Source organism: Streptomyces sp. NPDC050619, assembly GCF_040654815.1.
Taxonomy (GTDB): domain Bacteria; phylum Actinomycetota; class Actinomycetes; order Streptomycetales; family Streptomycetaceae; genus Streptomyces.
Map to the genome: position 1 here is coordinate 1 of NZ_JBFAIR010000038.1, position 53,775 is coordinate 53,775.

Annotated in this window: 49 protein-coding genes and 4 pseudogenes; 34 read left to right on the top strand and 19 right to left on the bottom strand. The window is 70.9% G+C overall.

The window, feature by feature from the left end:
• A pseudogene (locus AB0I77_RS42085) lies at positions 1 to 198 on the top strand (SDR family oxidoreductase); the annotation flags it as partial.
• A gap of 76 nt (positions 199 to 274) precedes the next feature.
• Here AB0I77_RS42085 and AB0I77_RS42090 read toward each other — a convergent pair.
• Positions 275 to 1,339: a zinc-binding dehydrogenase gene (locus AB0I77_RS42090; protein WP_363288141.1), complete on the bottom strand. Its 1,065-nt coding sequence runs from the start codon at positions 1,337 to 1,339 to the stop codon at positions 275 to 277.
• Positions 1,340 to 1,793: 454 nt separating this feature from the next.
• On the opposite strand from AB0I77_RS42090, the gene AB0I77_RS42095 reads away from it, so the two are divergent.
• The 8 genes and pseudogenes from AB0I77_RS42095 to AB0I77_RS42130 all read left to right on the top strand — a co-directional run bounded on the left by AB0I77_RS42095 (position 1,794) and on the right by AB0I77_RS42130 (position 9,724).
• Positions 1,794 to 4,115 carry a pyruvate dehydrogenase gene (locus tag AB0I77_RS42095; RefSeq protein ID WP_363288142.1) on the top strand — a complete coding sequence of 774 codons (2,322 nt, stop codon included), beginning with the start codon at positions 1,794 to 1,796 and terminating at the stop codon, positions 4,113 to 4,115.
• A 35-nt stretch (positions 4,116 to 4,150) separates the two neighbouring features.
• On the top strand, positions 4,151 to 4,312 hold the full coding sequence (locus AB0I77_RS42100) for a hypothetical protein (protein ID WP_363288143.1): 162 nt from the start codon (positions 4,151 to 4,153) through the stop codon (positions 4,310 to 4,312).
• A gap of 260 nt (positions 4,313 to 4,572) precedes the next feature.
• Positions 4,573 to 5,763 carry an amidohydrolase family protein gene (locus AB0I77_RS42105; protein ID WP_363288144.1) on the top strand — a complete coding sequence of 397 codons (1,191 nt, stop codon included), beginning with the start codon at positions 4,573 to 4,575 and terminating at the stop codon, positions 5,761 to 5,763.
• Positions 5,738 to 5,983: pseudogene (locus tag AB0I77_RS42110) on the top strand (alcohol dehydrogenase catalytic domain-containing protein); the annotation flags it as partial. The gene AB0I77_RS42105 and the pseudogene AB0I77_RS42110, both read left to right, overlap by 26 nt.
• A gap of 62 nt (positions 5,984 to 6,045) precedes the next feature.
• Positions 6,046 to 6,534 carry a zinc-binding dehydrogenase gene (locus AB0I77_RS42115; RefSeq protein ID WP_363288145.1) on the top strand — a complete coding sequence of 163 codons (489 nt, stop codon included), beginning with the start codon at positions 6,046 to 6,048 and terminating at the stop codon, positions 6,532 to 6,534.
• Between the two features lie 79 nt (positions 6,535 to 6,613).
• Positions 6,614 to 8,110, top strand: a complete 1,497-nt coding sequence (locus AB0I77_RS42120) for an aldehyde dehydrogenase family protein (protein WP_363288146.1) — start codon at positions 6,614 to 6,616, stop codon at positions 8,108 to 8,110.
• Between the two features lie 472 nt (positions 8,111 to 8,582).
• Positions 8,583 to 9,344 (top strand): HipA family kinase, encoded by a 762-nt coding sequence (locus tag AB0I77_RS42125; protein ID WP_363288147.1) that lies wholly within the window; start codon positions 8,583 to 8,585, stop codon positions 9,342 to 9,344.
• The gene (locus tag AB0I77_RS42130) at positions 9,341 to 9,724 is read left to right on the top strand and encodes a DUF3037 domain-containing protein (RefSeq protein ID WP_363288148.1); all 384 of its coding nucleotides are present in this window, start codon (positions 9,341 to 9,343) and stop codon (positions 9,722 to 9,724) included. The genes AB0I77_RS42125 and AB0I77_RS42130 overlap by 4 nt, the downstream gene beginning before the upstream one ends.
• A 266-nt stretch (positions 9,725 to 9,990) precedes the next feature.
• Here AB0I77_RS42130 and AB0I77_RS42135 read toward each other — a convergent pair whose 3' ends face one another.
• Positions 9,991 to 10,434 (bottom strand): excalibur calcium-binding protein, encoded by a 444-nt coding sequence (locus AB0I77_RS42135; RefSeq protein ID WP_363288149.1) that lies wholly within the window; start codon positions 10,432 to 10,434, stop codon positions 9,991 to 9,993.
• Positions 10,435 to 10,732: 298 nt separating this feature from the next.
• On the opposite strand from AB0I77_RS42135, the gene fabG reads away from it, so the two are divergent.
• The 5 genes from fabG to AB0I77_RS42160 all read left to right on the top strand — a co-directional run bounded on the left by fabG (position 10,733) and on the right by AB0I77_RS42160 (position 15,520).
• Positions 10,733 to 11,494 carry a 3-oxoacyl-ACP reductase FabG gene (gene fabG / locus AB0I77_RS42140; protein WP_363288150.1) on the top strand — a complete coding sequence of 254 codons (762 nt, stop codon included), beginning with the start codon at positions 10,733 to 10,735 and terminating at the stop codon, positions 11,492 to 11,494.
• A gap of 12 nt (positions 11,495 to 11,506) precedes the next feature.
• The gene (locus AB0I77_RS42145; RefSeq protein ID WP_363288151.1) at positions 11,507 to 12,274 is read left to right on the top strand and encodes an SDR family oxidoreductase; all 768 of its coding nucleotides are present in this window, start codon (positions 11,507 to 11,509) and stop codon (positions 12,272 to 12,274) included.
• Between the two features lie 187 nt (positions 12,275 to 12,461).
• Positions 12,462 to 14,042 carry an ABC transporter substrate-binding protein gene (locus AB0I77_RS42150; RefSeq protein WP_363288152.1) on the top strand — a complete coding sequence of 527 codons (1,581 nt, stop codon included), beginning with the start codon at positions 12,462 to 12,464 and terminating at the stop codon, positions 14,040 to 14,042.
• Between the two features lie 144 nt (positions 14,043 to 14,186).
• Entirely contained in the window at positions 14,187 to 14,870 is a 684-nt protein-coding gene (locus tag AB0I77_RS42155) for a uracil-DNA glycosylase (protein ID WP_363288153.1), read from the top strand.
• A gap of 128 nt (positions 14,871 to 14,998) precedes the next feature.
• The gene (locus tag AB0I77_RS42160; protein WP_363288242.1) at positions 14,999 to 15,520 is read left to right on the top strand and encodes a hypothetical protein; all 522 of its coding nucleotides are present in this window, start codon (positions 14,999 to 15,001) and stop codon (positions 15,518 to 15,520) included.
• 657 nt (positions 15,521 to 16,177) lie between these two features.
• Here AB0I77_RS42160 and AB0I77_RS42165 read toward each other — a convergent pair.
• Positions 16,178 to 16,708: a DinB family protein gene (locus AB0I77_RS42165; RefSeq protein WP_363288154.1), complete on the bottom strand. Its 531-nt coding sequence runs from the start codon at positions 16,706 to 16,708 to the stop codon at positions 16,178 to 16,180.
• A 121-nt stretch (positions 16,709 to 16,829) separates the two neighbouring features.
• Between AB0I77_RS42165 and AB0I77_RS42170 the strand changes: the two genes are divergently transcribed.
• A complete protein-coding gene (locus tag AB0I77_RS42170) occupies positions 16,830 to 17,735 on the top strand; it encodes a Gfo/Idh/MocA family oxidoreductase (protein WP_363288155.1) in 906 nt (301 codons plus the stop codon).
• Here the strand turns inward: AB0I77_RS42170 and lnt are convergent.
• From lnt to AB0I77_RS42195, 5 genes are all read right to left on the bottom strand, one after another.
• Complete coding sequence (gene lnt, locus AB0I77_RS42175; RefSeq protein WP_363288156.1) at positions 17,659 to 19,224, bottom strand: apolipoprotein N-acyltransferase; 1,566 nt, start codon at positions 19,222 to 19,224, stop codon at positions 17,659 to 17,661. The two genes, AB0I77_RS42170 and lnt, sit on opposite strands and share 77 nt — an antisense overlap.
• 71 nt (positions 19,225 to 19,295) lie before the next feature.
• Complete coding sequence (locus AB0I77_RS42180) at positions 19,296 to 19,787, bottom strand: nuclear transport factor 2 family protein (RefSeq protein WP_363288157.1); 492 nt, start codon at positions 19,785 to 19,787, stop codon at positions 19,296 to 19,298.
• 83 nt (positions 19,788 to 19,870) lie between these two features.
• Positions 19,871 to 20,050 carry a hypothetical protein gene (locus AB0I77_RS42185; protein ID WP_363288158.1) on the bottom strand — a complete coding sequence of 60 codons (180 nt, stop codon included), beginning with the start codon at positions 20,048 to 20,050 and terminating at the stop codon, positions 19,871 to 19,873.
• 114 nt (positions 20,051 to 20,164) lie between these two features.
• Entirely contained in the window at positions 20,165 to 21,040 is an 876-nt protein-coding gene (locus AB0I77_RS42190; protein WP_363288159.1) for an undecaprenyl-diphosphate phosphatase, read from the bottom strand.
• A gap of 158 nt (positions 21,041 to 21,198) precedes the next feature.
• Complete coding sequence (locus AB0I77_RS42195) at positions 21,199 to 21,669, bottom strand: helix-turn-helix domain-containing protein (RefSeq protein ID WP_363288160.1); 471 nt, start codon at positions 21,667 to 21,669, stop codon at positions 21,199 to 21,201.
• Positions 21,670 to 21,763: 94 nt separating this feature from the next.
• Between AB0I77_RS42195 and AB0I77_RS42200 the strand changes: the two genes are divergently transcribed.
• On the top strand, positions 21,764 to 22,933 hold the full coding sequence (locus tag AB0I77_RS42200) for a thiolase family protein (RefSeq protein ID WP_363288161.1): 1,170 nt from the start codon (positions 21,764 to 21,766) through the stop codon (positions 22,931 to 22,933).
• A gap of 107 nt (positions 22,934 to 23,040) precedes the next feature.
• On the opposite strand, the gene AB0I77_RS42205 is transcribed toward AB0I77_RS42200, so the two are convergent.
• Positions 23,041 to 23,832, bottom strand: coding sequence for a TVP38/TMEM64 family protein (locus AB0I77_RS42205; protein WP_363288162.1), 792 nt, complete (start codon positions 23,830 to 23,832; stop codon positions 23,041 to 23,043).
• 309 nt (positions 23,833 to 24,141) lie between these two features.
• Here AB0I77_RS42205 and tuf point away from each other — a divergent pair, with 309 nt between their 5' ends.
• Both tuf and AB0I77_RS42215 read left to right on the top strand, forming a co-directional pair.
• Positions 24,142 to 25,311 carry an elongation factor Tu gene (gene tuf / locus AB0I77_RS42210; protein ID WP_363288163.1) on the top strand — a complete coding sequence of 390 codons (1,170 nt, stop codon included), beginning with the start codon at positions 24,142 to 24,144 and terminating at the stop codon, positions 25,309 to 25,311.
• 97 nt (positions 25,312 to 25,408) lie between these two features.
• On the top strand, positions 25,409 to 26,254 hold the full coding sequence (locus tag AB0I77_RS42215; RefSeq protein WP_363288164.1) for a fused MFS/spermidine synthase: 846 nt from the start codon (positions 25,409 to 25,411) through the stop codon (positions 26,252 to 26,254).
• Here the strand turns inward: AB0I77_RS42215 and AB0I77_RS42220 are convergent.
• Positions 26,216 to 27,571, bottom strand: a complete 1,356-nt coding sequence (locus tag AB0I77_RS42220) for an MFS transporter (protein ID WP_363288165.1) — start codon at positions 27,569 to 27,571, stop codon at positions 26,216 to 26,218. The two genes, AB0I77_RS42215 and AB0I77_RS42220, sit on opposite strands and share 39 nt — an antisense overlap.
• A gap of 89 nt (positions 27,572 to 27,660) precedes the next feature.
• Positions 27,661 to 28,662: a hypothetical protein gene (locus tag AB0I77_RS42225; protein ID WP_363288166.1), complete on the bottom strand. Its 1,002-nt coding sequence runs from the start codon at positions 28,660 to 28,662 to the stop codon at positions 27,661 to 27,663.
• A gap of 208 nt (positions 28,663 to 28,870) precedes the next feature.
• On the opposite strand from AB0I77_RS42225, the gene AB0I77_RS42230 reads away from it, so the two are divergent.
• Positions 28,871 to 29,308 (top strand): DUF4442 domain-containing protein, encoded by a 438-nt coding sequence (locus AB0I77_RS42230; RefSeq protein WP_363288243.1) that lies wholly within the window; start codon positions 28,871 to 28,873, stop codon positions 29,306 to 29,308.
• A gap of 68 nt (positions 29,309 to 29,376) precedes the next feature.
• Here the strand turns inward: AB0I77_RS42230 and AB0I77_RS42235 are convergent.
• Positions 29,377 to 29,754 (bottom strand): annotated as a pseudogene (locus tag AB0I77_RS42235) (sugar phosphate nucleotidyltransferase); the annotation flags it as partial.
• 290 nt (positions 29,755 to 30,044) lie between these two features.
• Between AB0I77_RS42235 and AB0I77_RS42240 the strand changes: the two are divergent.
• The 4 genes from AB0I77_RS42240 to AB0I77_RS42255 all read left to right on the top strand — a co-directional run bounded on the left by AB0I77_RS42240 (position 30,045) and on the right by AB0I77_RS42255 (position 36,962).
• Entirely contained in the window at positions 30,045 to 31,880 is a 1,836-nt protein-coding gene (locus tag AB0I77_RS42240) for an RICIN domain-containing protein (protein ID WP_363288167.1), read from the top strand.
• Positions 31,881 to 32,104: 224 nt separating this feature from the next.
• Positions 32,105 to 34,618, top strand: a complete 2,514-nt coding sequence (locus AB0I77_RS42245) for a glycoside hydrolase family 3 N-terminal domain-containing protein (protein WP_363288168.1) — start codon at positions 32,105 to 32,107, stop codon at positions 34,616 to 34,618.
• On the top strand, positions 34,615 to 36,228 hold the full coding sequence (locus AB0I77_RS42250) for a carboxylesterase family protein (protein ID WP_363288169.1): 1,614 nt from the start codon (positions 34,615 to 34,617) through the stop codon (positions 36,226 to 36,228). Before AB0I77_RS42245 ends, AB0I77_RS42250 begins: the two co-directional genes overlap by 4 nt.
• An 80-nt stretch (positions 36,229 to 36,308) precedes the next feature.
• Entirely contained in the window at positions 36,309 to 36,962 is a 654-nt protein-coding gene (locus tag AB0I77_RS42255) for a DedA family protein (protein ID WP_363288170.1), read from the top strand.
• Between the two features lie 3 nt (positions 36,963 to 36,965).
• Here the strand turns inward: AB0I77_RS42255 and AB0I77_RS42260 are convergent, their stop codons facing one another.
• On the bottom strand, positions 36,966 to 37,499 hold the full coding sequence (locus AB0I77_RS42260) for a gamma carbonic anhydrase family protein (RefSeq protein WP_363288171.1): 534 nt from the start codon (positions 37,497 to 37,499) through the stop codon (positions 36,966 to 36,968).
• 111 nt (positions 37,500 to 37,610) lie between these two features.
• Between AB0I77_RS42260 and AB0I77_RS42265 the strand changes: the two genes are divergently transcribed.
• Entirely contained in the window at positions 37,611 to 38,408 is a 798-nt protein-coding gene (locus AB0I77_RS42265; RefSeq protein WP_363288244.1) for an acyltransferase, read from the top strand.
• Between the two features lie 23 nt (positions 38,409 to 38,431).
• On the opposite strand, the gene AB0I77_RS42270 is transcribed toward AB0I77_RS42265, so the two are convergent.
• A complete protein-coding gene (locus AB0I77_RS42270; protein ID WP_363288172.1) occupies positions 38,432 to 39,289 on the bottom strand; it encodes a DMT family transporter in 858 nt (285 codons plus the stop codon).
• Positions 39,290 to 39,404: 115 nt separating this feature from the next.
• On the opposite strand from AB0I77_RS42270, the gene AB0I77_RS42275 reads away from it, so the two are divergent.
• Together AB0I77_RS42275 and AB0I77_RS42280 are read left to right on the top strand one after the other, a co-directional pair.
• Complete coding sequence (locus AB0I77_RS42275; RefSeq protein ID WP_363288173.1) at positions 39,405 to 39,977, top strand: XRE family transcriptional regulator; 573 nt, start codon at positions 39,405 to 39,407, stop codon at positions 39,975 to 39,977.
• Between the two features lie 29 nt (positions 39,978 to 40,006).
• Positions 40,007 to 40,564: a YbaK/EbsC family protein gene (locus AB0I77_RS42280; RefSeq protein WP_363288174.1), complete on the top strand. Its 558-nt coding sequence runs from the start codon at positions 40,007 to 40,009 to the stop codon at positions 40,562 to 40,564.
• A gap of 2 nt (positions 40,565 to 40,566) precedes the next feature.
• Here the strand turns inward: AB0I77_RS42280 and AB0I77_RS42285 are convergent, their stop codons facing one another.
• The gene (locus AB0I77_RS42285; RefSeq protein ID WP_363288175.1) at positions 40,567 to 41,670 is read right to left on the bottom strand and encodes a cation diffusion facilitator family transporter; all 1,104 of its coding nucleotides are present in this window, start codon (positions 41,668 to 41,670) and stop codon (positions 40,567 to 40,569) included.
• A gap of 61 nt (positions 41,671 to 41,731) precedes the next feature.
• Between AB0I77_RS42285 and AB0I77_RS42290 the strand changes: the two are divergent.
• Positions 41,732 to 41,977: pseudogene (locus tag AB0I77_RS42290) on the top strand (transcriptional regulator); the annotation flags it as partial.
• 19 nt (positions 41,978 to 41,996) lie between these two features.
• Here the strand turns inward: AB0I77_RS42290 and AB0I77_RS42295 are convergent.
• The 3 genes from AB0I77_RS42295 to AB0I77_RS42305 form a co-directional block, all read right to left on the bottom strand.
• Entirely contained in the window at positions 41,997 to 43,217 is a 1,221-nt protein-coding gene (locus AB0I77_RS42295) for a 4-hydroxybenzoate 3-monooxygenase (protein WP_363288176.1), read from the bottom strand.
• Between the two features lie 103 nt (positions 43,218 to 43,320).
• Entirely contained in the window at positions 43,321 to 44,964 is a 1,644-nt protein-coding gene (locus tag AB0I77_RS42300) for an APC family permease (RefSeq protein WP_363288177.1), read from the bottom strand.
• A 163-nt stretch (positions 44,965 to 45,127) separates the two neighbouring features.
• Entirely contained in the window at positions 45,128 to 45,535 is a 408-nt protein-coding gene (locus AB0I77_RS42305) for a CoA-binding protein (RefSeq protein ID WP_363288178.1), read from the bottom strand.
• Positions 45,536 to 45,749: 214 nt separating this feature from the next.
• Here AB0I77_RS42305 and AB0I77_RS42310 point away from each other — a divergent pair, with 214 nt between their 5' ends.
• Entirely contained in the window at positions 45,750 to 47,384 is a 1,635-nt protein-coding gene (locus AB0I77_RS42310; RefSeq protein WP_363288179.1) for a helix-turn-helix domain-containing protein, read from the top strand.
• On the opposite strand, the gene AB0I77_RS42315 is transcribed toward AB0I77_RS42310, so the two are convergent.
• Entirely contained in the window at positions 47,344 to 48,549 is a 1,206-nt protein-coding gene (locus AB0I77_RS42315) for an amidohydrolase family protein (RefSeq protein WP_363288180.1), read from the bottom strand. The genes AB0I77_RS42310 and AB0I77_RS42315 overlap by 41 nt on opposite strands.
• On the opposite strand from AB0I77_RS42315, the gene AB0I77_RS42320 reads away from it, so the two are divergent.
• From AB0I77_RS42320 to AB0I77_RS42345, 6 genes are all read left to right on the top strand, one after another.
• Entirely contained in the window at positions 48,533 to 49,126 is a 594-nt protein-coding gene (locus AB0I77_RS42320; protein ID WP_363288181.1) for a creatininase family protein, read from the top strand. The two genes, AB0I77_RS42315 and AB0I77_RS42320, sit on opposite strands and share 17 nt — an antisense overlap.
• A 118-nt stretch (positions 49,127 to 49,244) precedes the next feature.
• A complete protein-coding gene (locus tag AB0I77_RS42325; RefSeq protein ID WP_363288182.1) occupies positions 49,245 to 50,006 on the top strand; it encodes a hypothetical protein in 762 nt (253 codons plus the stop codon).
• Positions 50,003 to 50,578: a histidine phosphatase family protein gene (locus tag AB0I77_RS42330; protein WP_363288183.1), complete on the top strand. Its 576-nt coding sequence runs from the start codon at positions 50,003 to 50,005 to the stop codon at positions 50,576 to 50,578. Before AB0I77_RS42325 ends, AB0I77_RS42330 begins: the two co-directional genes overlap by 4 nt.
• A 62-nt stretch (positions 50,579 to 50,640) precedes the next feature.
• The gene (locus tag AB0I77_RS42335) at positions 50,641 to 51,267 is read left to right on the top strand and encodes a YigZ family protein (RefSeq protein WP_363288184.1); all 627 of its coding nucleotides are present in this window, start codon (positions 50,641 to 50,643) and stop codon (positions 51,265 to 51,267) included.
• Between the two features lie 135 nt (positions 51,268 to 51,402).
• Entirely contained in the window at positions 51,403 to 52,575 is a 1,173-nt protein-coding gene (locus AB0I77_RS42340) for an exonuclease SbcCD subunit D (protein ID WP_363288185.1), read from the top strand.
• On the top strand, positions 52,572 to 53,775 hold a 1,204-nt coding region (locus AB0I77_RS42345; protein WP_363288186.1), incomplete at its 3' end, for an SMC family ATPase. The genes AB0I77_RS42340 and AB0I77_RS42345, both read left to right, overlap by 4 nt.

Sequence of the window (53,775 nt, forward strand, 5' to 3'; positions counted from 1 at the left end):
AACATCCCCTGGGCGATGACGCCCGAGGACGTGGCGTCGGCCAGCCTGGCCGGGCTGCGCCTCGGTGAGACCGTCTGTGCCCCTGGTCTGGAGGGTCAGGACTCCGCCCTGGACGCCGTGCTCGCCGCGGAGACCGCCTTCGTCCAGGGCGGCAACCAGCCCACGCTCGCGGCTCGCTACACGGAACCGCGAGCTTAGGGCAGTCGCGAACGGAGGGCAGGCGATTGTTTCCGGTTGGCTGCCTGCCTGCTCGGACCGGCGGTCTGTGACTCAGTCATGGCAGGAGGAGCACTTTGCCGGTCTGCCGGTGGCTTTCGAGGTAGGTGTGGGCCTCGGCCGCCTCTGCCAGGGGGTAGGCCCGGTCGATGATCGGGTTGATCTTTCCGTCTGTCAGCAGTTCCAGGCACAGTTGCTGGTCGCGCAGGGTGGCGCCGCGCACGCTGGCGATTTTCACCTGCTGGCCGATGAGTGCGAGGGCGTCCAGTTCGAGGCGGGATCCGTGGTGGGTGGGTGTGCCCAGGACGATGACCGTGCCGCCGAGGCGTATGCAGGAAAGGGAGAGCTGGAAGAAGTCGTTGCCGCCGACGCAGTCCCAGACGGCGTCGGCGCCCAGACCGCGGGTCAGTTCCCTGACCTGTGCGGGCAGTCGGGGATCGGTGGAGTGCAGGATGTGGTCGTAGCCGAGCTTGCTGAGTGCTTCGTCGCGGTCCGGCTTGGTGGTGGTGGCGATGACGGTGGCTCCGCTCAGCTTCGCCAGTTGTGCGCAGGCGATCGCCATTCCGCCGCTGGCGCCGGTGATGACCACGGTGTCGCCGGGGCCGACGGGTGCTTGCCGTGCGCAGTTGAGGGGGGTGGTGTAGGTCCACATGGTGGCTGCGGCGGTCTCGTAGTCGACGCCGTCGGGGATGGGCAGGATCGCGTCCTGGCGGCGTACGACGTACTGGGCGTATCCGCCGAAGACCTGGTGTCCGGGGTAGGCGGTGTCGACGCACAGGTTTTCGAGCCCGCGTACGCACAGGGCGCAGGTGCGGCACGGCGGGTGCGGAAGTTGCACGGCCCTGTCGCCGGGGTGCCACCTGGTGACGTTCTCGCCGGTGGCGACGATTTCACCGGCGGCGTCCCGGCCGAGTTGGAACGGCAGCGGCCACGGCGGCCGTCCCGGGAGAGGCTGCGGCAGGTTGCCCGCGCGGTAGCGGAGATCCCAGCTGTTGACGGCCGTGGCGTGTACGCGCATCAGGATGTCGTCGGGGCCGACCTCGGGAATCGGTGCCTCTATGTACGTGAGCACCTCGGGCCCGCCATGTTCGAACAGGCGGACCGCCATCATGGTCTGTTCCACTCTCACGTTCCTTCAGATCGTTACGCGGTTCATCGGGGGTCCATGGAGTCGCCTGCGCCTCGCCTGCCCGGTGAGACCGTGTGTGAGCGGACCTCGGCCAGGCGGCTTACCAGGGGTGGATCAGGAACTGAACCGTCCGACGATCCGAGGCGTAGCCGGTTGCGTGGCCTGACCGTGGCGGTCGGCCCAGGCTGAGAGACTCCCCAACCTCTTGACTTGGAGTCATGAGATTCGACTCGGATGCATCCTGCTTCTCTCCTTCCTGTTGACTGGAAAGCACTCTAGAACTATCTTGGCTCTGGTTCAAGAGTGGGGAGTGGGCGGCCTCACAGCACCCAAGAGCGCTCTGAAAACAGTGAGCGGTGTCCGCGACTTACCGAGATAGGTGCCCGAACTCGTTCGGGCCGGGCCGCGGGTCTCCGAATCCGCCGCCGACCGCAGGAGTTGGTCAGTCATGAGCAGCCCAGTAACCACACCGTCCGACACCCAGGACGACTTCGGCGTTCTACGCGAAGTGGAAAGCAGGGTGCTCTGGCTGTCGTCGGCGATCATCCACCACGCGAACCGAGTACGGGCAAACCCCTCGGGACTCAAGGTGGGCGGGCACCAAGCGTCGTCGGCGTCCATGGTGTCGATCATGACCGCGCTCTGGTTCCGGCATCTGCGGCCCCAGGACCGAGTGTCGGTGAAACCGCACGCATCACCGGTACTGCATGCGATCAACTACCTGCTGGGCGAACTGGAACCCTCCTATCTGTCCAGGCTGCGCGAGTTCGGCGGCCTGCAGAGCTATCCGAGCCGGTCCAAGGATCCGGACCCCGTCGACTACTCGACGGGGTCCGTCGGCATAGGTGCGACCGCACCGATCTGGGGCGCGCTCTCGCGACGCTATGTCAACGCCACCGTCGGCGACGTGGGTACCGGGCGGCAGTTCTCGCTGGTCGGCGATGCCGAGCTGGACGAGGGCGCGGTGTGGGAGGCGGTGCTGGATCCCGCTGTCGGCGAACTGGGAGAGGTGGTCTGGGTCGTCGACCTGAACCGGCAGTCGCTGGACCGGGTCGTGCCCGACATCGCCGCCGAGAAACTGCGGGGCATGTTCACCGCGGCCGGCTGGCAGGTGATCACCCTCAAGTACGGGCGGCAGCTCGAGGAGCTGTTCGCCCGGCCGGACGGCCAGGAGCTGCGGCAGCGGATCGACGCGATGCCCAACCCGGAATATCAACGACTCCTGCGGTGCGATGCCGGGCAACTGCGTCTGCGGCTGTCCGAAGGCCCCGGCGCCGACCGGATCCGCGCGTTGGTCGACCAGGTCGAGGACTCGGTGTTGGTGGACGCGGTGGCCAACCTGGGCGGCCACGACCTGGCCGCGCTGGATGCGGCCTTCTCGGCGATCGACGACAGCCGCCCTACTGTGATCCTCGCCTACACCATCAAGGGCTACGGACTGGCCAGCAAGGGACATCCGCAGAACCATTCAGCTCTGCTGACGGAGGAGCAGATGCGGGAGCTCGCCGAGCGGCTCGGAGCCGACCCGGCGCACCCCTGGCGCGCCTTCGGCGAGGACCGCGCGGCCCATGAGGTGTGCCGACAGGCCGCGGAGCGGCTGCGCAGGAGCGAGTCGGCGCGTCACGCGCCGGCCGACGTACCCGTCGACATGGGGCGGACGCCGTCCGGGACGGCGACCACGCAGGCCGCGCTGGGCCGACTTCTGCTGGACCTGACCAGAGCGGCCCCGGAGGTGGCCGCGCGGGTCGTGACCGTCAGCCCCGATGTCAGTTCCAGCACGAACCTGGGCGGGTGGGTGAACAAGGTCGGCGTGTGGTCGTCCAGCGAACGACGCGACTGGTTCGCCGATGACGCCGAGACCGTCCTGCACTGGCGGGAAAGACCCTCCGGGCAGCACATCGAACTAGGCATCGCCGAGACGAACCTCGTCGGCCTGATCGGCGAACTGGGTGCCTGCTGGAGCAGGTGGGGGCAGCCGCTCCTGCCGATCGGTGTGCTGTACGACCCCTTCGTGGAACGCGCCCTTGAACCTTGGTCCTTCGGCATCTACGCGGGCGGGCAGTCCCTTCTGGTCGGTACCCCCTCCGGAGTTTCCCTGGCCCCGGAAGGCGGCGCGCACCAGTCGATCAAGACCCCGTCGATCGGCTTGGAGCAACCCGGCTGCGTCACTTACGAACCGGCGTTCGCCATCGACGCCGAATGGACGCTGCTCGCCGGGATGGCTCGGCTCGGCAGACCGGACGGCAATTCCGCATACGTACGGCTGTCGACGCGGCCCATCGACCAGAGGCTGGCCGCAGTGCCCGGTGACCCCGCCGCACGCGAGCGTCGCCGGCGCCAAGTCGTCGCCGGGGCCTATCCCCTGGTGCGCACCGACGGCGCCAAGGTCACCGTCGCCGCGATGGGCGCGGTGGTGCCGGAGGCGCTGGCAGCCGCTGACCGTCTGGCGCAGGTCGGCTTCCCGGCGGACGTCGTGTGTGTCACCAGCCCCGACCTCCTGTACCGGGCGGTGCGCGCCAGGCAGGGCCACGAACGGGCCGAGTCCTGGGTGCTGGATCAGGTCTTCCCGGCCGAGCGCGCCACACCTCTGGTCACCGTCCTCGATGGCCATCCGCACACCTTGGCCTTCCTGGCCACCGTCAACCGCGTGCCCGTCTCTTCCCTTGGCGTGACCCGGTTCGGACAGTCCGGAGGGCTCGAGGACGTCTACCGCCATCACGGGCTCGATGCGGACAGCATCGTTCGTGCCGCACTTGACCTGACCGACTGAGCAACAACAGCCTTACTGGCCATCAAGCAGAACCCGTGACCAACAACACTCCGACGATCACGCGTGATGGAGTCATCGGACCGGACGGGAGCGCGTTCTCGGCCACCACCTTCGGCAGGCCCGCGGGCGCGATGGCGGGAGCCCTCGCCGGCGTGCGCAACCGGATCCTGGCCGAGGGCGGCCAGAAGACCGACTGACCGCCGACTGACGGGCAGAGGTGAACGTTCCGGGCCGAGCCCGGTCCGGCATCCCCCGTCACGAGACCGGTCGCCGGAGGCGGCCCGTCGACTCTGCGTGCCGACCACGACCGGCCGACGCGCCCTGACCGCCGCCACGCTCCAACGGCGGCGGCACGGAGGGCCTTCGGGCCACTGAGGAACAACGCGCACCTTCGCGGAGCGCAACAGCACCGGCAGGACCCCGGCAGTCACCGTGCAACCACCGAAAGAGAGTGGATATGTCCGACGACCGTCTTTTCCAAGTCGTGACCCCGCCCGCCGAGCCTGCCGCCGAGGCCACCCGGCGAAGATTCATCGCCGCGGCCGCCGCTGCCTCAGGAGCCGCCGTGGTCGGCGGCCTGGTCGCGGGGTCGCCCGCGCTGGCAGCCGAGGCCGCGCCTGGCAGCCGTGTCTCGACGACGGTCAGCGGATCGCAGGACCGCCGGAACACCAAGAAGGAGAAGAAGATGCGCATCGTGGCCGTGGAAGAGGCGTTCTCAGTTCCCGGAGCCATCCGGCAGGAGGCAGCGATCCGTCAGCGCATGGACGTGCCGGAGGAGATAAAGCAGGAGTGGTTTCGGCGCCTGGACGATCTGACCGAGCTGCGGCTGGCGGACATGGACGCCAACGGCGTCGATGTCCAGGTCCTCTCGTATTCCACGCCGGGTCTGGAAGTGATCGAGGATCCGGCGGAGGCGGTGGCCGCCGCGCGGCGGATCAACGACTATCTGGCCAAGGCGGTCGCCGGTCATCCGAACCGGTTCGCGGGTTTCGCGGTCCTTCCGCTGCAGGACCCGAAGGCCGCGGTCGTGGAGCTGCGCCGGGCGGTGCAGGAGCTCGGGCTCAAGGGCGTGCTGTACAACGACCATGTGCGGGGGCACTACCTGGACGAGCCGCAGTTCAGGCCGGTTTGGGCGGAGCTGGAGCGCCTCGGCGTCACGCTGTATCTGCATCCGGCCGTCATTCCGGCCGACAACTGGCATGTCTTCGACGGGTACTCCGTGCTGGTCGGGCCGACCTGGGGCTGGACCGCGACGGTGGGTGCCCATGCGCTCCGGCTGATCTACGGCGGCGTGTTCGACGAGTTCCCGGGCGCCTCGCTGACGTTGGGTCACATGGGTGAGCTGCTGCCCTTCCAGATGGCCCGGCTCGACAGCCGCTACCCCCACGTGCCTGCTGAGCAGAGGGTGCAGCACCTGCCCTCGTACTACCTGCGGAACAACGTGTACGTCACCACCAGCGGAGTCATGTCACATGCCGCACTGCTGGGAGCCGTCCATGCGGTCGGCGTCGACCGGGTGCTGTTCTCCATCGACTACCCGTTCGAGTCCAGCGCCGAGGCGGTGGAGTTCCTGCGCACCGCACCGTACGCACCCGCCGACCTCGGGCGCATCGCGCACGGCAATGCCGACCGCGTTCTGGGGCTGTGAACGACCGACAGCCCGCGTAATCCCGCGGGCACTTGTCAAGGTGGTGGCCGCCGGGATCAACCCGGGCGAGGCCGTGATCCGGCAGGGGTTCTTCCACGACAGGTTTCCGGCGACCTTCCCCTCGGGTCAGGGCAGCGACCTCGCCGGGATCGTCGAGGAACTCGGCGCAGGAGTCACCGGATTCGACGTCGGTGACGAGGTGATCGGCTTCACCAACCAGCGGGCCAGCCACGCCGAGTACGTGATCGTGGAGGAGGACCAGCTCACCCCCGACCGGCGGGCGTGCCGTGGGAGCAGGCCGGCGCGCTCTTCATCGCCGGAACCACGGCATACGCGGCGGTCCACGCCGTCAGGGCCGGGCGTGGCGAGACCGTCGTCGTCTCCGGGGCCGCCGGCGGGGTGGGCTCTCTCGTCGTACAACTCGCGCGGCACGCCGGGGCCACCGTCCTCGGTCTGGCGAGCGAGCCCCACCACGCCTGGCTCACCCGGCACGGAGCGATCCCGCTGACCTACGGAGAGGGTGTCGGCGAGCGCATCCGCGCCGCGGCCGACGGCTCGATCGACTTCGCGGGCGCGGCGAAGCACGGCACCAAGGCGGACGGCTGTGCGGAGGCGGCAAGCGCCGACGTCCTGCGGGAACTCGCCACACTGATCGCCGACGGTGATCTGGAAATCCCCATCGCCCGCGTACACCGGCTCGACGAAGTTCGCGACGCCTTCCGGGAACTGGAACGCCGTCACACAAACGGCAAGATCGTTCTCAGGCCCTGAGAGGCCGACATCGACCGGCGGCCGCCGCATCGGGCGAGCGAGTCGTCGAACCAAGCACACCCCTGAACGGAGCAGGACCGTGGCAATATCGTCACAACCCGAAGGTGCGATCCGCACTCGGTGGTCGTCCGAGGACGCCGCCGACCAGTTCACCGTCGACAACCCCGCGACCGGCGCGCCGCTGGCCCTCGTGCAGGGTGCCGGCGACAAGGAGGTCGATGCGGCCGTGCGGGCGGCCTACGACGCGCACTTCTCCTGGAAGACCCGCACCGCCCGCGAGCGCGGCAGCTGGCTGCGGAAGGTCGCTCAGGCGATACGCGAGCACGCCGACGAGATCGCGGCCCTGGAGTGCAGCGACAACGGCAAACCCCTGTCCCAGGCGCGCAATATGGACCTGAACGCGGCGATCGGGCTCTTCGAGTTCTTCGCGAGCCTGTGCGACTCCATGCCGGGCCAGGTCAACGACGGCGGAAGCCTGCTGGACATCACGGTGCTCGAACCCTACGGTGTGGTCGCCGCGATCGTGCCGTTCAACTGGCCGCCGATTCACACCGCCAGCAAGCTGGGCCCGGCGCTGGCCGTCGGCAACGCGGTGGTGATCAAGCCGCCGGAGCAGGCCCCGCTGTCGGCCATGCGCATGGTGGAGATCATCCAGTCCGTCCTGCCCGACGACGTGGTGCACATCATTCCCGGCACCGGCCCGGTCGGGTCGCAGCTCGCCGGGCACCCGCTCGTCGGCAAGATCTCGTTCACCGGGTCGCCCACCACCGGCGTCTCGGTCATCAAGACCGCGGCCGACAACCTGACCCCGACCCTGATGGAGCTCGGTGGCAAGGACCCGTTCATCATCTTCGAGGACGCGGACCTCGACCTGGCACTGCCGTGGGCGATCGAGGGTGGCCTGTTCAACCAGGGCGAGGCCTGCACCTCGGCGTCCCGCGTCCTGGTGCACGCCGACGTCTACGACGAGGTCGCGCGCCGCTATGGCGACGCGGTGAAGCGGCTGCGCGTCGGCAACGGCGCCGACCCCGGCACGCACATCGGACCGATGGTGTCCGCCGCCCAGCGCAAGCGGGTGCTGGACTACATCGACGTCGGCGTCAGGGAGGGAGCCACGATCGCAGCGCAGGCATCGCTGCCCGACGACCCGGAGCTGGCAGGCGGCTTCTACGTCGCGCCGACGCTGTTCACCGGTGTCCGTCCGGACATGCGCATCGCGCAGGAGGAGATCTTCGGCCCGGTCATCGCGATGATCCCGTTCCGCGACGAGGACGAGGCCGTCAAGATCGCCAACGGCACCGACTTCGGCCTGGTTGCCGCAGTGTTCACGCCGGATTCCGAGCGCGCGCTGCGGGTCAGCCGCGCCCTGCACACCGGGTTCGTCTTCGTGAACAACTACAACCGGAACTTCACGGGCACGCCGTTCGGCGGTGTCGGTGCGAGTGGCTACGGCCGGGAGACCTCGGCGCAAACCCTGCAGGAGTACGGCTACAGCAAGAACATCCGTCTGCTCTCCGGGAGGGGCGAGCTCCCCCGCTGGGCACCCTCCCTCGAGGTGACCGGACACGAAAGGTGACCCGGTGATCCCGCCGTCGCGCGCGATGGGGATGTCGAACCGTTCGTAGTCCCTGCCGCGCCCGCGGACGGCGAGTTCCATACGGCCGGATTCGACGTCGTAGAAGTGGCACACGATCGCCCACGCATCCGGCAATGCCGTCTTGCTGCGCTCCAGTTGGCCTATGCGGACGGCCGCGGAAGAAATTTTCCTTTCTGCTCACCACGCGGTTCGGCAACGCCGTGGCTGGCCGTGAACACATTGGGCACTCTTCGCCGACGATCACGCTCGGTTACTATGCTCACTTCATGCCGGAGGCCGGGAGTAAGGGGCGTACCGTCCTCGACGGACTCCTCGGGAGGCAGCAGGAGCTGAGTGTGCCATTCGAAACTCCCCAGATTCTCCCCAAGGCTGATCGCGGCCGACGCCTAACCTGTGTCAGCGTGGAGTTGTTCGTGGATTGCAAGGCGATGAGAGTGGATGGCCTGAGAAAATGCTGACTGAGGTCACCGTGACCCGCTATATCACACCCCTGCGTGAGGGCGGTTCGCTGCCGGGCCTCGTCGAGGCCGACGACCGCGGGACGTACGTCATGAAGTTCACCGGCGCCGGGCAGGGCCGCAAGACGCTGGTCGCCGAGGTTGTCTGCGGGGAACTCGCCCGGCGGCTCGGCTTCCGGGTGCCCCGGCTGGTGACGATCGGCCTCGACCCGGTACTGGGACTCGCCGAGCCCGACCAGGAGGTGCAGGAACTCCTCAAATCCAGCGCAGGGCGCAACCTGGGCATGCACTTCCTCTCCGGCGCGCTCGGTTACGACCCGCTCGCCTTCCGGGTGAGCCCCGAGGAGGCCGGGCGGATCGTCTGGTTCGACGCGCTGGTGAACAACGTCGACCGCTCCTGGCGCAACCCCAACCTGCTGATGTGGCAGGGCGAGGTGTGGCTCATCGACCACGGCGCGAGCATGATCTGGCACCACAACTGGCCCGGCGCCGAAGCCTCCGCCGCTCGCCCGTACGACATCTCCGACCATGCGCTCAGGGCCTTCGCACCTGATGTCGCGCGAGCGGGTCTGGAACTGGCGCCGCTGATCACCGAGGAACTCCTCGCCGAGGTCACCGCGGAGATCCCGGACGTCTGGCTGGCGGACGAGCCCGGCTTCGACTCCCCGGACGACCTCCGTCGGGCCTACGCACGGCCCCTGCTCGCGCGGGCCGCCGACATCCACGAACGCGTCAAGGTCAAGGGGGACCAGTGAGCGAGCGGGACGTTTTCGAGTACGCGCTGCTGCGGATCGTGCCCCGGATCGAGCGCGGCGAGTGCATCAACGCCGGGGTGCTCGTGTACTGCCGCGCCCAGTCCTTCGTGCGAGCGCGCACCCACCTCGACGAGACCAGACTCCTGGCCCTCGACCCGGACGTGGACCTGGCCGGCGTACGGGCCGCCCTGCGCGCCGTCGAGGGCGTGTGCGCCGGCGGTGAGGCGGCCGGACAGGCCGCGCACGACGACGCCGGACGCCGCTTCCGCTGGCTGGTCGCACCCCGCTCGACGGTCGTCCAGCCGGGCCCCGTACACACCGGCCTGACCGGCGATCCGGCCGCGGAGACGGAGCGTTTGCTCGACCTGCTCGTGCGGTGACCGCGCCTGTGCCGGCGCCGGCGGTGATCGCGCCCGCACGGGCGTCGGCGGTGACCGCGCCTGTGCCGGCGCTGACGGTGACCGCGTCCGTGCCCGCGCCGGCGGTGACCGCGCCTGTGCCGGCGGTCAGTTCCGGTGCCGTCTTGCGGCATGGCCGGCGGTCAGTTCCGGTGCCGCGTTACGGCATGGCCGGCGGTCAGATCCGGTGCCGTCTTGCGGCATGGCCGGCGGTCAGATCCGGCGTCGCCTCACGACATAGCCGGCCGTCAGACCCGGCGCCGCCTCACGACATAGCCGGCCGCGAGGACGCCCCCGGCGACGAAGGCGATGCCCATGCCCATGTCCCAGCCGCTCCGCCCGGAGTTCGACGCGCCGCCCACCCCGCCGCGCACGCCCCGCGGCGGGGTGACGGCAGTCGCAGTCGCGGCCGGAGTCGGCGTCGCGGAACGGAGGGGAGTGCGGGGAGCGGTGGTCGAGGAGGTGACGGGGGCGCCGCGCCGGGGCAGCACCTCGCAGGCGATGCCGTCGTCCGGCCCCTGATCTTCGTCGAGTCGGTTCGGATCGGTGGGGTCCAGGTTGAACACGGCCTGCGCCTCCTCCTGGTAGGTGAAGTCGCGGCAGTCCAGGTCCTGTGCGTGAGCGGTGTCGGCCAAGGGCACTATCGCGGCGAGCGCGATCAGCGTGCCGACGGCACCGGTACGACGGCGCATGGAGCGCCTCCTCTCCGGCCACGAATGGTCGTCGCCCCGACGCTAGAGGCCGCATGGGGCACAGGCGCGCGGCGCTGAGCCGATCGGGTGTCGCCGGTGGGCATCCGTGCGGGACGATGGCAGGTGGCTGCGGGCCCGCCAGGAGGGTCGGCCGCACAGGTAATGGATCACACACCCCTGGTTGCCGTTGACACCGGGTGCCAGGGCTTCTAGCGTCACGTCTGCTGAAGGTACTAAGCGGTCGCTCACCCGAGAGTGGGCCGCTCGAGCCGCATTTCGAGGGCGAGGAGAACCAGTCATGTCCACCACTGAGCAGCGGGTCGCCGTGGTCACCGGTGCAGCGCGCGGCATCGGCGCCGCCACCGCCGTACGACTGGCTGCCGAGGGTCGCGCGGTCGCCGTGATCGACCTCGACGAGGCTGCCTGCAAGGACACCGTGGAGAAGATCACCGCGGCCGGCGGCAAGGCCCTCGCGGTCGGCTGCGACGTCTCGGACGAGGCGCAGGTCGAGGCGGCCGTCGCGCGTATCGCCCAGGAACTCGGCGCGCCGACGATCCTCGTCAACAACGCGGGCGTCCTCCGCGACAACCTGCTGTTCAAGATGAGCGTCTCCGACTGGGACACCGTCATGAACGTGCACCTGCGCGGCGCCTTCCTGATGTCCAAGACCTGCCAGAAGCACATGGTGGACGCGGGCTTCGGCCGGATCGTCAACCTCTCCTCGTCCTCCGCGCTCGGCAATCGCGGCCAGGTCAACTACTCGGCTGCCAAGGCCGGCATGCAGGGCTTCACCAAGACCCTCGCCAAGGAGCTCGGCAAGTTCGGCATCACCGCGAACTCCGTCGCCCCCGGCTTCATCGCCACCGACATGACCGCGGCGACCGCCGAGCGCGTCGGCATGGGCTTCGAGGACTTCAAGGCCGCGGCCGCCACCCAGATCCCCGTGCAGCGCGTCGGCGAGGCGGAGGACGTCGCCAACGCGATCGCCTTCTTCACGGCCGAGGCCGCGGGCTTCGTCTCCGGCCAGGTGCTGTACGTGGCCGGCGGACCGCTCGACTAGAGGACCAGGAAAATGACTTCGGTGGAACTCCCCGAGCTTTCGGGCAAGGTCGCGCTCATCACGGGCGCCAGTCGCGGCATCGGCTACGGCGTCGCCGAGGCGCTGCTCGCGCGCGGTGACCGCGTGTGCATCACCGGCCGCAACGAGGAAGCCCTCAAGGAGGCCGTCGACAAGCTCGGCGCCGACCGCGTCATCGGCGTCGCCGGCAAGGTCCACGACGAGGCCCACCAGGCCGCCACCGTCGAGCGCACCATGGAGGCCTTCGGGCGTGTCGACTTCCTGGTCAACAACGCCGGTACGAACCCGGTCTTCGGGCCGATCGCCGACCTCGACCTGAACGTCGCGCGCAAGGTCTTCGAGACCAACGTGGTCTCGGCGCTCAGCTTCGCGCAGAGGACCTGGTACGCCTGGCAGAAGGACAACGGCGGCGCCATCGTCAACATCGCCTCCGTCGCGGGAGTCTCCGCCTCGCCCTTCATCGGCGCCTACGGCATCAGCAAGGCCGCGATGATCAACCTGACCTTGCAGCTGGCCCACGAGTACGCGCCCAAGGTGCGGGTCAACGCGATCGCCCCGGCGGTCGTGAAGACCAAGTTCGCGAAGGCCCTGTACGAAGGCCGGGAGGCGGAGGCCGCCGCGGCCTATCCGCTGGGCCGGCTCGGTGTGCCCTCCGACATCGGCGGCGCCGCCGCGTTCCTCACCTCGGAACAGTCCGACTGGATCACCGGCCAGACGCTCGTCGTCGACGGCGGCATCTTCCTGAACGCGGGCGTGGGCTGATCCTTGTGAACCTCGGCACGGGCGCTCGCTGACGAAGGCGGCGCCCGTGTCGGCGTCAGAGCTTCACCTCTCGATGACAACGTCGTCATGCACAATTCGATCAACAGATCGATTCGAGCGTAGGTTCAGCGGAAGTGCTGCGGTATGGTCGGCCAACTCTTGGTACGGCATTTCGAGGAGCAACCGCGTGTTCATCCGGAATCGTTTCCTGCCGCCGCTCGCGGCCCTCGCGTCCATATCCATGGTGGCCGGATGTGGCGTGTTCTCCTCGGACGCTTCCGGAGACGAGGCGCCGATCGTCGTGGGAACCACCAGTGCTCCGGCCACGCTGGATCCCGCGGCTTCCTGGGACAACTCCTGGGAGCTGTTCCGCAATGTGTACCAAACGCTCCTGAACTACACCCCTGGTGGGGTCAAGCCCGAGCCCGACGCCGCCGAGAAGTGTGGTTTCACGGACAAGACGAGCATGGTGTACAGCTGCACGCTGCGCGAGGGCCTGAAGTTCTCCGACGGGCACAAGATGGACGCCCATGCCGTCAAGCACTCGTTCGACCGGATCAAGAAGATCAACGTCAATGGCGGCCCCGCGGGTCTGCTGGGGACTCTCTCCCGGGTGCAGGCGAAGGGTGACCGTGAGGTCGTCTTCCATCTCAGCCAGCCCGATGCCACCTTCCCCCTCGTGCTGACCACGCCCGCCATGTCGATCGTGGATCCCGAGGAGTACCCCGCGGACGCGCTTCGCGAGGACGGAAAGATCAGCGGCTCGGGGCCCTACAGCCTTGCCTCCTTCGAGGAGGGCAAGAAGGCCGAGCTCGTCCGCAACGGCAACTACAAGGGCATAGCGGACCGCAAGAACAGCGCCGTCACCATCCGCTACTTCCAGCAGTCGGACGAGATGGTCAAGGCCCTCAAGAACAAGCAGATCGCGGTCATCTATCGCGGTCTCGGCGCCTCGGACACCCTGGACATCGAGGTCAACCAGAAGGCGAAGGGGCTCCAGCTCGTCGTCAACCCCACCACTGAGATCAGTTATCTGGTCTTCAACCCCAGCGACCCGTGGGCCGCGAAACCCGCGGTCCGCAAGGCGGTCGCCCATGTCATCGACCGCCCGGCGCTGGTGCACAACGTCTACAAGGACACCGTCGAGCCGCTGTACTCCATGATCCCCAGGGGGCTGGTGGGCCACACCACGGGCTTCTTCGACGACTTCGGGGCTCCCAGCGTGCCCAAGGCCGAGCGGGTCCTCGCGGAAGCGGGCATCACCGATCGCGTCCCGCTGACCCTCTGGTACACCAGCGACCGTTACGGCTCGACGACCAAGCCCGCCTTCGAGGAGCTGAAGCGGCAGCTCGAGGCCTCCGACCTGTTCACGGTCACCCTCAAGAGCCGCCCCTGGAAGACCTACGTGGCGGGATACCAGAAGGGCGAGTACCCGGTGTTCGGGCGCGGCTGGTTCCCCGACTTCAACGACGCCGACAACTTCGTCGCGCCCTTCGTGGGCAAGCAGAACGCTCTCGGCACCCCGTACGAAGCACCCAAGATCACGGACAAGCTGCTGCCGGATTCGCGCAAGGAGAGCGACCGCGGGGCCGTGGGTGATCAGTTCGAGGAGGCCCAGCAGATCCTCGTGGACGATGCGCGGCTGGTGCCCCTGTGGCAGGGCAAGCAGTACGTGGCCGCGAACGACGAGATCGCCGGTCTGAAGAAGGTCATCGACCCGGCGACGATGATGGTGATGTGGGAGCTGTCCTGGAAGACCAGCTGGTAGGCGTCTGGTTGCGCGGTCCGTGGGGCCGGTGCGCGGTCCGCGGGGCCGGTTGTCAGTGGTCGCCGGTAGGTTCTGTGGTCTGGAAGCGATCACACATCGCGGCCACCGCACACCGCAGTCACCGCACACCGTGAGGAAGTTGACGTGACCGACACCGCCATGCTGCCCGAGTCCTGGCGCGGGGTCCTGGGCGACGAGCTCCAGCAGCCCTACTTCAAGGAGCTGACGGAGTTCGTCGAGGAGGAGCGGGCGAAGGGCCCCGTCTACCCTCCGCGCGAGGAGGTCTTCGCCGCGCTGGACGCGACGCCGTACGAGCGGGTGAAGGTCCTCGTCCTCGGCCAGGACCCGTACCACGGCGAGGGGCAGGGCCACGGCCTGTGCTTCTCGGTCCGCCCCGGCGTGAAGACCCCGCCTTCGCTGCGCAACATCTACAAGGAGATGCACGCGGAGCTGGGCCTGCCCGTCCCGGACAACGGCTATCTGATGCCGTGGGCCGAGCAGGGCGTCCTGCTGCTCAACGCGGTCCTCACGGTCCGCGGCGGCGAGGCCAACTCGCACAAGGGCCGCGGCTGGGAGAAGTTCACCGACGCGGTCATCCGTGCGGTGGCCGACCGGCCCGACCCGGCGGTCTTCGTACTGTGGGGCAACTACGCGCAGAAGAAGCTCCCGCTGATCGACGAGAGCCGGCATGCCGTGGTCAAGGGCGCGCACCCCTCTCCGCTGTCCGCCAAGAAGTTCTTCGGCTCCCGCCCGTTCACGCAGATCAACGAGGCGGTCGCGCGCCACGGCCACGAACCGATCGACTGGACCATCCCCAATCTGGGCTGACCGTCGCTGGGCCGGGCCGGTTCCTCTCCGAACCGGCCGGCCCGGTGCCGCCTGACGGGGATTGTCAGTTGCTGCCATTAGCGTCGGCCGTGACAGCCGACAGCCCGACGAGTGGTGCGGAGGACGCGGTGGCGGAGCGACAGGAGCAGGCGGCCCCGGATGCCCTGCTGACGCGGATCGGGCAGGTCGTCATCCTGCATCACGCGGGGGACCGCGAGGAGGCCCGGCACCGCTTCCTGGACCTGTGGGCGGAGATCGGGGAGGACGGCGACCCGCTGCACCGCTGCACCCTGGCGCACTACCTGGCCGACACGCAGGACGACCCGTTCGACGAACTGGCCTGGGACCTGCGGGCGCTGACCGCCGCCGAGGAACTCATCGACGACCGGCTCGCCGAGCACGAGGGAGCCCTCGCGGTGCGGGCGCTGTCCCCCTCGCTGCACCTGAATCTGGCCGCCGACTACGTGAAACTCGGCCGCGCGGAGGCCGCCCGCACGCATCTGCGCCGGGCGCGGGGAGCGGCCGACGCACTGGCCGAGGACAGCTACGGGGACGGGGTACGGGCGGCGATCAGCCGACTGGAGCTGCGCCTGGGGGAGGGGGACTCCAAAGGAGGCGGAGCGTGGGGGCCGCCTCGACAGCGGCCCTGAATCCCCGTACTTCCCGTGGGTGTGCCTGTCTCAACGCCCGTACGTCTGCGTGCAGATCGCCGCTTCCGGGCTGTCCGCCCGCCAGCCGCCGTACTTCTTGCCGAGGGCACAGACGTCTCGTTGATCTTTGGGGACCGACTTGGACACGTCGGGGATCTCCGCGTGCGGTTGCCGGGAGTGCCGGATGTCGGGCTGCCGGGGTTCGGGACGTGCTGGATGCGCCGGGTGCACCGGATGTGCCGGATGTGCCGGGTGCGAGCGCGGAGGCGGTTGCTGCCGTGGCTGCGCCGGGGCCGTCTGGGCGACACCGTGTGACGCGGTCGCGGTCGGTTCCGGGCGGCGGGACGGGCCGATCATTTCCAGGGCCTCGCGGGCCGGCGCCTGCACGACCTGTGGCCCCGATCGGCCGTCCGGACGAGGCGCCGAAGGCTGGGACGGTACCGTCGGCGGGCCGGGCACGGGCGGGCGCTGGACCGTCACACAGCCGGAGAGGGCCGATAAAGCCACGGTGACCAGGAGCGTTGCGGTGGTCGTCGTTCGATGCACGCGCGCAACTCTGCTGGGTCGGGCGGCCTTTGGACAGCGGACCAGCGGAGGATGCCCCACACGGGTGATCTCCGGCCCCATACGGAGGGGGCGGGCCCACAGCGGCTGACGTCAGTCCTCTGCGACAGGCCTGTACCCGGTGGCACCGTCGATGCGCTCGCGGATCAGGTCGGCGTGGCCGTTGTGGCGGGCGTACTCCTCGATCATGTGCGTGTATATCCAGCGCAGGCTGAACGGCTCGTCGGTGAAGCTGCTCTTGCCCTTGGAGAGGTCGTCCAGGGCAAAGCCGGCCGCGTGGCGCCGGGCGATCTCGATCTCGGCCTGCCAGGTGGCGTGGGCTTCCGCCCAGGTGTCCGCCTCGGTGAGGTGGAAGTCGCCGTCCTGGTCCTCCTCGGTGTAGTAGATCGGCCCTGGATCGTCGCCCACGAGCACCTTGCGGAACCAGCCCCGCTCCACCTCCGCCATGTGCCGCACCAGCCCCATCAGGGACAGTTCGGAGGGCTGTACCGAGGCGGTTCGGAGCTGGGCATCGGTGAGACCTTCGCATTTCCAGGCCAGGGTCTGCCGGTGGCAGTCCAGCCAGCCCTCCAGCATGGTGCGTTCGCCGGCGTTCAGGGCGGGTTCGCTGCGCTGCGTCGTCATGCACGCATGGTCGCCCACATCGTCCCGCGCCCACCACACGTTTTCCCGGCCGAGATCGTGCAGTGTGGGGGAGACCGTATGCTCCGGAATGACCCCGGCAGGCAACCGCTAAGGAGACCCCGTGAAGGTCGGCTGCATCGGACTCGGTGACATCGCGCAGAAGGCTTATCTGCCGGTGCTCGGCGGGCGGCCCGGGATCGAGCTGCACCTGCAGACCCGCACGCCCGCCACGCTCACCCGGGTCGCCGACGGCCTCCACCTCCCCGGCGGGCAGCGCCACGCGGACCTGGACTCCCTCCTCGCCCAGGAACTCGACGCGGCTTTCGTGCACGCCCCGACCCCCGTGCACCCCGAGATCGTGACGAGACTCCTGGAGGCGGGCGTACCGACGTACGTCGACAAGCCGCTGGCGTACGAACTGGCCGACTCCGAGCGGCTGGTGGCGCTCGCCGAGCAGCGGAACGTGAGTCTGGCCGTCGGGTTCAACCGGCGCTACGCCCCCGGGTACGCGCAGTGCGCCGACCATCCCCGCGAGCTGATCCTGATGCAGAAGAACCGGATCGGGCTGCCCGAAGAGCCGCGCGCGATGATCCTCGACGACTTCATCCACGTCGTGGACACGCTGCGCTTCCTGGTGCCCGGCCCGGTCGACGACGTCACCGTGCGCGCCCGCGTCGAGGGCGGCCTGCTGCACCACGTGGTGCTCCAGCTCGCCGGGGACGGCTTCACCGCGCTCGGCGTCATGAACCGGCTCAGCGGCTCGGCCGAGGAGATCCTGGAGGTGTCCGGGCAGGACACCAAGCGTCAGGTGCTCAATCTCGCCGAGGTGATCGACCACAAGGGGCAGCCCACCGTGCGGCGGCGCGGCGACTGGGTTCCGGTGGCCCGGCAGCGCGGCATCGAGCAGGCGGCGGGTGCCTTCCTCGACGCCGTGCGCGCGGGCAAGGTGCTCAGCGCGCGGGACGCGCTGGCGACTCACGAACTGTGCGAACGGGTGGTACGCGCGGTTCAGGACCGGGCCGCCTGAACCGCAGCGTCCGTATGCCCTCGCCGGCGCACCACGCGGCGAGGACCAGCAGCGCCGCCTGCACGGTCCAGTCGCCGTAGCGGACGTACGGCGTGACGCCCCCGGCCAGCGGTACCTCGTAGACCTGGGTCGTGCTCGCGTCCGTGCCGAGCCACGATCCGATGCGCTGCCCGCTCGGGCCGTAGACGGCGGACACGCCCGTCAGTGTCGCGTGCACCATCGGGCGGCCCGTCTCGGCGGCGCGCAGCGCGGCCAGCGAGGCATGCTGCTCGGGGGCCCAGCTCTGCTGGAACGTCGAGGTCGACGACTGGCCGATCAGTATGTCGGCGCCGTCCTCGGTGAGATGCCGGGTCATGTCGGGGAAGGCCGTCTCGAAGCACACCATCGGGCCGACGCGCAGCCCGTGCCCGGCGTCCATCACCACCTGCTCGGAGCCCTTCCTGCGGTCCTCGCCCGCCGCCTTTCCGACCGAGGTCGCCCAGCCGAGCAGTGAGCGGGCCGGGATGTATTCGCCGAAGGGGACGAGCCGCATCTTGTCGTAGCGGGTGCCGGTGCGGCCGTCCGGGCCGACGAGGATGGAGCTCTTGTAGATGCCGGGCTTGTCGGAGCGGCGGGCGTCCACGTTGACCAGGATGTCGGCGCCGGTCTCGCGGGAGAGCGCCGCGATCCGCCGGGCGAAGTCGGGACGTTCGGTGAGGTCGAAGCCGACACTGCTCTCGCCCCACACGATCAGGTCGACGTCCTGTCCGACGAGCCGCCGGGTCAGCTGCTCCTCGCGGTCGAAGCGGGGGTTGCCGCCGGTCACGACGCCCGGCTGGACGACCGCGATCCTGGCCCGGTCGTCGACGTCGGGACGCGGCGACCACACCCAGGCCGCCGAGGTCGCGGCCGCCGTGGCGACGAGCCCGGCCACGGCCGGCACCCGGGACTGGCGGATCGCGACGAGAACGGCGACCGCCACGTTGACGGCCACCACCAGGAAGCTGAGCAGCCACACCCCGCCCACCGAGGCGAGCCGCAGCGCCGCCTCCACCTGCCACTGGCTGGCGCCGAGCACACCCCAGGGGCCGCCGAGCCCCTGCCAGGAGCGGACCAGTTCGACGGCGAGCCAGCCCGACGGCAGGACGAGGAGGGCGACCACGATCCGCCCTCGCGGGGGTGTGCCGGCGAGCAGCCGGTGCACCAGCCAGCCCCACGGTGCCCACAGGGCACCCAGCAGCGCGGCGAGGACGAACGTGAACACGTGCAGGCTCGGCAGCAGCCAGTGGTGCATCGCCAGCATGAAGCCGAACCCGCCCCACCAGCCGTAGTACGCCGCCCGTTTGCCGGTCGGCGCCGAGCGGACCAGCAGGATCCAGGGGACCAGCGCGACGTAGGCGAACCACCACAGGGACGGCGCGGGAAAGGCGAGCACGGGCAGGGCGCCCGCCAGCGCGGCGATGGTCGCGCGCCGCCACGGGGAGGCGAGCCAGTGGCCGAACGTCTTCATACGGCACCTCCTACCCCGTGGGTGTCTCCAGTGTGCGTGCTGGGGACGACCTTGGGACAGGGGGCGTCAGCTCAGTCGATCACCGGGGCCGGGGCGCGGCCGGGCAGGCGACGCCATTTCTCATGGACGACCACCGCGCGCAGCCGCCAGCCGTCGTACGTGCGCACCAGACCGAAGTCGTACCGGCCGCCGCAGATGAAGTCGGGGGCGGCCGGGTCCTCGTCCGCGCCCTCTGTGGCGAGGCGCATCGGATTGACGTAGTCCGCCCGGACCTGGGCCGTGTCGCCCGTGTCGTGGTCCAGGACGCCGAAGCGCAGCCGGCGGTTGACGATCAGATGCTGGCGCATCGAAAACAGCCGCAAGTTCTCCTCGAGCCATGCGGCGACCTTCCCGGCTTCCCCCTCGATGCCGCCGGCCGAGCGGTAGTCCGCCCGCCCGTCGGGGGTGAACAGGCCTCGGTATGCCTCCCAGTCGCCGTCGTCCACCACCATCGCGTAGTCGGTGATCAGTTCGTCGACGGCCAACCGGTCCATCACGGTGGCGAGCTCCACACGCTGCGTCATCGGCTCAGTGTTGAGCATCGCGCGGGCGTCGCCAAGAGGGACGCGGCGCTATTCGGGTCGGCACACCCAAGCCTTACGTTGTCTCAGGCCGCTTTGATGACCTCGCCGCGGACCGCGGCCGCCCACTCGACCACCAACAGCTCGTACTCCGCGCGCTCCTGGGCCGAGAGGGTGCCGCCCGCGCGCAGCCAGAGCGCACGGATCTCTTCGTTCACCTCGGCAGCAGACCGCACGGAACCAGGGGCTGGGAAATCGGGGGACATGCGCACAAGCCTAGGCGCAAGCACTGACAGCCCGCTACCAGACGGCTACTCATCCCGTATGTGATTGGTCACGGGCTCACGGTTCGCATCGTGCGTACGGCCCCCAGGCCGGCCTCAGCCCGCCGACTCCGCCGCGTGGGGGCTCAGGACGCCCGCCGTGACCAGGGCGACGATGACGATGCCAAGGGCTATGCGGTACCAGACGAAGGGCATGAAGCTCTTGGTCGAGATGAACTTCATGAACCAGGCGATGACGGCGTAACCGGTCCCGAAGGCGATCACCGTCGCGAAGATCGTCGGGCCCCAGGACACGCTGCCGGTCTCCATCGCGTCCTTGAGTTCGAAGAGGCCGGAGGCGAGCACCGCGGGGATGGCGAGGAGGAAGGAGTAGCGGGCCGCGGACTCGCGCTTGTAGCCCATGAAGAGGCCGCCGCTGATGGTGGCCCCGGAGCGGGAGACGCCTGGGATGAGGGCGCAGGCCTGGCAGAGGCCGAAGATCAGGCCGTCCTTCACGCCCAGGTGCTCGATGCCCTTGCGCTGCTTGGGGGCGCGGTGCCGGCCGCCGTTCTCGTCGCGTGCCGCCAGCCGGTCGGCGATGCCGATGACCACGCCGACGACGATCAACATCGTGGCGGTGATGCGCAGATCGCGGAATGGCCCCTCGATCTGGTCCTTGAACGTCACCCCGAGCACACCGATCGGAATCGAGCCGACGATCACCAGCCAGCCCATCTTGGCGTCGTGGTCCCCCCGCATCGCCTTGTTGGTGAGCGAGCGGGCCCAGGCCGAGATGATCCGCCCGATGTCCTCGCGGAAGTAGATCAACACGGCGGTCTCCGTGCCGATCTGGGTGATCGCCGTGAAAGCGGCCCCCGGGTCCTTCCAGTCCGAGAAGGCCGCGGTCAGCCGCAGATGCGCGCTGGAGGAGACAGGGAGGAACTCGGTCAGCCCCTGGACGAGTCCGAGGATGAGGGATTCAAACCAAGACATGAAGTTACGGAGTCCAAGCGCTGATCGTGGAGAGAGGCGACGGGCGCACCGCGCCGGCGGGCGCGGTGTGATCTCAGGTGTCGAGGGGCAGCGTAGCGCCCCCGGGTGACAGGTCCGCCACAGGGGTTTCGAACAGGTAACTCGCGCTGGTGCGCGGGCTATGCGGCCGTCGGGCCCGCCACTGTCCAGCCCGGGGACTGGGGATGGGCCGTCAGATCCTCGTGCCGGACCGCGTCGCCGCAGGCCCGGCAGGTGACGACCGGGACCAGTTCGTCGCCGCAGACGTGCTCGATCACCATGGGGCGCTCGTCGTCCTCGCGAACGTGCCGGTCGCCCCAGGCCATGAGCGTCATCAGGATCGGCTCCAGTTCGAGTCCCGCCTCGGTCGGCCGGTACTCGAAGCGCCGCGGCCGCTCGCTGTAGGCCCGCTTCGTGAGGATCCCGGCGTCCACGAGCCGGCGCAGCCGCGTGGCGAGGATGTCGCGCGGGGCGCCGATGTTGCGCACCAGCTGGTCGAAGCGCCGGTTGCCGAGGCACACCTCCCGCAGGACGAGCAGGGAGTACTTCTCGCCGACGAGTGCCAGGGCGTCGGCGATCGAGCAGGGGCGCGGGTCTTTGGTGGCGGCCATGACGCCCAGTCTAGGGGAGGGTTTGTTTTTCAAACGTACCGAGTTATGGTGAGTTCGGATTTCCTACTTACCGGTAATCGTGAAGGCGGGCACCATGCGTGACGCAGTCGTCGTCGAAGCCGTACGCACCCCCATAGGCAAGGGCAAGCCGAACGGCGCCCTCGCACAGGTCCACCCCGTAGAGCTCCTCGCCCACACCCTGCGCACCCTCGTCGAGCGTTCCGGCGTGGACCCGGCGCTGATCGACGACGTCATCGGCGGCACCGTCGACCAGGTCGGCGAGCAGGCGATGAACACCACGCGCTACGCCGTGCTGTCGGCGGGCTTCCCGGAGACCGTCCCCGCGACCACCGTCGACCGCCAGTGCGGCTCCTCCCAGCAGGCGGTGCACTTCGCGGCGCAGGGCGTCATCTCCGGCGCGTACGACCTCGTCGTCGCCTGCGGAGTCGAGTCCATGAGCCGGGTGCCGATGTGGTCGAACGTGCCGGCCGGCAAGGACCCCTTCGGCCCGGGCGTCGCCGAGCGCTACCAGGAGGGCCTCGTCCCGCAGGGCATCAGCGCCGAGCTCATCTCCGCCAAGTGGTCCATCACGCGCGAGCAGATGGACGCCTTCGCCGTCTCCTCGCACCGCAAGGCCGCAGCGGCCTGGGACGCGGGCCTGTTCGACGCCGAGGTCGCGCCCCTGGAAGGCGTCACGCGCGACGAGTGCGTACGGCCGGACAGTACCGTCGAGACCCTGGCCGGCCTGAAGCCCGCCTACCACGACCCGAACTTCGCCGAGCGCTTCCCGCAGATCGAGTGGAACGTCACCGCGGGCAACGCCAGCCCCATCAATGACGGCGCCTCCGCCGTGCTCATCACCTCCAGCGAGACCGCCGCCCGGCTCGGCCTGCGCCCGATCGCCCGGCTGCACAGTTTCGCCGTCACCGGCTCGGACCCGATCCTGATGCTCACGGGTGTCATCCCGGCCACGGAGAAGGTGCTGCGCCGTGCGTCCCTGTCCCTGGCGGACATCGACCTCTTCGAGGTCAACGAGGCCTTCTCCAGCGTGGTGCTGGCCTGGCAGCAGGAGACCGGCGCCGATCTCGCCAAGGTCAACGTGCATGGCGGCGCGATCGCCCTCGGCCATCCGCTCGGCGCGAGCGGCACCCGCCTGACGACCACCCTCGTGCACGCGATGCGGGAACGCGGCGCCCGCTACGCCCTCCAGACGATGTGCGAGGCGGGCGGGCTGGCCAACGCGATGATCCTGGAGGCGGTGTGAACGGCGGTGTGAACGGCGATCTGCTTCAGATCCGCGGCAGGCAGGTCTGAAGCAGGCAGGTCTGAAGCAGGCAGGTCTGAAGCAGGCAGGTCTGATGCAGGGGGGGGCTACGGGCGGCCCCGCAGGTGGTGGCGCTTGCGCCAGGCCACCACCGCGCCCGCCAGGGCCGGCAACGCGATACAGGCCATCGCGATGAGGAAGGCCGGTGACGTCGGCGTCGAGGCACGGGCGCCGGCGACGACGTACGCGGCGGTGTTCGGGATCGACCCGAGCGCCGTCGCCAGCAGGAACGGTATGTAGCCCATGCGGGAGACGGCGGCGCAGTAGTTCGCGGCCCAGAACGGCACTCCGGGGAACAGCCGTGCCGCCAGCATCGAACGGAAGCCGTGCCGGCTCAGCTGCCCGTCCGCGGCCTTCAGCCACCGGCCGCGCAGCAGCGGGCGCAGGGCGTCCTGGCCGAGCATCCGGCCCAGGCCGAAGGCGATCCCGGCGCCGAGCACGGTGCCCGCGATGGCCGAGCCGATCCCGAACTGGGAGCCGAAGAGGGCGCCCGCCGCGAGGTTCAGCAGGGGGCGCGGCACGAACGCCACGGTGCACAGCCCGTACGCCACCGCGAACACCAGTGCCGCCATCGCACCGCCGACCTGCGGCGGCCAGCCGTTCGCCAGCAGCCGCTGCGGCTCGAAGAGCAGCACGGTCGTGGCGGCGCCCGCGAGCAGGGCGACGAGCAGGGACAGCCGCGACCACGGCGAGAGCAGTGCTCTCGTGCAACGCGCGGCGAAGCCCGCCGGAGTGGGAGGGGCAAGGGGCGCCGGGGGACCGGCGACGGCGAGCTCCGTGGCGGCGGCCGGGGGAGAGGCCGTGGCGGTGCCCCCAGAGCGGGTGGTGGCATCGAGCATCCAGTGACGGTAGCCGACGGACATGTGTGATCGCCGTATGGATCCCGTCCGTTGTGCGGATCGGCACGGTCAAAAACCATTCGACGTGGGACAAAGCGTCGGCAATGATCTGCGTCATGTTCCGGTACGCCTTCCTCCTCGCAGCATCCGCGGTCGCGGATGCCCCGAAGGCTGCCGTTCCCTTCTTCCCGGCCGCTGTCGACGGCGCCCGAAGCTGACCCTCTCCGGATCGTCCGGCGGACCCCGCGGGGGAGGGTCGGCGAGTCCTCGGGGTCCCCATTTCCTACGAAGAGGCTTCGAGGTACCGCCATGTCCAAGACGGCGTACGTCCGCACCAAACCGCATCTGAACATCGGCACGATGGGCCATGTCGACCACGGCAAGACCACTCTCACCGCCGCGATCACGAAAGTGCTGGCCGAGCGCGGCTCCGGCACGTTCGTCCCGTTCGACCGCATCGACCGGGCGCCGGAGGAGGCGGCGCGGGGCATCACGATCAACATCGCGCACGTCGAGTACGAGACCGACACCCGCCACTACGCGCACGTGGACATGCCCGGTCATGCCGACTACGTGAAGAACATGGTCACCGGGGCCGCGCAGCTCGACGGGGCGATCCTTGTCGTCTCTGCGCTCGACGGGATCATGCCGCAGACCGCCGAGCATGTGCTGCTGGCCCGGCAGGTGGGCGTCGACCACATCGTCGTCGCCCTCAACAAGGCAGACGCGGGTGACGAGGAACTGACCGACCTGGTCGAGCTGGAGGTCCGTGAACTGCTCACCGCGCACGGCTACGGCGGGGACGCGGTGCCCGTTGTACGGGTCTCGGGGCTGAAGGCGCTTGCCGGGGACCCGCGATGGACCGCGTCTGTCGAGGCGCTGCTCGACGCCGTGGACACATATGTGCCCATGCCCGAGCGGTACTTGGACGCGCCCTTCCTGCTGCCGGTCGAGAACGTGCTGACCATCACGGGGCGCGGGACCGTGGTGACCGGCGCGGTGGAGCGAGGCACGGTGCGGGTCGGGGACCGGGTCGAGGTGCTCGGTGCGGGTGTGGAGACCGTCGTCACCGGGCTGGAGACCTTCGGCAAGCCGATGGAGGAGGCGCAGGCCGGGGACAACGTGGCGTTGCTGTTGCGGGGCGTCCCCCGGGACACGATGCGCCGTGGGCACGTGGTGGTCGCGCCCGGCAGTGTGGTGCCCGGACGTCGGTTCTCGGCGCAGGTGTATGTCTTGTCGGCGGGGGAGGGTGGGCGTACGACGCCGGTGTCGAGTGGGTATCGGCCGCAGTTCTATATCCGTACGGCGGATGTGGTCGGGGATGTCGACCTCGGGGAGACGGCGGTGGCTCGGCCCGGCGACACGGTGGTGATGACCGTGGAGTTGGGGCGGGAGGTGCCTCTCGAGCCCGGGCTCGGGTTCGCCATCCGTGAGGGTGGGCGGACTGTTGGGGCGGGGACCGTGACAGCCGTCGAGTGAGGGTGGTGGCTGTTCGTGGGGAGCTGCGGGCCGGCTGTGGCTGGTCGCGCAGTTCCCCGCGCCCCTTGGGCCAGCTGCACAACGGCACAATGGGATGGTGAACGAACCTGTCCCCGTCACCCGCACCGTCGATCAGGGCATTGCCAAGCTGATGCCCGACATCGACCGCAAGCGGGCCTGGCTGTTGACCGTCGACGGGGCGCCGCAGTCGTACGTCGATCTGGACGAGCCGACGCACCTGGAGTTCGAGTACGCGCGGCGGCTCGGGCATGTGCTGGACACCGTCGCCGAGCCGGGGCGTCCGCTGGACGTGCTGCATCTCGGTGGCGGTGCGCTCACCCTGCCCCGGTACCTGGCGGCGACCCGGCCCGGCTGCCGGCAGGACATCGTCGAGGCCGACCGTGCCCTGCTGGAGCTGGTCGTGGAACAGTTGCCGCTGCCGGACGGCGCGGGTATCGCCGTGCACGCGGTCGATGCCCGCGCCTGGCTGGAAGCAGCCCCCGCGGGTTCGGCCGACGTGCTCGTCGCCGACGTGTTCGGCGGGTCGCGGGTTCCGGCGCACCTGACGTCCGTCGCCTACGCCGCTGAGGCCGCGCGGGTCCTGCGCCCGGACGGCGTCTACCTGGCCAATCTCGCCGACGCCGCGCCCTTCGCCTTCCTGCGTTCCCAACTCGCCACCCTTGCCACGGTGTTCGAGGAACTGGTGTTGATCGCCGAGCCGGGCGTGCTGCGCGGGCGCCGCTTCGGCAACGCGGTGCTCGTCGCCGCGCACCACCCCGTCGACACGGCCGCCCTGGCCCGGCGCACCGCCTCGGACGTCTTCCCGGCCCGGGTCGAACACGGGCCGGCCCTGCGGGACTTCATCGGCGATGCCACGCCCGTACGGGACGAGGACGCCGTACCGTCACCCGAGCCCCCCGACGGGGCGTTCGGCATCGGCTGACCCGTTGCCGGCGCCCGCGCCCTGGGCGGCGACCTGCTTGCCGCCGCGCCGCAGGTTGCGTACGTCCGGCACGCACAGCACCGCCGCCGTGACCACCACGATCAGCGCCGAGCAGCCCCACAGGGCCTCCGTCCGCCCGAACGCCGACTCCGCCGGGCCAGCCAGTGCCGTCGCCACCGGGACCAGCGCGACCGAGCCGAACCAGTCGTAGGCCGAGACCCGCGAGAGCTTGTGCTCCGGGATCTCCTGGTGCAGGGCGGTCATCCAGGAGACGCCGAAGACCTCCACCGTCGCGCCGGCCACGAACATCGCCGCGCACAAGTAGGCCGCCGACACCGGGACGGCGAGCGCGGCGGACGGCAGGGCCATCGGGAAGACGCACAGGGTGCCCGCGAGCAGCAGGCGGCGCGGTCTCCAGCGGGTCATCAGCAGGGCGCCGACGACCGTGCCCGCCCCGAAGAAGCCCAGTGCCAGGCCCCATGGGCCGGCGCCGCCCAGGTGGTCCCGGGCGACGAGCGGGCCGTAGACCGCGTCGGCGGCGGCGAAGACCGCGTTGGCGATCGAGAACTGGACGACGATGCTCCACAGCCACGGCCGGCCGGCGAACTCCCGCCAGCCGTCCTGGAGATCGGCGAGCAGTCCGCCGCCCGGCGCGCGCGGCGGAATGTGGCTGACGTCGAGGAAGGACCGCAGCGAACCGGCGACCGCGAACGCCACCGCGTCCGCCGCCAGCACCCAGCCCGGCCCGATGACGGCGACCATCGCACCGCCGAGCGCGGCGCCGCCCACCGACGCCCCCTGCATCGCCATCCGGAACACTGCGAAGGCACGGCCCGCCTGTTCGCCCTTCACCGAGGACAGCAGCATGCCCTCGGCCGCCGGGCTGAAGAACGCCTGGCCCGTGCCGCCGAGCGCGGTCAGCAGCATCATCTGCCACAGCTGCGGCTCCCCGGCGAGGACGAGCACCGCGAACGCGCCCTGGGAGAGGCAGTTGAGGGCGTTGGCCGCGACCATCACACGATGCCGGGGCAGCCGGTCCGCGACGGCGCCGCCGACCAGCAGGAAGACCACCAGCGGCAGTGTGCGGGCGGCGGCCACCAGTCCCACGTCACCGCCGTCGCCGCCCGCCTCGAGCACGGCGAACGCGGCGGCGATCAGCGCGCCGTGGCTGCCCAGGTTCGTGACGACCGCCGCGGCGGTCAGCAGACTGTAGTTGCGGCCCGCCCAGGCGGGTCGGCGGGAGCCGGGCCTGCGGGATTCGGGTCTGCGGGAGCCTGGCCTGCGGGAGGGGCGCGGGGAGTCGGCGGCTGAGGTCATCGGCCGACTATCCCCGCGCGGGGCCCGGCTCGCCAATCCTTTTCAGGACGGTCCGGTCCCGGTCGGTCGGGCCCCGAGGCGAGGCGAGGTCACCCCGTGGGCTCTCCCTGTAGCCGGACCGTGCTGAGGATCTTCAAGATCGTTTCCTCGGGCACCTCGTCGTCGACGCCCTTGACCCCGTAGAAGCTCCAGGCGACGTAGTCACCCGCGGAGTTCTTGAACGCGAACGTCGTCGCCTTGCCGTCGGTGTCGCACTTGTCCTTCTTCGTCACGCCCGTCGAGTACGCCCCCGCGACACTGCCCTTGACGCCCGACGCCGTGGTGAACGGCTTCGCCTTGACGAGGGTGAGCTTCTTCTTGGCGGCATCCGTCTGGTCGGTGTAGCCGCCGAACACCCACCAGGCCGAGTCGTTGCGCGCGACCTCGGCGGTGTCCTTGGCGCCGTTCTGGCCCTTGGTGCCGGCCGCCGCCAGCTCCGTGTCGTTGGTCCTGCCGTCCTTGTCGGGATCGGACGTGCACCAGGTCTCCTTGAAGAAGGCGGGTGCGGACATGCCGATGAGGACGGAGCCGTCGCCCTTCTTGTCGTCCTCGAAGCCGATGAAGGTGCCGGGCGTGTCGACATTCCAGTCCGCCGGCACATCGAATGCCGTGCCCCACTTGGGGTTGACGACGACCTTCCAGCCCTTGACGGTCGCCTTGGCGCCCTCACCGCCGCGCGGGTTGGCCTCGGACACGCTCGGCTCGGCGGACTTGCTCACCGTAGGTTTCACGTCTGTGCCGTTGCGGCCGTCCGCCTCGTCGTCCTTGTCCCCGCCGAGAACAAGGAAACCGGTCACGCCGGCGGCCACGACCACGGCCGTCGCCGCCACGATCGCGACCAGCTTCGTCCGGTTGCCGTCACCCCCGCTCGGCGGCTTCGGCGCCCCCGCCGGGGCCGGCGCACCCCACTGCGGCTGCTGCGCATAGGTGTTGGGCTGCTGGAATCCGGGCTGCTGATACGGATTCGGCTGTTGGTACCCCGGCTGCTGGTACGGGTTGTTCTGGTGCTGCGGGTTCTGCTCGCCCCCGGGCGGCTGCTGTCCTGGCCACATGGCCAGCCACCCTAGCCCTGCCAGGGACACGATTCGGCCACCGGCCCTTGTCAGGGACGTAGCAAATCGGCGCTCGTCCCGTGGACTCGTGGTCTCGTGGACTCGTGGAGCCGTACGGCCTTGAGGGCCTGACGGACCGTGGCGTCCGGGACAGGGCTGGTCAGCCGACGCTACTCATAGGTAACATATCGAAATGAACGCAGATCAGATGTCCATCGGCGAGATGCTCGCCGCCACGGTGCCAATGGTTCGGACGTTGAACCTGGAGTACCTGGAGACCACTCCGGAAAAGGCCGTGCTGGCCCTTCCGGACCAGAGCGAGTACCGCAATCACGTCGGCGGACCGCACGCCGGCGCGATGTTCACGCTGGGGGAGTCGGCCAGCGGGGCGATCGTGCTGGCGGCCTTCGGGGACCAGCTCTCGCGGGCCGTGCCGCTTCCGGTCACCGCCGAGATCGCGTTCAAGAAGATCGCCCTGGGGCCGGTGACGGCCACCGCGACGCTCGGGCGCCCCGCCGCCGAAGTCGTGGCCGAGCTCGACGAGGGCAAGCGCCCGGAGTTCCCCGTGGCCGTCGCCATCCAGCGTGCGGACGGCGCCGTCACCGGAGAGATGACGGTGACCTGGACGCTGCGTCCCAACGGCTGAGCGATGACGGCTCGCGGGGGGATGGGGGCTGGTCGGGCCGCGTGACGCCGGCGCTCGGCCTCGTCGCTCTCCAGATCCGCGACGAACTCCTTGAGCCAGGACGCGAATTCGGGGCCGAGATCCGGGCGGTCGCAGGCCGGGCCGGACCACCGTGCGCAGGTAGTCCGCCTTGTCGCCGGTGTCGTAGCGCAGTCCGTCGAAGACGACCCCGTGCACCGTGCCGCCCGCGGCGAGTTCTCCCAGGGCGTCGGTCAGTTGGATCTCGCCGCCCCGGCCGGGCGGGGTGCGCTCCAGGGTGTCGAAGACGGCGGGGTCGAGGGCGTAGCGACCGATGACCGCGTACGCGCTCGGCGTTGCTCGGCGACGGCTTCTCGACCAGGCCGGTGACGCGGACGACGGTCCTCCCCGGTCGGCTCGACGGCTGCGCAGCCGTACAGATGCCTCCTCGACGACGTACTGGATGGCTGGCTTGTCGACGACCGGCAGTACCGATCATTTTCGAATACGGGTGCGGATACCGCCGGTAACTTTTCTGAAGTGGACGCATTTTGAACATGGGTCACTCGAACTTCTTGTTTCTTGTGAGCCAATTGTGCAAAAGTGAGCGACCCCGTAGTGGACCGCTCTGAAAAACCGACCGCCCCTGACGCGGCACAGGTACGCACCAATCAGGCACCTGCTTTCCTATGGACGCGCATTCCGCATGCCGTCCTGCGGCTTGGAAGGAAATGGTTCAGTGCAATCCCAGTACCCCCCACGTCCCCCGTACCCCCCACGTCCCCCGTACCCGCCCCATGCCGTCGCGCTGCTGATGGCGCGGCACTGGCGGGCGACCCACGACTACGCGGTCATCTGCCTTGCCTCTTCGGCGAGTTCGGCATCCATGGTGGCCGCCGCCGCTTTCCACAGGGTGCTCGGACACCCGGGCGGCGGCGCCCTGCGGCCCCAACTCCTCATGGGCGTACGGGACATCGTGAGGGAGTGGGCGACGGACGACGGCATTTCCGCCGTGCTGCCGGAACTCCGTAAACCGACCGGCGGTCGCGGTCTGCGTGCGGCGAGGTCGGTCACTCCGGAAAGGCGACAGCTCGCCGAGCGCGCATTCCAGGCTCTTCCGGCGGGCTCCCAATGCCTGTTGTGGCACACGGAGGTGGAAGCGGAGCCGATATCCGTACCGGCTGGTCTGCTGGGGGTGGACGCGGCCCGGGCATCGGCCGCGCTGGACCAGGCGCGGGACCAATTCCGGGCGGGCTGCGCGCGCGCCCACCGGGAACTCGCGCCCACCAGGGAATGCCGCTTCTACAACCGTCTCCTCGATGTCCCGATCGGCCGCGGCGGAGCCCTGCTGCCCGACGTCCAACGGCATCTGGCGGTATGCCGCTACTGCCGGCACGCCGCCGAACAGCTCAGCCATTTCGACGGCGGGCTCGAAGTCCTGCTCGCCGAGACCGTGCTCGGCTGGGGCGCCCGCCGCTATCTCGACTCGCGGCCCGGCCGCTGCGCCGGCCCGGGGGCGACGCCGACGCGCCCGGCCGCGCGACCGAGAACCGGCGGACGTCACCGTCCCGCACCGGTCGGCTTCCTCGCGCCGCCGCGCCGACCCACGAAGGCCGTGCTCGTCGGTGCCGGTCTCGTGTCTCTCGCGCTGCTCGCGACGGTGCTCGTCGCCAGGAGCTGGTCCGACGAAGGCGGTGTCCTCGGGCCCCGCGCCACCTGGGGTGCGGAGAGCGGCAATTCGGTCTCCCCGGGGTCCACTGCCGAGTCGACGTCCGCCGGATCCTCGTCCGCCGCCTCCGTGGGAAACCGGGGCGAGGTGGGCCACGGCAGGCTCCGCAATCCCGTCGCCGGACTCTGCCTCGACGTCTCCGACCGCGGGCCCGAGGTCGGAGCCGGGGCGGAGACCGCGCTGGCGGCATGCTCGTCGGCCGGTTCGCAGCAGTGGTCGTACCAGGGGGACGGCCTGCTGCGCAGCGCCGCCTACCCGACTCTCTGCCTCGACGCCGACGCCGACGAGGGCTCGGTCGTCCTGGCCCACTGCGTGGTGCACGCCGGAGAGGTCCGCTACGACCTGACCGTGCGGGGCGAGTTGCTGTTGCGCCGGGGCAAGGGGCTGCTCGTCGCGCCGGGACCGGGCAGGAGCGTGGTCGTCGCCGAACGGGACGGATCGGCGGGGCAGCAGTGGCTCCTCGAATCGGGGAGCGGTGACACGGGCGGCGGTGCGCGGGCAAGGGGTGCGACGGGGGAGAGCCTCCCTGAGGTGCCGGGGAGCCACCCCGCGGCGCCGGGCTCGGGCCTGGACTCGGACTCGGACTCGGGCCCGGATTCGGACTCGCTGAAGCTGAAAGTTCCCCCGCCTCCGTCCCCGGCCCCGGACGCCGACTCCCCGCGGAAGGATTCCGGGTCAACTCCTCCGCAGGACGCCCCGGTGGACCCGCCGCCGCGGTACGAGACACGGGTCGCTCAGGCCGACCACCGCACCGAACCCGAGCCGGCCGCTCCCGCCGAGGGGGCGGGCACCCTCGTGGGCGAGGTTCTGGGCGGCTTGACGTCGGCCGCGACCACCCGCGACTGACAGACCGGGGTCATCCACAGGGAGGATGACCCCACCTTCGGTTCTTGTCGGCGCCCGGTCGTTTCTTGTTCAACTCGTTGACACGAGTCACCACCGGATCTACGTTTCCGACGCGCCATGGCGTTCCTGACGGAGTGTGCGTTCAGAGGGCGAAGGCAGACCGGGGCGCCGGGCGCATCCGCGGTTCACAACGTCGTGCCCGCACACCGAAGGAGTGACGGCCCATGACCGACACTGTTTCCACCCCCGGCTCCACCCCCACCCCCACTTCCACCCGTTCCCGGCGATCCGCGCTGCGTCTGCTCGGCGGCGCCATCGCCGTCGCCGCGGCGGCCACCAGCGGCCTGACCGCGCCGTCGCGCGCCTACGCGCAGGACGGAACCGACCCGAGCGCCGGTCCGCGCGTCGAGGGCCTCATCGCCAAGCTCACCCTCGACGAGAAGATCTCCCTGCTGCACGGCGCCACCGACCCCGACTCGCTCGGCCAGGCGGGCTACATCCCCGGAGTCGAGCGCCTCGGTATCCCGCCGCTGCGCCTCGCCGACGGCCCGGCCGGCGTCCGCATCACCAAGCCCGCCACCGCCCTGCCCGCCCCCGTCCTGCTGGCCGCCGCCTTCGACCCGGACCTGGCCCGCCGCTACGGCCGGGTCATCGGACACGAGGGCCGCGCCCTCGGCCAGGACGTCCTGCTGTCCCCGATGGTCAACCTCATCCGCACCCCGTACGCGGGACGCAACTTCGAGACCTTCGGCGAGGACCCGTTGCTCGCCTCCGACCTGGTCGCCGCCGAGATCGAGGGCATCCAGGGCGAGGGGCTCGTCGCGACCGTCAAGCACTTCGCGATGAACAACCAGGAGAAGGACCGCATGTCCATCGACGTGCGCGTCGACGAACGGACCATGCACGAGCTGGAACTGCGCGGCTTCGAGGCGGCCGTCGACGTCGGCGCGGGCGCGGTGATGGGCGCCTACAACAAGGTCAACGGCACCTTCTCCTGTGAGAACAAGACCCTGCTCACCGACATCCTGCGCGAGCAGTGGGGCTTCGAGGGCTGGGTGATGACCGACTGGTCCGCCGCCCACAGCACGAAGCGGGCCATCACGGCGGGCCTCGACATGGAGATGCCCGACGGCACCTATTTCGGTACGCCGCTGAAGTCGGCCGTGCGCAACGGCAGCGTGTCCGAGCGGTACGTCGACCGGGCCGTCCGCCGCATCCTCTCCGTCATGGACCGCTTCGGGCTGCTCGACGGCAGCGCGCCGCCGCGCCCGGACCGCGACGCGAAGGCGGGCGCCGCCGTCGCCCTGGAGATCGCCAAGGCGGGCGCCACCCTGCTGCGCAACGAGCACCGCACCCTGCCCCTGACCGGCGGCGGCAGCATCGCCGTGATCGGTCCGACCGGTTCCGTCCCCTTCGTCAGCGGCGGCGGCAGCGCCCACGTCGTCCCGGACGACGCCGACAGCCCCCTCGACGCCATCGAGGCACGCTCCGGCGCCCAGGTGACGTACGCGCTCGGCGAGGACCTCTTCGGCAAGGCCCTCCCCGCGTCCGCCCTGAGCCCCGCCTTCGACAGTGAAGAACAGCGGGTGGACGCCGGGAAGACCTGGACCTACGACGGGACGCTCACCGTCTCCGACGCCGACGAATGGACCTTCGTCCTGCACTTCTCGGCCGCGCCCGCCGCACGTCCCAAGGTGCAGCTCGACGGCGAGGAACTCTTCCCGCAGGCTCCCGGCTACGGCGAGTTCTTCTCCGGCGGCCTGGTCTCCGCCGCACCCGACGGCCTGTCCGTGCGCCGCAAGACCCTGAAGCTCACCAAAGGCGCCCACCAGCTGCGGATCACCGCTGAGGGCGGGGACGCCGGACAGCTGTTCCGGCTCCGGCACAGCACCGGCGCGACCCGGGCTCAGGACATCGCGGAGGCCGTGCGGGCCGCCCGCGCCGCCCGGGACGTCGTCCTGTTCGCCTACGAGGACGCCACCGAGGGCCTGGACCGTACGACGATCGCGCTCCCGGGCGACCAGGAGCGGCTGATCGAGGCCGTCGCGGCGGCCAACCCGCGCACCACCGTCGTCCTCAACACCTCGTCCGCGACGTCGATGCCCTGGCTGGAGCGCACCGGCGCCGTGCTCCAGATGTACTACCCGGGCCAGGAGGGCGCGGCCGCCACCGCCGCCGTCCTGTTCGGCGACTGCGACCCCGGCGGGCGCCTCACCCAGTCCTTCCCGACCGACGACGACCACCACCCGGTCGCGGGCGACCCCCGCCGCTACCCGGGTGTGAACGGCACCGAGGAGTACTCGGAAGGCATCCACGCCGGGTACCGCTGGTACGACGCCGAGGGCGTACGGCCCCTGTACCCCTTCGGGCACGGACTGTCGTACACCTCCTTCGCCTACGAGGACGTCTCGGCGCGAGGGAGCCGGCGCGGCCTCGAGGTGAGCTTCACCGTTCGCAACACGGGCCGGCGCGAGGGTGTGGCGGTGCCGCAGGTGTACGTCGGAAGCTCCCCGGATCTGCGATTGGACCAGCCGGTACGGACGTTGGGCGGATATCGGCGGCTCGTCCTGCGGCCGGGGGAGCGGCGCCGGGTCACCGTGCGGGTCGACGCGCGCACGCTGTCCTCGTGGGATTCCGCGCGGCACGACTGGGTGCTGGGAACAGGTCGCCGTTCGGTCTGGGTCGGGGCGTCGGCGCGGGATCTGCGGCTGCGGACGAGTGCGGAGGTGGGCGCATGATCCGGCGTGTCGCTGTCGCCCTGGCCGCCCTCGTGACCACGCTCGTCGCCCCGTTACCGGCTGTCTCGGCTGTCCCTGCTGTTCCGGCTGTCTCGGCTGTTCCGGCACAGGCGGCGCAACCGGGCGATCCGGTCGTCGTCCGCACCGATGCCGGCCGCGTACGCGGTGAAACCACCGCCGAGGGACGGCAGTTCCTCGGCATCCCCTACGCCGAGCCGCCCGTCGGCGAACTCCGCTGGAGGGAACCGCGGCCCGTCTCGCCCTGGCGCGGGGTGCGTGGCGCGGGGGACTTCGGCAACAAGTGTGTCCAGAGCGCGAGTTGGGACCCGGGGTACGAGCAGCCCAGCCACACCGAGGACTGCCTCGACCTCAATGTGTACGTCCCCGCCCAGTCGCCCGAAGGCGCCGCCCGCCGCGCGGTCATGGTCTGGTTCCACGGCGGGGGCCTGACGGCGGGCGCCGGCCAGGACGTCGTACCGGACACCTTCGCGCGGCAGACCGGGACGGTCGTCGTCACCGTCAACTACCGCCTCGGCGCGATGGGTTTCCTCGCCACCGCCGGCCTCGACGGCGAGGTGAGCGACGGCGTCTCCGGGAACTTCGGCCTGCTCGACCAGCAGGCCGCCCTGCGCTGGGTGCGTGCCAACATCGGCCGCTTCGGCGGCGATCCGGGCCGCGTCACCATCGCGGGCGAGTCGGCGGGCGGCCGCTCCGTCTGCACCCAGCTGGCCTCGCCCACAGCGCGGGGCCTGTTCCGGGCGGGCATCATCCAGAGCGGTGCGTACGGCGACTGCGGCGCCCGTACGCACGAGGAAGCCGTGGCCCGGGGAGCCGCCTTCGCCCAGAAGCTGGGATGCGCGAGCGTGGCGTGTCTGCGCGGCAGGTCCGCCGCCGACGTCCTCGCCGCCCAGGCCCAGTTCGACTGGGGTCCGGTGACCGGCGGGAGCACGCTGCCCGTGCCGCCGGAACAGGCCCTCGCGCAGGGCGCCGCCGCCGGAGTGCCCGTGCTGAACGGGGCTAACAAGGACGAGGGGAGGACGCTCGCGTTCTCCCGGTTCGACCTGAACGGCACCCCGCTCACGGCCGAGCGGTACCCCACCGTCATGCGCGAGGACTTCGGCGAGGCGGCGCTCAGCCGCTACCCGCTGTCGGCGTATCCGTCGCCGACTCTCGCCTACGCCGCCGCCCCGGGAGACCGGCTGTTCGCCTGCCCCGCGCTGCGGCTCGACGATGTGCTCGCCGGACGCGGACCGGTGTACGCGTACGAGTTCGCCGACCGCACCGGCCCGCCCTTCGCCTCGCTGCGCAACCTGAACACGGACTTCGACTTCGGCGCGACCCATGTGAACGAGGTGCAGTACCTCTTCAAGCACTTCGGGCTCGACTCACCGCTGAACGCCGAGCAGCGGGTGCTGGCGCGGCAGATGGTCCAGTACTGGGGGTCCTTCGTCCGGGGCGGGACGCCACGCGCCGAAGGGCAGCCCGCGATGCCGGGCCGGCCGGGGACGGTGCTCTCGCTGCGGACGGCGTCGAAGGGCGGGAACGTCCTGAGCCGGACCGTGGGCCAGGAACACCAGTGCGACCTGTGGGATGCGGAGGCATCCCAGTGACCCGGTAGGCTTCCCGGCGTGCGCCCGGCCGACCGGGCGCACGCCGGCAATACAGGGACCCACTTGGAGAGGAACCGGCGTTGCACGTCCAGGAATGGCTCGACACGGTGCCCGCGGCGGCCGTCTATGCCTTGGTGGGACTGGTCATCGGCCTGGAGAGCCTGGGCATTCCGCTGCCCGGCGAGATCATCCTGGTCTCCTCCGCGCTGCTCGCCTCCCAGCACGGCGAGATCGACCCCGTCATCCTCGGCGCGTGCGCCAGCGCCGGCGCGATCATCGGCGACTCGATCGGCTATGCCATCGGCCGCAAGGGCGGGCGCCCCCTCCTCGCCTGGCTCGGCAGGAAGTTCCCCAAGCACTTCAGCGAGGGGCACATCGCCACGGCCGAGCGGTCCTTCGAGAAGTGGGGCATGTGGGCCGTCTTCTTCGGCCGCTTCGTCGCCCTGCTGCGCATCTTCGCCGGGCCGCTGGCGGGTGTGCTGCGGATGCCGTACTGGAAGTTCCTGATCGCCAACGTCTTCGGCGGCATCCTGTGGGCGGGCGGCACGACCGCCGTCATCTACTACGTCGGCATCGTCGCGGAGTCCTGGCTGAAGCGGTTCTCCTGGCTGGGGCTGGTGGCGGCGGTGCTGATCGGGCTCACGTCGATGCTGGTACTCAAGCGCAAGGCGAAGAAGGCGACGACCGAGCGGCAGACGGCGGCCGAGCGGGAGCCGGTTCCGGCCGCCGAATAGGCCTCAGCCTTCTTCGTGGACCTCCCGGTGCGCCTTCGCCAGCTCCGCGTACCTCGTCCCGTTCAGTGAGACGCCCTCGCGCTCCTCGGCGCTCAGCTCCCGCCTGACCTTCGCGGGGACGCCCGCGACGAGTGAGCCCGGGGGCACCCGCATCCCCTGCGGTACCAGGGCCTGGGCGGCGACCAGCGACCCCGCCCCGATCACCGCGCCGTTGAGCACCGTGGCACCCATGCCGATCAGACAGTCGTCCTCGACGGTCGCGCCGTGCACGACGGCGTTGTGGCCGACGGAGACGCGCTCGCCGACGGTGACGGGAAACCCGGGGTCGGCATGGAGCGTGCAGTTGTCCTGGATGTTGCTCCGCGCCCCGACAGAGATCCGTTCCACGTCGCCGCGCAGCACCGCGCCGTACCAGACGCTCGCCCCCGCCTCCAGCGTCACGTCGCCGATCACCGAGGACGTGGGCGCCACGAACGCCGCTGAGTCGATCTTCGGTTCCCTGCCGCCGATGCCCGTGATCAACGCCTGGTGCGCCATCGCCCTCTCCTCATAGCCCGGTTGTCGATAACGCCGACAACGTCGACAACGTCAATGACAGAGGCACCGTACGCCACCTGGTTGGGGCGAAGATCACAGCCCTTCGCTCTCATGGGCCCCGCGCACGCTGAGTACGGTGAGCGGGTGCCGAAGCGCAGGAACACGTTCTCATCTTGGCGGCGCCGACTGACGCAGCGCGCCGTGCACGCGGGCTGGGCCTGGGTGCAGCGCACCGGCTCCGTCACCGCCGAGCACCCGGGCCGCTTCCGCTTCGGCGCCCTGGGCCCGGGCACCCGGCTCGCCTTCCCCCTCGGCACGGTCTTCGGCGAACCCTGGATCCAGCTGGGCGCCCACTGCATCGTCGGCGAACAGGTCACCCTGACCGCGGGCCTGATGCCCGACCTGGACCTCGGCCCGGATCCGATCCTGCGCATCGGCGACGGCGTCGTCCTGGGCCGTGGCAGCCACGTCATCGCCGACACCACGGTCACCATCGGCAGCGACTGCTACTTCGGCCCGTACGTCTACGTCACGTCCACCAACCATTCGTACGACGATCCGCACGAGCCCATCGGCAAGCAGTGGCCGCGGATGGAGCCGGTGGAGATCGGTCCGGGGTGCTGGATCGGCACCGGGGCGGTGATACTTCCCGGGGCGCGCATCGGGCGGAACGTCGTCGTGGCGGCCGGTGCCGTCGTCCGCGGTGTGGTGCCCGACCACGCGGTGGTGGCGGGGGCGCCCGCGCGGGTCGTACGGCGGTGGACTCCCGGCGACGGCTGGCAGCCGCCGCTCAGGACCCCCGCCCCGGTGCCGATCCCCGAGGGCGTCACGCCGCAGCAGCTGGTCGCGCTGGGCAACTTGGACGAGGAGAGCGCCGCGCGGCTCGCCGAGTTGGACGCGGACGTCTAGGGATACGTCTTGGACCTGTTGTTCTAGCCGGCGGCCAGGAGCAGCGTGCCCACCAGCGCCAGCCCCGCTCCCGCGGTCTGGATCGCCCGCAGCCGTTCGCTGAGGAAGCCGCGTGCCGCCAGGGCGGTCACCACCGGGTAGAGCGAGGCGAGTACGGCGGCCACGGTGACCGGGCCGTGCTGGGCGGCGATCGAGTACGTGCCGTTCGCCGCGACGTCCGCGAGGCCGACGAAGGCCAGCGCCGGCAGTGAGGCCCAGGGGAAGCCGCCCTCCGGGAGGGCCTCGCCGCCCCGCCTGACGGAGGTGTACAGCGCGGCGCCGCCCACCGCCACGTTGGTCACGCGCTGCACGAAGAGCGCGAGGAAGAGGCCGGTGAGGGTCGTCGACGCCTCCGCGATCAGCGCGAACACCGTGCCGAAGCCGAGAGCGGCGATCAGGGTCAGGAGGATGGCCTGGCGCTGGACGGGCGCGCCCCGCAGCTGCGGCCCGCCCGCGAGGACGACACCGGCGACGGCGACCGCGATCCCCGCGAACTGCACCAGGCCGGGGCGCTCGCCGAGGAAGAGCCCGACACCGACCGGGACGGCCACGCTCAGCGTGGCGAGCGGTGAGACGACGCCCATCGGGCCCAGCGCGAGCGCCTTGTAGAAGGAGAAGAGGGCGACCGGCCCCACCAGGCCTGCGGCGACCGCGAACCACAGGCGCGGGCCGGCCTCGCTCCACCCGCCGGTGGCCAGCACGATCACGCCGAGGACGGCCGCCGCGATCGCCTGGGAGACCACGACCACCGTGAGCGCCGGAGTGCGTCGGGTCAGCAGTCCGCCGCCGAAGTCGGCCAGCCCCCACAGCAGGCTGGTGGCCAGGGCGAAGAATGCTGTCACGGGTCGCCTCGCAGTACAGTTCGGTGGACGATCGGGTGCACCACACCGTAGTGCAACGAAGTGAACTGTGTCATCCAGAATAGTGGACGCCAGTCTTGAGAATCTTGGACGGAATGTGTCGGACCTCGACCTGCTGACCCAGTCCCTCGCGCGCAACGTCAAGCACTGGCGCGCGGTACGCGGCTTCACCCTGGACGTGCTCGCCGCCCGGGCCGGGGTCAGCCGCGGCATGCTCATCCAGATCGAGCAGGCCCGGACCAACCCCAGCCTCGGTACGGTCGTCAAGATCGGCGACGCGCTCGGGATCAGCATCACGACCCTGCTCGACTACGAGCAGGGGCCGAAGGTCCGGGTCGTCCCCGCGGACCAGGCCGTACGGCTGTGGCACACCGATGCCGGCAGCTACAACCTCCTCCTTGCCGGAACCGAGGCCCCCGGCCCGCTGGAGCTGTGGGAGTGGCGGCTGATGCCGGGCGAGAACAGCTCCTCCGACCCGCATCCCACCGGCACCGCCGAGCTGGTCCATGTCACCGAGGGCGAGCTGACGCTCACCGTGGACGGTGTGGAGTACCGCGTCCCGGCGGGCGCGACCGCCTCTTTCGAGGCCAACACCCCGCACACGTACGGCAATCAGGGCGAGGTTCCGATGGGGATGCTGATGGCCGTCTCCGTCCCGCCCGTGCAGTGAGGCGTCCCGGGCTTTGTTAGCGTGCGGTCATGGACGCACCCATCGGACACTTCGACTCCGCCACACCCGCCCCCGACTGCCTCGACGGGCTGATCGGCCCGGTCGCCGAGGCCGTACGCCAATGGAGCGGCGGCGTCCCCGCGGAGCAGATCGTCTACGTCGACACCGACCCGGAGTGGGCCGACACCGCCACCTTCGTGGAGCACTACGGGCGCGAGCTGCTGGAGCGGTCGGCGAACTGCGTGGTCGTCGCGGGCAAGCGCGGCGGCGAGAGCACGCTCGCCGCATGTGTCGTGCTCTCCACCACCCGGGTCGATGTCAACGGCGTCGTCCGCCGCCAACTCGGCGCTCGCAAGGCCTCCTTCGCCCCGATGGACACGGCCACGGGGGAGACCGGCATGGAGTACGGCGGCATCACCCCGCTCGGACTGCCGGACAGCTGGCCCGTGTTGGTGGACTCGGCCGTCGTCGATCTGCCGTACGTCCTGGTCGGCAGCGGACGGCGGCGCGGCAAGCTGCTGGTGCCGGGGAAGGCGTTCGCCGAGCTGCCGGGTGCGGTGGTGCTGGAGGGGCTGGGGGTGGCCTGACATCACCCCGCTGTGTGGTGGGCCAGCGCCAGGTGGGGATCGACCGCGCCCGGCAACGGTGCCGGATCGGCGTGTACCAGGGCCGCGGTGAGGCGTGGCACGGCGTGCAGCAGGGCGTGCTCGGCGTCGACGGCGACGGCATGTGCCTGACGTACCGTCACTTCGCCGTCCACGACGACCGCCACCTCGGCACGCAGCCGGTGGCCGATCCAGCGCAGCCGCAACTCGCCCACGTCGCGCACCCCTTCGACCTCTCGCAGCGCCCGCTCGGCCCGGTCCACGAGCGCCGGGTCCACGGCGTCCATCACCCGCCTGAGCACCTCGCGCGCCGCGTCCCGCAGCACCAGGGTGATCGCGGCCGTGATCGCCAACCCCACGATCGGGTCGGCGAGTTGCCAGCCCAGGGCCGAGCCGCCGGCGCCCAGCAGCACCGCCAGCGAGGTGAACCCGTCCGTCCGGGCGTGCAGTCCGTCCGCGACCAGCGCGGCCGAGCCGATGTCCCGGCCGACCCGGATCCGGTAGCGGGCCACCCACTCGTTGCCCGCGAAACCGACCAGCGCGGCCACGGCGACCGCCGGGACGTGCTGGACGGGGCGCGGGTCGAGCAGCCGGTCGATCGCCACCCAGCCCGCGAAGGCCGCGGACGCGGCGATCGTCAGCACGATCACGATGCCCGCCAGGTCCTCGGCCCGGCCGTAGCCATAGGTGAAGCGGCGGGTGGCCGCCCGGCGGCCCAGCACGAAGGCGATGCCCAGCGGGACGGCGGTCAGCGCGTCCGCGGTGTTGTGCACCGTGTCGCCGAGCAGCGCGACCGACCCGGAGACCGCTACCACGACCGCCTGTGCCAGCGCCGTCGCACCGAGCACCGCCAGCGAGATCCACAGGGCGCGCATGCCGCGGGCCGAGGACTCCAGGGCGGAGTCGAGTTTGTCGGCGCTCTCGTGGGAGTGGGGGGTGAGGAGATGGGCGAGGCGGTGGGGCAGCCGGGGGCGGAGACGCGAAGGAGCGGGGCCGTGCTTGTGGTCGTGCCCATGCCCATGCCCATGCCTGTGCCCGTGGTCATGCCCGTGGTCGTGATGATGTCCGTGCTCGTGCCGGTCGCTCACGTGGATCCCCTTTCGTGCGCCGGGAGTGGACGCATGACGCCCACCACGCCATTATGTGCGTATGAGCGCACGCATGCACCTGTCACCTGCGCAGGATGTGCACCCGCGCACCCCGGGCGAGGACTAGCTCGCGCTCGCCGCCGAGCTCCTCGCCCTGCTGGGCGACCGCACCCGGCTCACGCTGCTGCACGCCCTGACGGCGGGGGAGGCCGGTGATCTACTCGCTGCGCGACGGCATCTGCGCCGGCTCGTGGCCGAGGCGTTGAACGTGGCGGACCACCGGCTCAGCGACCGGCCGCCGCACGACTGGCCGAGGCGGACGCGGGTCAGTAGACGGTGGCGGTGCCGAGGTACTGCTCGGCGAAGGCCGCCGCGGCGCCCGGCGAGGTGAACAGTCGCCGCAGCCGGGCGAAAGTGGTGCCCGCACGGTACGCGTCGCCCGAGGAAGCGCCGTGGTACACCTCGGACAGCCACTGCGAGAACTCCTGGTAGTCCCACACGCGCCGCAGACACGCCTCCGAATAGCCGTCCAGGCCGGTTTCCTCGCCCTTGGTGAGATACGCGACGAACGAGTCGCCGAGCAGGAAGGCGTCGTGCAGGGCGAGGTTCATGCCCTTCGCCGCGATCGGCGCGGTGAGATGGGCGGCGTCCCCGGCCAGGAAGAGCCGGCCGAACACCATCGGTTCGACGACGTAGCTGTGCATGTCCAGGACGCGCTTCTCGATCAGCGGTCCCTCGGTGAGTGGACCGGTGCCCGTCGCCGCGAGCCGCTGCTGCAACTCGGACCAGACGCGTTCGTGCGACCAGTTCTCCGGGTCGTCGCCCGGCGGGCACTCCAGGTAGTAGCGGGTCACCTGGGGGCTGCGGGCCATGTGCCCGGCGAACCCCTTCGGATGGATGCCGAACAGGACGCAGTCGGAGGACGGCGGCGCCTCGGCCAGCAGCGCCAGCCAGCCGATGCCGTAGTCGTGCCGCGACGTGTGCGCCTGCTCTGGCAGGGCGGTACGGGTCACCCCGCGCGCCCCGTCGCAGCCCGCGACGAAATCGCACTCGACGAGCTCGCGGCGGCCCGTCTCGGGGCAGAAATACGACACCGAGGGCCGGGCCGTGTCCAGGTCGTGCAACTGGACGTCCCGGACGCCGAACCGTATCTCCCCGCCCCGCACGTCCGCGTACTCGCGCACCAGGTCCGTCACCAGCAACGGCTGTGGATAGACGAAGTGGTGATGCCCCGTCAGCTCGGTGTACGAGAACCGGAAGCGCTCCCCGCCGTACCGGAACTCGCACTCGGTGTGCGACTGCGCCCGCTCCAACAGGGTGTCGGCCAGGCCGCGCCGCTGGAGCCCGCGTACGGCCCATTCCTCGATGACGCCCGCCCGGGGCCGCTGCTCGATGAACTCGCGCGTCTCGGTTTCGAGGACGAGACAGTCGACGCCGGCGGCCCGCAGGATGTTGCCGATGGTGAGCCCGGCGGGACCGGCGCCCACGACGACGACCGGAAAGCCGCGCGGGGCACCGGAGTCGGGCTCTGGAGAGGTGGAGGTCACCCGAGCATTATGTCGGTGCGCTGTGAAAGCGGGGAGTGGCCGGACGCCGCGGCGCGCGGACGCCCGATCGGCGGCGTCAGCACGCTGCGGCGTCCCCTCGCTCTCAGTGCAGGGGCGCGTCCGTGACGGTGACCTCGTCGATGCTCCGCTCGATCTCCTCGGGCTGGGACGCGGTCGCCCGGGCCCAGTAGTAGATCACCAGCGAGAAGACCGCGATGACCAGAATGTCCCACCACAGCGGGATGTTCCCCTGGCCGCCGAAGCCGCCCTGCCAGGAGATGAGGCCCAGGCCCACCAGATAGACCGGCAGCCACTGGGCGGCCTTCCAGTCCAGGCGGGGCGCGTCGGGCAGGCCCTTGCGGGTGGCGTACCAGGCGTAGCCGCCGAGCAGGAGGTAGCCGAGGACGATCGCGATGCCGAGCCGCCAGAGGGTGTCCCAGGTGGACCAGTAGATGACGAGGTTGGCCACCACGAAGGACAGCGGGGCGATCACCTTGCCGCCGGGCAGCCGGTAGGGGCGGTCGTGGTGCGGCAGCCGGTCGGCGAAGACGCCGTACGCCAGCGGGGCACCCGCGTACATCAGCACGCTCGCCGAGGTGATGAAGCCGACCAGCTGCTGCCAGCTCGGGAAGGGCAGGAAGCAGACCACGCCGGTCACGAAGGCCATGACCAGCCCGAACCACGGCACACCCCGCGCGTCCGTCCGCTCGAAGACCTTCGGCGCGTAGCCGTTGCGGGCCAGACCGTAGGAGACGCGCGAGGTGGCGGTGGTGTAGATCAGGCCGGTGCCGCCGGGGGAGATCACGGCGTCCAGATACAGCACGGTGCCCAGCCAGCCCAGGCCGACCACGGTGGCGAGACCCGCCCAGGGACCGCTGATCCCCGGGTAGTCGAGCTTGGCCCAGCCGTGCGCGAAGGAGCTGTGCGGCAGCGCGGCGATGAACACGACCTGGAGCAGGACGTAGATGACCGCGCCGATCGCGACCGAACCGAGGGTCGCCCGCGGCAGGTCGCGCCTCGGGTTGCGGCTCTCCCCCGCCAGCTGGATCGCCTGCTCGAAGCCCAGCAGGGCGAAGATGATGCCGCTGGTGCTGATCGCGGTCAGCACGCCCTTGGCGCCGAACGGCGCGAAGCCCTCCGAAGTGAAGTTGCCCGGATGGAAGTTGCCGATCGCGATGATGAAGATCGCGGCCAGCGGCACGGCGATCTTCCACCAGGTGGCGGCGCTGTTGGTGTGCGCGAGAACTCGTACGCCGAGAAAGTTGACGACGACGAACACGGCCATCAGCACCACGGCGGCGATGAAGCCGCTCGTCGTCAGCGTCCCGTCCGAGGCGTGCTGGAAACCCTGCGCCCAGGACCAGTGCCCGGCATAGCCGATCATGGCCTCGACCTCGATCGGCGCCACGGTCGCCGCCTGGAGCCAGGAGAACCAGCCGAAGGACATTCCGGCCAGGCCGCCGAACGCGTAATGCGGATAGCGCGCGGTGCCGCCCGCGACCGGGAACATTCCGCCGAGTTCGGCGTGGACCAGCGCGAGCAGCACGATCGCTATGGCGCCGATCACCCATGAGATGGTCGCCGCCGGTCCGGCCGCCACGACGGCGTTCTTGGCGCCGTACAACCAGCCGGAGCCGATGATGGAACCGACGGATGCCCACATGAGGCCGATCAGGCCGACGTTCCGCCGCAATCCGCCGCCCGGGCCCCTGGTGACCTCCGGGGTGGCGTGGTCAACGCTTACCATTTCTTAAGGGGCCTCTCATAAATGAACAAAAAGCGTTCAATGGGCAAGAGGCCTCAGATTAGGAATCAGGCGCTATTCAGCAGAAGGCTGTTGTGGGAGTTTTGACCTGCCCGGGGGGAATTCCTGGATAGTGTTTCAAGAACTCGGTGTCTCGTGAGGCCCGTCAGCCCAGTCGGGGAATCTCGATGGCGGGGCAGCGGTCCATGACCATGTCGAGGCCGGCGGCGCGGGTGCGCCGGTACGCGGCTTCGTCGATGACGCCGAGCTGGTACCAGACGGCCTTCGCACCGATGGTGGCGGCTTCGTCGGCGACCGGGCCGGCGAGGTCGCTGTTGACGAACACGTCGACGACGTCGACGTGGAAGGGGATCGCTTCCAGGGAGGGGTATCCCTTTTCACCGTGGACCGTCTCGGCCTTCGGGTGCACGGGCACGATGCGCTTGCCGAAGCGCTGGAGGACGTCGGCGACGCCGTAGGCGGCGCGACGCTGGTTCGACGACAGGCCCACGATCGCCCAGGTGTCGCCCAGCTCGGTGAGGATCTTGCGGATCGTTGCTGAGTCGCCGTACACGCTCGGTCTCCTCGGGGTCGTGCCAGGGCTGCTGTGCCGGTTCAACGTCGGGGGGAGCACGGTGATTCCTCGCGGCCGCCGTCGGGCAACCCGTCCTTGCCGTCCTTGCGGGTGCCCCGTAGGGTGCCACATCCGGCAGCGCCCGGTTTATGGGGGAGACAGACGGAATCATGTGTGGACGGATGAGCTGAGCGACTCCGGAGAAGCGCCCGCCTTGTCCGGGGAGCAACCGCTCAGAGTCATGGACCTCGTGCGGCGGACCGCATTGGGTCTGTCCGTCGTGGTGGATGTCCGGCGGCTGAACGCGGAAGTGCGGCGGGCGTACGTCACCGACCTTCCGGACCCGGGACGCTACCTCCAGCCCGGTGATCTCGTCCTGACGAGCGGTACCTGGCACACCGGGCCCGGCGACTGCGAGCGCTTCGTGGCGTCCCTGTCCGAGCACGGTGCCGTCGCGCTCGTCGTGGGGCTGCTCGTCCTGGGCACGATGCCTCAAGAGCTGATCGAGGCATGCGCGGAAAGCGGCCTCCAACTGCTCACCATCGCGCCCGACCGCTCCTTCGCCCCGGTGATCGAGGCGGTGACGCTGCACCACCTCGTCGAACCCACGGCCGCCGTCCGGCGGGCCGCGGCCTTCCACCAGCGGTTGGTCGAGACGGTCAGCCGGGCCCGTGGGATGCGGGGCATCCTGGAGGTGTTCCACGACGAGTACGGCGTCGACTGCTGGGTGCTGTCCGCCGCCGGCGCGGTGCTCACCTCCGTCGGGGAGCCGCCTTCCGCCGAGGAGATGTTCGCGGTGTGGAGCCACGCGCTCGCGGCCGGCGGCTCGGCGGAGGTTCTGACGCCCCTGGCGGGCAGGCCGCTGGCCATGACTCCGGTCCGGTCGCCGTACGCGGCCTCCGGCATCCAGGGTGTGCTGGCCTGCCGTGTCGGCGGCCCCGCGGCTCGGCCGGTGCCGCCCGAGCCGGTACGGACCGTCCTGGGGTTGCTGGCCATGGAGCTCGACATGCTCGCAGCTCAGCGCGACACCGAGCAGGCACGGGTGGGGGAGCTGATAGACGTCCTGGGCTCCGACGCCGCCGCGCCCGGCGAGGTATCGGCCCATCTGCGCCTGATCGGGGCCGATCCCCGGCTGCCGACCGCGATCGTGGTGGCCGAACTCGACGGCTCGGACGTGCGGGCCCGGGCGATGGCGGCCGTTTTCGGGGAGGCGCTGGCCGCCCCGGGCCGTGGCGTCGCCGGTGAACTCGTGCTGGTCGTCAACGGTGAGGGCGCCCGGCCCGACGTGCTCACCGACGCCGTGCGGCAGGTCGCCGAGCGGTACCAGCCACTGCTCCAGCGCGGCAGGCTGCTGGTCGGCATCAGCGAGCCCGCCACCAGCGTCAGCCAGCTCGCCTCGTCCCTCGACGTCGCCCGGCGCCGTCTGAAGGCCGCCCGGCGCGGAACGGGTCCCGTGTCGGTGGTGTCCGCGACCGACGCCGACACCCACCTCGTTCTCCTCGCCTCGCTGCCCGAGCGGCTGCGCGAGTCCTACCGGGACCGGCTGCTCGCCCCGCTGCTCGCGTACGACGAGACGCGGGGCACGCAACTGCACAGAACGCTCGCGTCGTTCCTGGAGACCTGCGGTTCCTGGCAGCGCTCGGCGGAGGAACTGCACATCCACGTCAACACCTTGCGCTACCGCGTCCAGCGCATCGAGGAGCTGACCGGGCGCGATCTGTCCTCGATGCGCGACCGTACCGATCTCTACCTCGCCCTGGAACTGCTGCCGGACACCGCCGCGGCGCCGGACGGGGGCACACCGGGCGTCACACCGGCAGTTCTCCCGCGACGAGACGGCCACGGCTGACCACCGCCACCAGATTGCCGGTGGTCAGGTCGGCGATCCGCCGCCACGGACGCCCGCGTACGACCAGGAGGTCGGCGCCCATTCCAGCCGCGATCCGGCCGGTCCTCGCGCCGAGCCCGACCGCGCCGGCGGCCTCGGAGGTCGCCGCCCGCAGGGCCGCCTCGGCCTCCATGCCCATGACGTCGGTCATCCGGATCACCTCGGCCATCTGGTCACCGAAGGCGACATGCACTCCGTTCGCGTCGGTGCCCAGCACGAATGGCACGCCGGCGCGGGCGGCGCCGCGGAACAGGGCGTCGCGGGCGGCCACGAGTTCGGCGGCCTTGTCCTGGGCCTCGGCGGACACCGGCACCCGTGCGGTGGCGATGGCCTCGTTGATCAGCAGGGTGGGCGCCACCGTGATGCCGGCGCGGGCGATCCGCTCGGCCTGGGCCCCCGTCATCAAGGTGGCGTGCTCGATGGAGTCCACCTTCGCGTCGAGGGCGGCCTGTACGCCCTGCTCGGAGTGGGCGTGCGCGGCCACCTTCATGCCCAGCGCGTGCGCCTCGTCCACGATGGCCTCGATCTCCGCGGCGGTGTAGTTCCGCCAGGTGTTCTTGTCGCCCATGGAGAGGACCCCACCACTGGTGGTGATCTTGATCCCGTCGAGGCCGGACCGGGCCCAGGTGCGGACGAGTCTGCGGCACTCGTCCGCGCCGTCGGCCACCGGCTTGCGCAGCGGGTGCGCCGCCGGGGTGAACAGGTCGTTGTGGCCGGCGGTCATTCCGACCACTCCGTGCACCAGGACCCGCGGCCCGTCCAGGATCCCGCTCTCGAAGGCCCGGCCCACGGCCACCTGCGCCTCGTCGCCTGCGAGGTCGCGCAGCGTGGTGACACCCAGCCGCATCGCCCGCTGGGCGTGCGCCACCGCGTGCAGCACCTGCTCCTCGCGCGGGGTCACCAGCGGCCAGGTGGCGAAGTCGGCGGTGCCCGGACCGGCGTGGCCGAGCAGATGGACATGGGTGTCGACCAGTCCCGGGATCACCGACAGCTCCGGCCAGCGGTCGCGGTCGGCGCCTTCGACGGCGGTGATCCGGTCGCCGTCCCAGTGCACGGATGCCGGGCCGGTCTCCTGATCCCCGTCCCAGACCCGGATGGAATCAATGCGCATGCGGTGGCGGCGCATCGCCGAAAGGGTCGGCGGTCTGCTGCTCCCGGCGGTGGCCTACGGCGAGACCTTCGGAAACGCGGGCTTCCCCGGCACGATCTCCCTGTCCTTCGACACCGTCCGGGCGATCACACTGGACGTCTGTTCCGCCCTGCACCGGCACGGCGCCCGCGGGCTCATCGTGGTCAACGGCGACTTCGGCAACCAGGCACCGCTGAAACTCGCCGCCCGTGAGGCCCGCGAGCGTTTCGGCCTGCCGGTCCTGGTCGTCGACTACCCGGGCCTGGCCGAGACCGCCGCCGCTGTCTGCGACACCGAACCCGCCGGACCGGGCTTCTTCCACGCCGACGAGGTGGAGACCTCCGTCATGCTCGCCGCGGCCCCGGACGCCGTCGACCTGCGGCACGCCGTAGCCGAATACCCCCAGTTCCCGCCCACTTTTCCGGCCCTGTTCGCAGGGCTGGAGACCATGTCCACCTCCGGGGTCTTCGGAGACCCCACGACCGCGACGGGGGCCAAGGGCGAGGCATTGCTGGATGGCCTCACCGACGCCGCCACCGGGCTGGTCCGTGCTTTTCTCCGTGACCTGGCGTGACGTGTCGTGACCCGACGACCTCCAGGCGCCGTGCCCCGCCTGCTCAAGGGTCATAGGCCGCGACCGGAATCCGCACCGCCGGACTGCGCCCGGCCGTCCGCACGCCTACGCTCACCTCGTGCTGCACATCATTGACGCCCGAACCGGCGAGCCCGTCGACGCCGCCCCCGCCCGCCGGGGCCTGACCCGTGTCGTGGTCCACGCGGCGGGCTACGACCCCACCGCCCTGCGGGTGCTGCTCGTCGCCGACGTCCTGGTCCGTGCCCTGGAGCTCGGCAGTACGCCGGTCTGGGCGCTGCTGGCCGGAGAGCGGGAGCAGGCAGAGTTGCGGGCGGCCGCCGCGGCCCTCGGCATCCGGCCCTTCGAGGACAGCCGGGACGCCGGGACCGGACCGGGCGAGGCCCAGGCCATCCATGTGGTGGGCGAAGGCGGCGGTACGACTCCCGTGGGCACCCCGCTCCCCGAGGGCGTCCCGGCTCCCGAGGGCGTCCGTATCGCCGTAGCCCCCGTCGACCCGTCGTCCTCCGTGATCCCGGAGGACGCCGCCCCGGCCGCCGTACGCCTGGCGCTGCTCTCCCGGCGCCGGAGCGAGCCGGTGCGGCTCGACGCGGATGCCCTGGCCGAGGCCCAAGACACTCTCGCGCGCTGGCGCCATGCCGTCGCCGACTGGGCGCGCCGGCCGTCGCGGGCGATCCCCGAGGAGGCGCGCGGCCGGCTGCGTACGGCGTGGGAGGACGACCTGGACACACCCGCCGTCCTCCGGGTCCTGGAGTGGGTGGAGGCGTCGGACCTGCCGGAGGGCGCGCGCTTCGAGACGTACGCCTACGCCGACCGGCTGCTCGGCCTCGAACTCACCCGCGACGTGGGATCCCTGGCGTGATCGAGCGGGCGGGAGCGGGCCCGCTGCGCCATCTGGTCGTGCTGCGGCACGCCAAGTCCGCCTGGCCGGAGGGCGTCGCCGACCACGAGCGCCCGCTCGCCGAGCGCGGCCGCCGGGACGCGCCGGCCGCGGGCCGCGCCCTCGCCGAGGCCGACCTGCTGCCGGACCTCGCCCTGTGCTCCACCGCCGTACGCGCCCGCCAGACCTGGGAGCTGGCCTCCGCCCAGTGGGGCACACCGCCGCCGGTGCGACTCGACCCACGGCTGTACGCGGCCGACGCCTCCGACCTGCTGGCCGTCGTGCACACCGTGCCCGTCGAGGTGGACACGCTGCTGCTCGTCGGGCACAACCCCGGTCTGGAGGAACTGGTCCTCGACCTGGCCGGGGACGCCCTGGACGACGCGCTGGACGAGGTGCGGGCGAAGTTCCCGACCTCGGCGATCGCCGTCCTGGCCTGGCGCGGCACCGGCTGGGAGGCCCTCACCTCGGGAACGGCCCTGCTGACGGACGTCGTCGTCGCGCGGGGCAAGAAGACACGGGGCAAGAAGAATCGGGGCAAGAAGAAGGGATGAGCCGACCCGCGCGTACGCGCACGCGTGGACCGGCCGCACCTTCGGCGGCATAGGCTGGCCCGATGCCGGACCAGTACCGCACCGTCGCCCACGCGGGCGTGCACGAGACCGAGGTCAACCGCTCCCGCTTCATCTGCGCACTGGCACCGGCGGCCACCGAGCGGGAGGCCCAGGACTTCATCGCGGGCATCCGCAAGGAGCACGCGGACGCCACGCACAACTGCTTCGCGTACGTCATCGGCGCCGACGCGGCCGTCCAGAAGGCGAGCGACGACGGCGAACCCGGCGGCACCGCCGGCGTTCCCATGCTCCAGATGCTGTTGCGTCGCGACATGCGGTACGTCGTCGCCGTCGTCACCCGCTACTACGGCGGCGTCAAGCTCGGCGCGGGCGGCCTGATCAGGGCGTACGGCGGAGCGGTCGGTGAGGCCCTGGACGTCCTCGGCACCATCACGCGCCGCCGGTTCCGGCTGGCCACGGTGACGGTCGACCACCAGCGCGCCGGGAAGGTCCACAACGACCTGAGGTCGACAGGGCGCGACGTGCGGGACGTGCGCTACGGAGAGGCGGTCACGATGGAGATCGGGCTGCCGGACGCCGATGTAGAAGCCTTCCGGGCGTGGCTGGCCGACGTCACCGCCGGGACGGCCGGGTTCGAACTGGGCGGGGAAGCCTACGGGGACGGGTGACGATCCGTTCCGCGGCGGCGGCTGTGAGGAGTTGCCGGTGAAAGGGGCATAACGGGCGGGCGAGGAGCCTGTGATGACGGGCGATACGGGAGTGACAACCCGTGATGTCAGACCCGGCCGTTAGTCTCGGGGATCATGAGACTGCTGCACACTTCCGACTGGCATCTCGGCCGGGCGTTCCACCGGGTCAACATGCTCGGGGCCCAGGCCGAGTTCATCGGCCACCTCGTCACGACCGTGCGCGAGCACGGCGTGGACGCGGTGGTCGTGTCGGGGGACGTGTACGACCGCGCGGTCCCGCCGCTCGCCGCGGTCGAGCTGTTCGACGACGCCCTGCACCGCCTCGCCGCGCTCGGCGTGCCCACGGTGATGATCTCCGGGAACCACGACTCGGCCCGCCGGCTGGGCGTGGGCGCCGGGCTGATCGGGCGGGCGGGAATCCATCTGCGGACCGAGCCGTCGGCGTGCGGGACGCCGGTGGTGCTCTGCGACGTCCATGGTGACGTGGCGTTCTACGGGCTGCCGTATCTCGAACCGGCGCTGGTGAAAGACGAGTTCGGGGTGGAGAAGGCCGGGCACGAGGGCGTGCTCGCCGCCGCCATGGATCGCGTTCGCGCCGACCTCGCCACACGCGCGCGTGGACCGAGGAAGACGCGGTCCGTCGTCCTCGCGCACGCCTTCGTCACCGGCGGCGAGGCCAGCGACAGCGAGCGGGACATCACCGTCGGCGGGGTGGCCGCCGTGCCGGCCGGAGTCTTCGACGGTGTCGACTACGTGGCACTCGGGCACCTGCACGGCAGCCAGACCATCACCGAGCGCGTGCGCTACTCCGGCTCCCCGCTGCCGTACTCCTTCTCGGAGGCCGGCCACCGCAAGAGCATGTGGCTCATCGACCTGGACGCCGGCGGGGCGGTGACCGCCGAGCGCGTCGACTGCCCGGTGCCGCGCGCGCTGGCCCGCATCCGGGGGCCCCTGGAGGAACTCCTCGCCGATCCCGAACTCGCCCGGCACGAGGAGGCCTGGGTCGAGGCGACCCTCACCGACCCGGTCCGGCCCGCCGACCCCATGGCCCGGCTCACCGAGCGCTTCCCGCACACGCTCAGCCTCGTCTTCGACCCCGAGCGGGCGCCGGACGACCCCGCCGTCTCGTATGCCAGGCGGCTGGCCGGCCGCAGCGACCAGCAGATCGCGGAGGACTTCGTGGCCCACGTCCGCGGCGCCGGACCGGACCGGCGCGAACAGGCGGTGCTGCGGGACGCGTTCGACGGCGTACGGGCGGACGAGGTTGTGCGGGAGGTGGCGCGTTGAGGCTGCACCGACTGGAGATCACCGCCTTCGGCCCCTTCGGCGGCTCCCAGACCGTCGACTTCGACGAGCTGTCCGCCGCCGGGCTCTTCCTGCTGCACGGACCGACCGGCGCCGGAAAGACCTCCGTCCTCGACGCCGTGTGCTATGCCCTCTACGGCACCGTGCCCGGCGCCCGGCAGAGCGGCCAGGGCATGACCCTGCGCAGCGACCACGCCGCGCCCGGTACGCGCACGGAGGTCCGCCTCGAACTCACCGTCGCCGAGCGGCGGTTGGAGGTCACCCGGCAGCCGCCCTGGGAGCGCCCGAAGAAGCGCGGCTCGGGGACCACGCTGGACAAGGCCCAGAGCTGGCTGCGCGAGTACGACGCGGGGGCCGGCGCCTGGAAGGACCTCAGCCGTTCGCACCAGGAGATCGGCGAGGAGATCACCCAGCTGCTCGGCATGAGCCGCGAGCAGTTCTGCCAGGTCGTGCTGCTGCCCCAGGGCGACTTCGCGCGCTTCCTGCGCGCCGACGCCGAAGCCCGCGGCAGGCTGCTCGGCCGTCTCTTCGACACCCACCGTTTCGCCGAGGTCGAGAAGCGGCTCGCCGAGCGCCGGCGCGCGGCCGAGGCCCAGGTGCGCGACGGGGACGCCCAGTTGCTCGCCGACGCGCACCGCATGCAGCAGGCGGCCGGTGGCGCCATGGAGCTGCCGGAGCTGGCGCCGGGCGAACCGGGCCTGGCCGAGGCCGTCCTCAGCGCCGTCGCCGTCGCCCGCAGCACCGTCCGCGAACAGCTGACGATCGCCCACTGCGGCCTCACGGCCGCCGAGTCCGCCGAGGCGGCGGCCGAGCGCGCACTGGACGACGTACGCGAACTGGCCAGGCTGCAGCGGCGGTTCGCCGAGGGGCGGGAGCGGGCCGCGCGCCTGGAGGAGCGCGCCGACGCCCACCGGCAGGCGCAGGCGCGCATGGAACGGGCTCGCAAGGCGGAGGCGGTGGCGCCCGCCCTGGAGCTGCGGGAGGTCGCCGAGGCCGAACACCGGCGGGCGGCCGCGGCCGAGGCACACGCGCGTGGGCTGTTGCGGGAAGCGTTCGCCGATGGGCATGCGGGTATCTGGGCGGAGGGTGCTTTCGCCGAGGGGCGTGGGGGTGCTTGGCCGGGGGGTGGTTTCGTCGACGACCGCGCTGGTTCTGGGCCGGGGGATTCCTTCGCCGACAGCC

Bases quoted from the DNA above. Each gene is read 5' to 3' on its own strand.
- AB0I77_RS42095 (WP_363288142.1), top strand. From the start codon at position 1,794: ATGAGCAGCCCAGTAACCACACCGTCCGACACCCAGGACGACTTCGGC.
- AB0I77_RS42105 (WP_363288144.1), top strand. From the start codon at position 4,573: ATGTCCGACGACCGTCTTTTCCAAGTCGTGACCCCGCCCGCCGAGCCT.
- AB0I77_RS42125 (WP_363288147.1), top strand. From the start codon at position 8,583: ATGCTGACTGAGGTCACCGTGACCCGCTATATCACACCCCTGCGTGAG.
- AB0I77_RS42135 (WP_363288149.1), bottom strand. From the start codon at position 10,434: ATGCGCCGTCGTACCGGTGCCGTCGGCACGCTGATCGCGCTCGCCGCG.
- fabG (WP_363288150.1), top strand. From the start codon at position 10,733: ATGTCCACCACTGAGCAGCGGGTCGCCGTGGTCACCGGTGCAGCGCGC.
- AB0I77_RS42145 (WP_363288151.1), top strand. From the start codon at position 11,507: ATGACTTCGGTGGAACTCCCCGAGCTTTCGGGCAAGGTCGCGCTCATC.
- AB0I77_RS42165 (WP_363288154.1), bottom strand. From the start codon at position 16,708: ATGACGACGCAGCGCAGCGAACCCGCCCTGAACGCCGGCGAACGCACC.
- lnt (WP_363288156.1), bottom strand. From the start codon at position 19,224: ATGAAGACGTTCGGCCACTGGCTCGCCTCCCCGTGGCGGCGCGCGACC.
- AB0I77_RS42180 (WP_363288157.1), bottom strand. From the start codon at position 19,787: ATGACGCAGCGTGTGGAGCTCGCCACCGTGATGGACCGGTTGGCCGTC.
- AB0I77_RS42185 (WP_363288158.1), bottom strand. From the start codon at position 20,050: ATGTCCCCCGATTTCCCAGCCCCTGGTTCCGTGCGGTCTGCTGCCGAG.
- AB0I77_RS42190 (WP_363288159.1), bottom strand. From the start codon at position 21,040: ATGTCTTGGTTTGAATCCCTCATCCTCGGACTCGTCCAGGGGCTGACC.
- AB0I77_RS42195 (WP_363288160.1), bottom strand. From the start codon at position 21,669: ATGGCCGCCACCAAAGACCCGCGCCCCTGCTCGATCGCCGACGCCCTG.
- AB0I77_RS42200 (WP_363288161.1), top strand. From the start codon at position 21,764: ATGCGTGACGCAGTCGTCGTCGAAGCCGTACGCACCCCCATAGGCAAG.
- AB0I77_RS42205 (WP_363288162.1), bottom strand. From the start codon at position 23,832: ATGCTCGATGCCACCACCCGCTCTGGGGGCACCGCCACGGCCTCTCCC.
- tuf (WP_363288163.1), top strand. From the start codon at position 24,142: ATGTCCAAGACGGCGTACGTCCGCACCAAACCGCATCTGAACATCGGC.
- AB0I77_RS42220 (WP_363288165.1), bottom strand. From the start codon at position 27,571: ATGACCTCAGCCGCCGACTCCCCGCGCCCCTCCCGCAGGCCAGGCTCC.
- AB0I77_RS42225 (WP_363288166.1), bottom strand. From the start codon at position 28,662: ATGTGGCCAGGACAGCAGCCGCCCGGGGGCGAGCAGAACCCGCAGCAC.
- AB0I77_RS42230 (WP_363288243.1), top strand. From the start codon at position 28,871: ATGTCCATCGGCGAGATGCTCGCCGCCACGGTGCCAATGGTTCGGACG.
- AB0I77_RS42245 (WP_363288168.1), top strand. From the start codon at position 32,105: ATGACCGACACTGTTTCCACCCCCGGCTCCACCCCCACCCCCACTTCC.
- AB0I77_RS42250 (WP_363288169.1), top strand. From the start codon at position 34,615: ATGATCCGGCGTGTCGCTGTCGCCCTGGCCGCCCTCGTGACCACGCTC.
- AB0I77_RS42260 (WP_363288171.1), bottom strand. From the start codon at position 37,499: ATGGCGCACCAGGCGTTGATCACGGGCATCGGCGGCAGGGAACCGAAG.
- AB0I77_RS42265 (WP_363288244.1), top strand. From the start codon at position 37,611: ATGGGCCCCGCGCACGCTGAGTACGGTGAGCGGGTGCCGAAGCGCAGG.
- AB0I77_RS42280 (WP_363288174.1), top strand. From the start codon at position 40,007: ATGGACGCACCCATCGGACACTTCGACTCCGCCACACCCGCCCCCGAC.
- AB0I77_RS42300 (WP_363288177.1), bottom strand. From the start codon at position 44,964: ATGGTAAGCGTTGACCACGCCACCCCGGAGGTCACCAGGGGCCCGGGC.
- AB0I77_RS42320 (WP_363288181.1), top strand. From the start codon at position 48,533: ATGCGGTGGCGGCGCATCGCCGAAAGGGTCGGCGGTCTGCTGCTCCCG.
- AB0I77_RS42315 (WP_363288180.1), bottom strand. From the start codon at position 48,549: ATGCGCCGCCACCGCATGCGCATTGATTCCATCCGGGTCTGGGACGGG.
- AB0I77_RS42335 (WP_363288184.1), top strand. From the start codon at position 50,641: ATGCCGGACCAGTACCGCACCGTCGCCCACGCGGGCGTGCACGAGACC.
- AB0I77_RS42340 (WP_363288185.1), top strand. From the start codon at position 51,403: ATGAGACTGCTGCACACTTCCGACTGGCATCTCGGCCGGGCGTTCCAC.